The following is a 45,220-nucleotide window of genomic DNA, read 5'->3' on the forward strand; positions in this document are numbered from 1 at the left end:
TCGGGACTCGGGACTCGGGACTCGGGACTCAGTTTTTGTCTTGTTCATTCTTCAAAATACAACCTGTTCTCACCTGTACTAATTTCATGCTGTAAATTTCTACGACAGTCAATCGCTGACAATCCTCTTATCAATCCTCAACGAGATTTCATCTGATGATTTTCGTTATGATTTCTGTTGCTACCTATCGATTCTTGGTGCAATGTAATTTGTTCACCTTATCTCCTGTCAGTTTCTTCACTAGTACACCTGTTCTTACTGAGTACGATTTCAGTGTTCAGTTCATTTCGCAGACTCACTTACAGAATTCCCGTATGATTGTCTTGTCGATTGTCCAAGGGAGTTTAGATGTCTAAGTCCACAAATACTGAACTTGAGTCGGTCACTTTTAATGAAAAGATGTTTGCTGCCAAGTTATCTGAATGGTCCGATGAATTCGAGCTTTCTCTTACGGCAGATCAGATCAATCTTCTTTTGACCGATTTGAAACTCATGTTGGAGAAAAATCGCATTCTTAATCTTACGAGCATTCGAGAGCCCTATGATGCTCTCGTACTTCATATTCTCGACTCACTATTGTTCTTGAAGCCCTTAGATAAGCTATGTGAGTCCAAAAGGGCTTCGACTTTGCTTGATATGGGTACCGGTGGTGGTTTCCCAGGTATTCCATTGGCTTGTACTCGTCCATATGAGGTAACTCTTCTCGATTCTGTTGGAAAGAAAGTCGCAGCATGCTCTGAGTTTGTTGATTCTCTTGGTCTTTCGAATCGAATCAGCTGTGTTCATTCACGGCTTGAGGACTTTGCCATAGGTAACACTCATAGTTTCAACTTTGTTGTGGCTCGTGCGCTTTCTTCTTTAGATGTCCTTATTGAATACGCGACGCCTTTTCTTTCAAAAGGAGGGTTTTTAATCTGTGGAAAGGGTAATCCCAGTGGTGATGAGCTAGATAATGCTGTTTCAACCGCAAATATCTGTGGCTTGCAACTTGTTTCACGTGAAACATATGAATTGCCTGCTGATTATGGTCATCGAGAGTTCTATATTTACAGGAAAGTAGCTGCTTCAGAAGTAAAGCTACCTCGAAAGACAGGAGAAGCTAAAAGGAACCCTTTATCGAATATCTGACATGTTTCACGTGAAACAACGATTTCTAAACTACTATTAAGAGGCATAGAATTAACGTATTTCATGTGAAACAGCGCGTCAAGGGGAGTTATATGAGCTTTAAGGATGTAAAAAGGGGCAAACCAAGTAAGAAGTCACGAGTTCTGGCGATTATCAACCAGAAAGGTGGAGTTGGTAAGTCGACAACTGCAGTAAATCTCTCTGCAGCTTTAGGAGAAGAGAATAAAAAGTGCCTTGTCGTTGACTTTGATCCTCAGGGTAACACGACGAGTGGTTACGGCATAGACAAGGATAGCCTTGAGCACGATATTTACGATGCTCTTATGGATGGCTACCCAATCGAGAACCTTATCGTAGCAACTCCGGAGAAGAAGGTCTTTGTTGTCCCTGCGACGATTCAACTTGCTGGTGCTGAAATCGAGCTTGTCTCGAAGATTGCCCGAGAGAGCATTCTCAAGACGATGATTGAGTCCATAAGGGACGAGTTTGACTACGTATTCATTGATTGCCCCCCTTCTCTGGGGCTTCTGACCATCAATGCACTTGCTGCTGCCGATGGTCTCCTTATCCCGATTCAGTGCGAGTACTATGCGCTTGAGGGAGTAACCAAACTTCTTGAGTCGATGAAGCTCGTCAAGGCCAGCATTAATCGTGAGCTCGAGGTTTACGGCGTTCTTATGACCATGTTTGACAAGAGAACAACGCTTTCAAACCAGGTTGTCGAGGAGGTTCGTAAGTACTTCGGCAACAAGGTCTTCAAGACAGTCATACCTCGAAGCGTCAAAGTCTCTGAGGCTCCGAGTCATGGTTTACCCATTGCCATGTATGCCGGAATGAACAAGGGAGCGATTGCATATAGAAATCTTGCGAGGGAAGTGATTCGTCGTGGTTAAGAAGGGCGGACTAGGCCGTGGACTTGACGCACTGATTAGTGAAGCAACAGCCGAGACGGGCAGCGAGCCTGAGGCAACGATTGAGATTAGCAAGATTACTCGAAACCCCAATCAGCCTCGTAAAAACTTTGACGAGACGGCACTTCAGGAGCTTGCTGACTCTATCAGGCAGAATGGCGTTCTGCAGCCAATCCTCGTTCGCAAGATTGGCGGCAAGTACCAGATTGTCGCAGGTGAGCGAAGGTATCAGGCTAGCAAGCTTGCTGGGCTAAAGGAGATACCTGCCGTCGTTCGAGACATCGACGACAAGGAAGTCTTCCAGCTCGCCCTCATCGAGAATCTTCAACGTTCTGATTTGAGTCCGATGGAAGAAGCCAAGGGGTACCGTCAGCTCATCGATTCTCAGGGCCTGACCCAGGAGGGCTTAGCCAAGATTCTCTCCAAGTCTCGCTCTGCGATAGCGAATACCCTGAGGCTCATGGACCTGCCGACGGTGGTCCAGGAGATGATTGAGCAGGGTCTTCTGACGGCAGGCCATGCTCGAGCCATCCTTGCCGTGCCTACCGAGGAAGGCAGGGTGGAACTTGCTCAGAAGGTTGTCAAGGATAATTTGACGGTGCGCCAGACAGAAAACCTTGCTCCGTTGTTTTCTGTCGAGAAGGAAGCGCCAAGGCCGCGTGTGCCGACACCGCAAACCTACAAGCGTGCCGCGCGTCAGCTTAGACAGATGCTCGATACGAACGTGAAGGTCAAGCAGGTCCGGGGTAAGAACAAGATTGAGATCGAGTTCAAGGATGAGGAAGAGCTTGCTCGAATCCTTGAGCAGATTCAACCGGTTGATCATCAAGAAGGTGATGCCGAATGGGACGAATAAGGAGAGTCGCGCTGAGCGCTGCTTTCCTAGCCGGGGCAATCAGCTTTACCTGGAGCGGACTACTGAACGAGAGAGCCAGAACGAGTGTGAAGCAAGCGGCTGGGGCCATGGGTGGATTGCTCAACCATCTCATCAACCTCTATATGACTGGTGGGGTTGAGGAATCGGAGATTGATGACGAGCAGAACCGCGCATGGGTTCGTCAGCAATGGAAGGACGCAGGATACTAGCGAACACATGTTTGTAGTCTGCTGAACAGACAAGAAACAACGGATCGAAGCGAAAAAGGGGAGGCTACGGCGAAGAACCGCAGCCTCCCCTGTCGTGTGTAGCCTATGCGAGCGTCTGAGAAACGAGCAGTTACCAGAGCTTTGGCAAGCCAAGGCGAAGACCCATGACAAGTCCTCTCCTACTTGTGCTTCTGCGAAAGCTGGCCGCAGGCCGCATCGATGTCCGCGCCACGCGAGTTGCGAATCGTGGCCTCAACGCCAACGGAGGCAAGCGCACGAACGAAAAGCTCGGCCTTCTCGGTGGTGGAGGGCTTGAGCTTGGAGCCCTCGAGGTCGTTGAGCTGGATGAGGTTCACGTGCGCGAGGGTGCCGCGCGTGAAGTCGCAGAGGGCATCGAGCTCGTTGGCGTTGTCATTCACGCCGCCGATGAGGGCGTACTCGTACGTGGGCCTGCGTCCGGTCTTCTCGACGTACTTCTCCATGACCTCGTGAAGGCGGCCGAGAGAGTACTTGCGCACGCCAGGCATGAGCTGGTTGCGTGTGGCCTGGACGGCGGAGTGCAGCGAGACGGCGAGCGTGAACTGCTCGGGCTCCTTGGCAAAGCGGCGGATCATGGGAACGATGCCGCAGGTAGAGACCGTGAGATGGCGGGCGCCGATGCCGGCTCCGTTGGGGGAGTTGAGCATGCGCAGCGCGGCGAGCACGTTGTCGTAGTTGTTGAACGGCTCGCCCTGGCCCATCATGACGACGCTCGAGACACGCGTCTGGAAGTCGTCGGCAACGTGCGTGACCTGGTCAAACATCTCGGTGGCCGTGAGAGAGCGCGAGAAACCGCCCATGCCGGTGGCGCAGAATACGCAGCCCATGCGGCACCCCGCTTGGGTGGAGACGCAGACGGCGAGGCGGTTGCGCGTGGGCATGCCGACGCACTCGGCACGCGTGCCGTCCGCGTACTCGACGAGGTACTTGCGGCTACCGTCGTTGGACACCTGTCGCGCGACCTCAGAGACTCCGCCAAGGGTGCCGCGCTCGGCGAGCTGCTTGCGAAGCGCCGCCGGAACGTTGCTCATCTCGTCAAAGGATGAGACGTGGTGCTTCCACAACCAGTCCTCGACCTGCTTGGCCCTGAACGATGGCCAGCCAAGCTCGGTCACGAGGGCGAGGAGTTCCTCGTGGGAGAGCGAGCGCAGGTCAAGCGAGGACGGGGACGACTCGGTATCATGTGATAGCATGCCGCTGCCTTTCTGGCGTGAGAACACTGATGTGACCGTGCCGTCACGGATGCGAAGGCACAGATGCAACAAGTGTATCGCAGGCTTGGCGTGGCGTACGTGAGCCAAACCACAGCCTGGGAGGTATCCATCATGGACGACGTGACCATGAGCAAGGTGGCCCTGCTCTGCGGAGGGTGGTCGGACGAGCGCGAGGTGTCGCTCGCAAGCGGCAAGGAGTGCGCAGAGGCGCTCAAGCAAGCGGGATTCTCGCAGGTAGACGTGCTGGACGTGGCCTCCCCAGACTTTGTGCGTGCCATCGCCGACGGCGGTTACGACGTCGCCTTCGTGGCGCTCCACGGGCGTTATGGCGAGGACGGCTGCGTGCAGGGATTCCTTGAGCTGCTGGGCATTCCCTACACATTCTCCGGCGTGCTCGCGAGTGCCATCGCGTCCGACAAGGCCAAGGCCAAGGACATCTATCGCGAGCACGGCATCCCGACGCCCAAGGACATCGTGCTCTATGCCGACGAGTCCCTGCAGGTGGACGTGGTTGTCGAGGCCCTGGGCCTGCCCGTGTTCGTGAAGCCCGTCTCCAACGGTTCGAGCTATGGCATCACGCGCGTGACGCAGGCCGACCAGCTGCCCGCCGCCGTGACGGAGGCGTTTCACTTTGGCAGGCGCGTGCTGGTGGAGCAGGCGGTTTCGGGCACGGAGATCACGGTTCCCGTCTTTGGCAACGACCATCCCGACGCCCTGCCCGCGGTGGAGATTCGCTACGATGCTGGGTTCTACGACCTCGCGTCGAAGTACGAGGACCCGGCAAAGCACCACGTGATTCCGCCGGAGCTGCCGCAGACGACGGTGACCCGTGCGCAGGAGCTGGCGTGCCGCGCGCACCAGGCGCTTGGGTGCTCGGGTGCCTCGCGCAGCGACTTTATCGTGACGGACGACGGCACGCCCTACATGCTGGAGACGAACGTGGTGCCGGGCATGACGGCAAGCTCCCTCATGCCGGATGCCGCCCGCCGCGCCGGCATGGGCTTCTCGGAGCTGTGCCGGAGGCTCGTGGAGCTTGCGCTCGAGCGCGGGGCTCGCGGGTCGGAGCCGAAGGGTGCCGACGAGGATGCCGACGCGGCCGGCGAGAACGGCGTGGCATAGGCAGGTGGGGGAACGGAACCGCAAGACCGGGAAGAGCGAAGGGGAAGGCACGTGCTAGAGGACATTCTTCTGTCGGACACGCCGGAGTCGGTGGCCGAGAGGTACGGGAGGCTCGCCGAGCGGGCGAAGACTGAGGAGTTTGGCCTGCTTGAGGATGATGTCATCGTCCTCGACACCGAGACGACGGGCCTGTCGTTCTCGCACTGCCAGCTGACCGAGATTGCCGCCGCGCGCCTGAGTGGCCGCACGGTGACGGACCGGTTCCGCACCTTCGTGAACCCCGGCATGCCCATCCCCGAGAACATCGTCGCGCTCACGCACATCAGCGACGCAGACGTCGCAGGCGCGCCATCGCCGGAGGACGCCGTGGCGCAGCTGGCCGAGTTCGTGGGCGGGGCGCCCGTGCTTGCCCACAACGCCACGTTCGACCGGACGTTCATCGAACGCGTGCCCGGCGGGCGTGAGGTGAGCGACCTGTGGGTGGACACCCTGGCCCTCTCGCGAATCGCGCTGCCCAGGCTCTCGACCCACCGCCTCCAGGACATGGCCGACGCCTTTGGCTGCTCGGGCGTCTCGCACCGCGCGATGGACGACGTCGAGGCACTTGCCGGCATGTGGCGCATCATCCTCTGCGGCCTCTCCGACCTGCCGGCGGGCCTGCTCGAGCACCTCGCGAACATGCATCCCGAGGTTGAGTGGGCCTATCGCCCCATCCTCTCTCACCTCGCCATGGCCAACCCCGGCGTGCCCTTCTCTCTCATTGGCGTGCGGAGGGACCTCGTCGGCAGCCGCCGCGTGACGATGCGTCCGGACGTGGAGGAGATGGACGGCGCTCCCCGCTCGCCCTCGGCGGACGAGGTGCGCGAGGCCTTTGCGCCCGGTGGCGTGGTCTCCAAGATGTACGGCGAGTACGAGCCGCGTCCCCAGCAGGCCGAGATGGCCGAGCAGGTGCGCCAGGCGCTCGCGAGCTCGTCGATGTGTGCCATCGAGGCGGGCACGGGCGTGGGCAAGTCCGTCGCCTACCTGCTGCCGCTTGCGCTCTATGCCAAGGCCAACGGCATCACCTGCGGCGTCGCCACCAAGACGAACGCGCTGACCGACCAGCTCGTGAGCCACGAGCTGCCGGCGCTTGCGAAGGCGCTTCCCGGCGGCGTGACTTACGCCTGCCTCAAGGGCTACGACCACTATCCCTGCTTGAGGCGGCTGAACCGTGCTGCGCAGGTAGACCTTCCCGTCGACGAGGCGCGCGTCAACGGCCGCTCCGAGGCGACCATCGCGTCGGACATGCTCACGGCGATAGCCACGACGTACGCCTACGTGAGCCAGTCCGTCGAGGGCGACCTCGACGCGCTGGGGATTCGCTGGGCCAGCGTGCCGCGGCGGATGCTCACGGTGAGCTCCAACGAGTGCCAGCGCTCGCGGTGCCCGTTCTTTCCCAACCTGTGCCTGCTGCACGGGGCCAGGCGTCGCGCCGGGGCCGCGGATGTGGTGGTCACGAACCACTCGCTGCTCCTGCGCAACGTCGACGCCGACGGACGCATCCTGCCGCCCATCCGCAACTGGGTGGTGGACGAGGCCCACTCGTTCGAGGCGGAGGCGCGCCGGCAGTGGGCGCTGGAGCTCTCGGCCGAGCGCGCCCACGCCACGTTCGAGGCCATAGGTGGCACGCAGTCGGGCGTCATCCATGCGTTCTCGACGCTCGCGGCCGGCCGCGAGGGAGCGACGCCCGCGCTGGGGCTGCTCGCGAAGGCGGCCTCCACGGCCCAGCGGGCAAGCATCGCCTCGGCCGACTTCTTTGACGAGGTGCGCACGCTCGCGGAGATCGCTCGCGGAGGGGGCGGCTACGACACGATGACGGTGTGGCTTGGCCCCGAGGCCCGTTCCACGGACCAATGGAGGCGCGTCTGCACGGTCGGTGCCACGCTCATCGAGAAGCTCGATGCCTGCAAGCATGACCTCGACGCGGCGCAGGAGGTGTGCGAGAAGGCCATCGAGGGCCTCCCCGCTGACCTTGCCGACGTGTCCCGCCAGATTGGAGACATGGCCAAGGCGAGCCGTGTGATCGTTGGCGGCGAGGATGACTCGTACGTGTGCTCCGCCGAGGTCTCGCGTGCCAAGCGCCGCATCGGTACCGAGAGGCTCGTGGCCGAGAAGCTCGACGTTGGCGCCGAGCTCGCCAACAGGTGGTACCCGGAAATACGAAGCGTCACCTTCTGCTCGGCGACGATGACGGTGGGCGGGAGCTTCGCGCACTTTGACGAGGCGACGGGCCTGGCGCTGCTCTCCGAGGCGGCGTGGCGCGAGCTCTCTCTTCCCTCCTGCTACGACTTTGACGAGAACATGTCGGTCGTCGTGGCCAAGGACATTCCCGACCCGCGCGAGCCGGGCTACCTCGAGCGACTCGAGGACCTGCTCTATGACGTGCACGTGGCCATGGGAGGCTCGGTGCTCACGCTGTTCACCAACAGGCGCGAGATGGAGCTTGTGTTTGCGGCACTCGAGCCGAGGCTTGCCGCCGCGGGCCTGGAGGTGGCCATGCAGGAGCGCGGATCGTCTGCCCGCCGCCTGCGCGAGCGCTTCGTGGGTGAGCGTGAGCTCTCGCTCATGGCGCTCAAGTCGTTCTGGGAGGGGTTTGACGCCGCGGGCGAGACGCTGCGCTGCGTGGTCATTCCCAAGCTCCCCTTCGCGAGCCCGCGCGACCCACTCGTGCAGGAGCGCTCGGCGAGGGACCGCCAGGCGTGGCGTCGCTGGAGCCTGCCAGAGGCCGTGTTGGCCGTGAAGCAGGCGGCGGGACGGCTCATCAGGACGTCGAGCGACACGGGCGTGCTCGTGCTCGCGGACTCGCGGCTTACCTCGAAGGGGTACGGCAAGGTCTTCCTGAGGTCGCTGCCAAGCACGAGCATCTCCACCCTGGGAACCGACACGGTCGGCCGCTATCTCGCGGCCTGGCGGAAGGGCCACGAGGGGAGATAGGGCGCGAGCCTGGCGGTGAGCGTCTAGCGTCGGGTGGACGTTTCTTGCCGAGCGGCGGCCGGGGCGTTCGTCTCGCGTTGGCCGGCAGCCGGGGCGTTCGTCTCGCGTTGTTCGGCGGCCTGGGCGTCCGTCTCGCGTTGGCCGACGGCCCGGGCGTCCCTGATTGCCCGTGCCCGATCAAGGTCCTCCCGCGCGATGGCGCGCATCTCCCGGAGAAGTCCCTCATCATCGATGGTGACGAGACCGCCGAGCGAGAGCAGCTGGCGCGGAAGCCAGTCCCCGCGAAAGTAGGGGACCTCGACGACGGTGGTGCCCTTGCCGCGGGAGAGGATGTGAACGCCCTCCCAGCCGAGGACCTTGTCCGTGGCGCGCCCTCGACAGGCGACGCGTACCACGCGCTCGCTGGTCTTGCCCTCACTGCCGACGGGAACGGTGTGGCAGGCCTCCCCAAGCGCGGGGTGCTCCATCTGGCCCACGCGGAAGGTGCGCTCGCCGCGCGCGTCGAGGTCGTAGGCATCGAGCATGACCTCGCCCTCGTGGACGCGCAGGCGCAGGGCCACGACCCGCCTCGTCCTGGTCATGGGGTCGTTCGCGCCACGGTAGCCAAAGCTCAGGACGGGGCCGCGGACGTCGTGCGCGTCCGGGCGGGTCCTCGTGCCGCGCACGATTGCGCGGGCACAGGTCTCGAGCGTGCCGCCCGCGCTTGGTGCTTGCGGCGCGCCCGTGGCCGCGGCATCCCTGCCTGCCGTATCTTTCCGTACGCCCCGGTCTTCCTGGGCGAGCTTCGGGAAGAAGGCGGCCTCGAGCGATTTGCGCAACTCGGAGGTTGGGGCGATGCCCAGCCGGTCGAGCGTCGCCGAGGCGGCATCGGCCTGGGCGGGAGTGAGCCTGAGCTGCCGCATGCGGGCATGGCCCGGCGCGTCGACGCGCGTGACCTGGCCGTTCTCCCCCACGTTGCAGAGCGGGACGATGGGGCCGAGCACGTCGTCGGCACGCGAGGACACCACCGTCTCCGTCGAGATGGTCCTGAGCGTTTCCTGGGCCCGACGCTCGCTGATGTCGAGCAGGGCAGCCAGGTCCGTCTCGCTTGTCGTCGACCCTTCGCGCGCGAGCACGCAGAGGGCCGCTATGTCCTCGCCAAGGCCTGCGGCACGTGGCCGTCCGCGGGTGCCGCGCGCGTCACGTGAGCTCATGGCTGGGTCACCTCGAGCAGCGACTCCCACACCTCAACCAGGGATGCGGGGGCAAGTGGATAGATGCCCGCGGCGATTGCCCATCGTGCACAGCCTTTCACATCGCGAGCGACAATCTCCCAGCGGGAGTCGCCATCCGCGTCGGCCGTCACGGTGCCTCTGCACCGCGCCAGCTGGAGAAACCCGGAGAGGGCCTGCTGGGGAACGTGGAAGGTGGCCGGTACGTGGCCGGCTCCGATCTCGAACGGCAGCAGGCGCCAGTCCGAGACCCGGAAGTCCTCGGGTATCTCGTACGAGGGCTCTCTGCCAAGCACCTCGGCGGACGTGGCCCTCGAGAGGTTGTAGGTGCGCATGGCCGGCTCGGCACCCGCCTTTGTCCTGGGCCCAACGGCGTAGGTCGCGTCCCCGATGGAGAAGAGCCCCCAGACGCACATGGCCCGCGTCACTGGCTTGTCGTCGGCAAGGCTTTGGTAGGTGACGGAGACAGGCTTTCTGCGCCCGATTCCCTCGAGGATGTTGGCAAGCGTCGGACTTGGCCCGCGTGAACCCTGGCTCTCCTGCATGTGTCCCGCGCAGCTGCCCAGGCCGATGCGTGCCACAGCCTCGCCCAGGGTGCCGTGGTGGGGAACGGACTGGTCGCCCGCGGCCAGGCGGAGCAGCTCGGCAACGACTCGGGCATCCTCGGCGGAGACCGACGTCATGTCCGCGAGCGTCCTCTTGGCATCGAGCGTCCAGGTCTTCGCGAGCCCGTGGGTCCGCTCGACCATGTGGATGCCCTCCGCCTCCAGCGCGGCCCGGTCGCGCTGGAACGTCTTGTGGAACGAGGAGGTGGAGAGGTCTTGGTAGTAGCGCTGGCGGATGGCCTCGGAGGAGATGTGCTTTCCGTTCATGAGGTCGAGCAGGATGCGGCACTGCACCTGGTTGCGGGAGGGCCTTGTCCCTCGTGCGGTGCCCGCGCTCTTGGCCTTTGCGCCGTCGCCCCCGAGCCTGTCCGCCATCGCACCTCCCCGTTCGGCATGGTCTTCGCAGAATGATTATGCGGCTTTCCGAGAGGGGCCGTTCCGAGAGGTCGGCAGGGGCAGGGTAACCGTCGGGCGCGCCACGCCCATAACCAGTCAGCAAGCCCCCTCACTCCCACACCACGGAGACAGGCCGCCGCTCCGCACGCGTATCCCAAAATGCCAAATAGGCGATGTCGTGCAGATGTGACCATCTGCATGGCTCTGGCGGGCCGTTCGCGGAAGTTGGCAGGTGGACGTATACTCTTCAGAAACGAATGCAGGTAGCGGCCTTGCCGCTATTCGGAAGGTGAACGGATGGGCACAACGAAAGACTACCTCGATTACCTCAACACCGAGGTCGGCATCGCTCCTGCCAGCAGCCAGGAAGAGCTCGACTGCGCCCAGTCCCTGGCGGGCATTTTCTCGTCCCATGGGCTCGACCCGCAGGTGCAGGAGTTCTCCGTGTCGTCGCTGGGGACTCTGCCGGCCGGTGTCGTGATGACCGTGCTGTTTGTGGGAATGGTGCTCATCGGTCTGGACGGCACCGCGACCCTCGCGCTGGGGCTGGTGCTCTGCGCCGCTGCCATTGCCCTGCTTGCCATGACGTATGGTGGCAAGGACGTGCTGGGGCGGTTTGGTCCCCGCGCGCACAGCCAGAACGTGGTGGCCTTCCACAAGGCCGAGGGCGAGGACGCTTCCAGGAACCGTCCCATCGTCATCCTGGCCCACTATGACACGCCCCGTGTCGACCTCCTCTCCCGTCCTGAGATTGCCGCCGCCAAGAAGATGATTGCCACCGCGGCCCCGTACTGCGTCATCGTCGACACCGTTTGCGCGTTCATCCAGATTCTGCTCTTCCTGCCGGCCCCCTTCCGCCGTACCCTCTGGGTCGTTGGCATCATCGCCGCGCTTCCGCTGCTTGCCTGGGGCGTGTCGCTCATCGTCGGTCGCTTTGCCCCGTACACGAGCGGCGCCGTGGATAACAAGTCCTCCGTGGCGGCCATGCTGGGCGTGCTCGACCACGTGTGCCCCAACGGTTCCGCGCCCGAGACGCTCGCCTCCTCCAAGCCGGCCGATGACGAGCCGCAGGAGGTCCACGACTCCATCGTCACACCCGTTCCCACGACCGAGACGCCCAAGAAGCCGGCCATGCGTCGCGAGGTGGAGAAGGTCGTGGGTGTGCGCCACGGAGAGCGCGTCCTGCGCGATTTCGAGATCATTCCGGCCTCGTGCGAGATCACCTACATCGAGCCCGAGGTGAGGATGGTTCCCGTGGCCGAGCCCGTATCCAGCGGGGACACGGCCGCGCGGGTTTCCACCCAGGCTGTCCTGGCCAAGGTTGTCCAGGACGACCCCGACGCCACTAATGCTATGTATGAACCCACACCCTCGGCGGCGGGCCAGATTCCTGCGCCTGACGATGGGGATGACAACGGCAACACGCTGCAGGCTGTCGCGCCTGACAGCGATTCCGATTCCGACGCAACCTCCTCCCTCGAGCCGGTCTTCGAGGACGACGGTGACAGCGAGACCACGCATGCCCTGCAGCCCCTGCCGGTGCGCGAGCGCGTGGAGGCCTCCGAGCCGACCCCGGGCGAGGTTGCTGCGGGCGTCACGGGTGCGCTCACCAACGCCGCCTCCTCTGTGGCCGAGTTTGGCCACTCCATGAAGAACCGTGTGTTCAGCGTGGCCGAGCGCCTGGGCCTGTCCGAGCGTCTTGCCCACCTCGAGAACGGTCAGCGCACCGACGAGGGTCCCACGGTGGAGACGGACCACTCCGGCATCACGACGATGGCCGACGAGGACGCCGAGCAGGCTGCCTCTGCGGAGCGCTCCGAGCGCCCCGCGCCCTCCAAGGTGGACGACCCCGAGTGGGGAAAGAGCACCTACGTGCCGCATGCCCGCGTCGAGCGCGCCCCGCAGGCTCCCGAGTCCGAGGACGGCCCCGCCGAGCCCGCGCCTGCCGACGCCGCTCAGATTCCGGCTGCCGAGGACGACTATGTCCCGGCGGAGGAGACCGCCCGGCAGGTCACCGCGCAGGAGGCTCCCGAGGAGCAGCGCACGGCCGAGGAGGCGGAGCCCACGAGCCAACTCCCGTCCGAGGTTCCCGCGGCCGCGAGGCGCTCGAACGTCTCGAGCGTTGCCCGCCGTGCCGCCCTGTTCGACCTGCCCGATCCCCTGTCCGACGGAACTGATTCGCTCTCCGCGCCTCCCGTCCCCGCCCAGCGGGCCCAGGCCTCCGAGTCCCAGACGGCGCAGCGCCTCGCCGACGCCGGAAACGTCTACCCCGCAAGCCCGGCTCCCGTGAGGATCGACGATTCCAACGACGTCTCGCGCTATGCCAACCCGTATCCCACCTCGGTTCCCGAGTCTGCCCAGGCGGACGACATCCAGGTTCTGGACGCTCCCGTTAACATGCAGGACGAGGCCCTCTCCCACACGAAGGAGAAACGCCTGCGTGGCCTGTTTGGCAAGAAGCACCGCGAGCAGCAGGAGTCCATGTCCGAGTGGCTGGGTGTCGACGAGGACTACAACGCGAAGGACTCCGGCGAGAATATCGGCTCGTGGGACCACTTCGACGATGACGACCGCAATGCCCCGCACGGCGGCTGGAAGGGTGGCGCTGCCCGCTCCGTTGAGTTGAGGGACGGCGACGGCCCCGATGACGAGGACCTTCGCGACGCCGTGCTTTCCATGGACGACGCGGCCCTGCGCTCGCATGACATCTGGTTCGTGGCAACCGGTGCCTCCGAGCTTGGTCACGCGGGCATCCGCCAGTTTGTGGACGAGAACAAGAAGTCCCTGCGCGGCGCCTTCGTCTTCAACCTCGAGTGCGTGGGTGCCGGTGCCCTGACCGCCCTCACCCGAGAGGGCTTTGGCAACCCCCGTCGCGGCGACCGTCGCCTGACGGCCCTGTTGTCCTCCGTTGCCGACGACCTGCACATCGGCCTCACTAAGATGGCACGCCCGTGGGCCGACACTGAGGCGACGCCCCTCATGAGGCGCTCCCTCAGGGCCGTGACGCTCATCGGCATGGGCACGTCGGAGCTCCCGGCGTTTGCCAAGACGGCCGACGACGTTCCGGAGAATGTCAATGAGTGCCAGGTCGAGGACGTCGCCGCCCTCATCACCGAGGTCATTCGCCGCTCGTAGCTGGTTCTGCGCGAGGTCTCAGGTCTTCTGGTGATCGACCACCTCCCGCATCTCGAGCCCCCTTTCACCGGTTTGGCGAGAGGGGGCTTTCCGTATGAAAACGAGCTGCCTGGCTGGTGGGTGACGACTCTCATGCGGCCAGAGGCGTCTGGCAGGCAAAGAGCACGATGGTTCTTCCCCGCTGGCCGGAGGTAGCCGAGGAGCAGGTCACCAGGGTGACGACTTTGGTGGCGCCTGCCGCCAGGCTCTCCGCATCGGGTGCCTTGGCACTCGCCTCGGCAACGATTGACCCTACCCAGGTGGCAACGTCCTCTCCCTTCTCGGGGAACGTCTGAATAGGCTGGTGGGACATGTCGACGACTGTCGCGCACAGGGGCCGCAGGACAAGCGTCTGGTCCTCAGGCGCATGCCAGAGGAGGTTCCCCAGCCTGTCGAACGTCTCCTGCCTGTGGGCGTCGCTCACGGACGAGAACTGCAGGCCGGTCGTGCCCATGTGATGTCCGTAGACGAGCGTGTGGCCTGCCGCAGCCGTGGTTCTCGCGTCGATGAAGGGGCATCCCGCGCCCGACGGCGTTCCCCACAGGTCGTGCGAGAGGTAGAACTCGGGGTCGGGTTCGGAGCCCTGCGCCACGGGATAATCGATGGGCGTGCCCTCCACCGTGAGCCAGGCAACGGCGTTGGCGCCAGACCTTCTCAGGGAATCCCAGTCGATGGTCCTGCCCGCGCCATTCTCGCCTGCCTGTCTGTCGAGCGTCACCTCACGGGAGAGCGAGGCGTAGCGTACCTCGGCTGCCCCATCCCTGGCGATGCCCAGGCCGCCTGCGACCACGAGCGCCTCCGCACAGAGCCCAAGCGCAAGGGCAAACGCCCGCGCGGCCCGTCCACCGCCTCGCCCTCTGCGACCCCTGTCCGTCTCGCCCATGGGCTACGTTGCCATCTCGAAGCTGTACGAGATGGAGCACAGGTCAAGCGCCGTGCCGCTCTTTGCGGCGCTGTCGGCAAGCTTGCGCCACTCCCCGGTTCCCGAGACCTTGGAGACAGACACGCTCAGGCCCTTCGAGGCCTCGGCCGCAATCTTGAGCTCGCCGGCCCTCTGGTCCGAGCCGCCCCAGCCGTGGACCTTCGTGGAGCCGTCCTTGAGCTCGTAGCTCGCGTCCTTGGGCATGCCCGTGGTCTTGATGGACGAGGCCCGCACGGCAACGGTCGACAGGTTCTCGATCGCGTAGTCCTGCGGTACGACCACGGTGCCGTCCGCCATGATGCGGCAGGGTAGGGTCGTGGGCACCCTCACGCTGATGATGGGCGAGAACTGGGCCGTCACGACGATGGGAGCCGTCACCCTGGAGAAGTCCTTGTCCCATCCGGTGAAGGTCCACCCCCTCCTCGTGGGCGCCGACGGGGCGGTTGCCTTGCCGCCGTCAGCCACCGTCTCGGTCTTGAGGGTGTCCCCGTTCCAGTTCTTGAAGGTCACCGCATGAAGCTTGGTGTAGCGGCCGATGACCGTGAGGTCCTTCTTGACGTTGGAGAAGTCCTCGCTCCACCCGTCGAAGCGCCAGCCGTTGTGCGAGGGGGCGCTGGGTTCCTTGGCACCGGAACCGTCATCGATGGTCTGGGTCGAGATGACCTCGCCGGTCACCTGGTCCACGAACTTGACGGTCCACACCTTCTGGAACGACGCCGAGATGGAGTGGTCGCCCCTCACGTTCTCGAAGGTGTAGGAGCTCTTGGCGCCAACGCTCTTCCCGTCAACCGTGACGTCCTTGATGCGGTAGCCGCTCGACGCCGCGATGGTGTACGCCTTGCTGCTGCCCTGCAGCACGAGGGAGTGACCGTTGGGACTGATGGAGCCACCCGTGCCCGCGCTTGCGCTGATGCGCCAGGGGATGTCGATGGTGAAGTCCCATCCAGCCGAGGTGCCGCTCGTGCCACGGAAGTCCGTCTCGGTCGAGGTGATGTGGTGCGGGCCTCCGCCGCGTACGGCAAAGCTCACCTGCTGGGAGATGGTCTCGCCCTCGAGCGCCACGTCATCCCAGTTCTCCCCGATGAAGGCGCACTGCACGCCGTTGTCGTAGAGGGTCTTGGTGCTGGTCCAGTAGACCTTTCCACCGGTACCGGGCTTGTGGTACTGGCTCGTCTTGACGGTCACCTGCACCGAGCCGTCCGAGTTGGCGTTGGGGGCAATGTAGTACTCGCTCGTCTGGACGCTTAGTTTGCCTTCGCTGCGCTTGAACTCGACCCACTCGCCTGTGGGGGCCGAGCGCGCGGCAAAGAGCGAGAACGGCTGGGCAATCTCGACCTCGCGCGCGTCGTCGTAGATCTCGGCGTCGTCAGCGAGGGCAACCGAGGGGGCGAGCGCGAGCGCCGTTATGGAGAGGGCCGCGACCAGGCGGGCAAGCACGGATGCCCTGCGGCTACGTCTGCTCACGCCTGCCTCCTCTCCCCGATGCCATGACGATGCAAAGTGCGAGGAAGGCGATGGCGAGACCCGCGAGCACGAGCGCCCATGCCCTGCCGTCCGTGCCGGTCTGGGCCAGCATGGTCACGATGGTCGGGGGTTCGGGGATGCCGCGTATGGTCACCTCCGTGCTTCCCGTGGCGGCCAGGGCGCCAACGGGCTGGCTCAGCATCCGCGCCGCCGCCAGGAGGCAGGCAAGCAGGAGCCGCGCCGAGGTCCTGTGGTACCGAGGCCCCATGCGAGGTGGCTTCATGGTCGCCACCTACTTTGCCTCGTCAGAGCTGGCCGGCACGTGCGTCTCGGGGGCAGGCTGGGTCTCGTCTGCGCCAGGCGGGGTGCTTGCGCCCGTGTCAGACGTGTCCGCGTCGGGCGCGGCCTGGTCGGGCGCGTCCTCATCGGAAGCGTCCGCCGTGGCGTGGGCGCCCGGCGCGAGCGTGAAGGTCACGCTGCCTACCTGCTTGGCGACGCTGATGTCCTGAGCCACGCGCCCGACGTTGCCGGCTGTGGTGAGCTCGATGTCATCGGTGTGGGTGGTGTCGCTGTGGTAGGTCATGTTCCAGAGCGGGCTCGCAATCTGGAGGCCGTTGGTTGCGTTGGCCTTCGTGGCGCTCACCTCGGCGCCCTTGGGGCCAAGCGACCACCTAATGGAGTCGTCCGCGGCGTTCACGTTGTCGGCGTGGGACCAGCCGTTGGCGGGCGTCACCTTGACGTTAGTGACCTTGAGGCCAAAGACCGAGAGGTTCTCGATCCTGGTGGTCGTGGCGCTGGGACCCGTCAGCGTGCCGTCGCTTGCAGCGACGAAGGGGATGACGGTGGGCACACGGAACTTGAGGTTGTTCTCGTCTGCCACGACGGTGACCTTCGTGGTGCCGGTGTTTCCCGTCGCCGCGAGGGCCGGGGTGGTTCCCGCGCATCCCATGAGCGCCGCGACCAGGCAGGCTCCTCCGAGGGCGGTGCGTAGCTCTCTCATGACTGTCTCCTTCTCCTATGCCAGGGGCCGGATGCCCCATGTGCGCATGCGTCTACTCCTCGCTTGCCGCGCCTGCCACGGACACCTCGACGGCCGTGGGGCTGCCGTGGGCCCGAAGCGTCTCGGGGTCGAGGGCCTGTATCTCGATCTTTGCCGGGCCCACCTTGGCCTTCTCGGCCGTCACGGTCTCGAGCCGCTCGCCGGGCATGACGGGGTCGGACACGTAGACGACCTCCTCGTCCTGCGAGATCGAGAAGCGCTGGGCAAACCTGTTCTCCGTGTCGTTCTCGAGTCCCGCGGTGAGCTCACCGGTCTGCTCGTCGAGGCGAAGCGTGGGCAGGACGCTGACCGTCATCATGTTTTCTTGGACCTCGCGGTCGAGCTGGCGCTGGATCTCCTCGCGGGTTTGGCCCGTTGTGGCCGACACGATGGTCGCCCCGGGGTTGGTGGCGCCGGACCTCATCCAAATGACCGTTGCCGTGCCACCTAGCACGATGGCGCAGGTCAGAAGTCCAAGGGTCATGACGCTCCTGAAGCGTGGGCGCCGGCTCTTGGGTGACTGGTCCCCTCCGGTTGGCGGGTCTCCCGGTTTAAGCGGCGGGTCTCCGCCGTGATCCGTGCCACCGCGGGCCTTTGCCTTCGCGTTGTCCCGTCCCGGCTGCGGGAGCTCGGGCGCGCCCCAGGGCCGACGACCAAGCTTGCGGCCGTGTCCCACCCTCATGGCCGAACCCCGCACGTTGCGCGTGGCAGCATGACGCCGGCGATGGCGACCCTCATGCTGGGTGGCACCACGGCACTGCGCCCCGCGTGGCCGGGCCCCGCACCTCCCTGCAGGCAGTCGCAGCCCCGCGGCCGGTGGCATGGTCGCAGGCTCCTCGGGCCCTTCCGTGGCTGAGAAACGCTTCCTCTTCCTCCACCCTCCATATCGCTCCCCTCGTCGAGACTCGTTTGGAAGGCGAGCATACGAGGGAGACCTGACAAGAAACGGTGCGCTCGCAGACACAGACCTGACACCGCAGGTAGAAGGGCTGCTTGCAAGCGGCGATTGTCCATCGGCACCGGTGAGTGGTAGAAAATCCTCTGCGAACGGTAGATTTGACGGTAAACAAGGCGCGAATTCGTCCCGGGCTTCGGCAAAAATGGTCGCAACCGCTACCTCGGCATTGTTGAAAAGTCCGGGCGTCGTCATCCGCCGCGCCACCCTGCTCGTGCCGGCCCATGTGCTAGAATCTCTTCCACATGCGGGCATCGCCAAGTGGTAAGGCAACGGCTTCCCAAGCCGTCATCCGCGGGTTCGAATCCCGTTGCCCGCTCCAGAGCTTTTAGTGGGCAGGTCTCGTGACCTGCCCTTTTTCATGCTGCGGTGATTGGCGCGTCTTCACGTGGTCCCCATCGGTCCTCGGCACCACACCGCATCCCGCACTTTGCCCGTCACCAACCCGCCACACCGTATGGTCGTGTTTTGCCGCCGAGCGGTGCATGGGACTATGGCCCTCATCAAAGGGGTACCAAATCCCCTGCCGAGTCATCGGACCCGCCTCCGCGCCCGCCGCGTCGCCCACGCCCCATACTGCCACGCGCGTCCGGGGCACGAATGCGCCGCTGCCTGCCGGGGACTGCAGGCGCGCCGCCCGGGTCCAGACGCTCGAACCCCACAACCACCCAGAGAAGGGACAGCCAGATGGTGGAGATACCCATGAGCATGCAGGAGTGCGAGCTGGCCATGAAGCAGCTTGCGCCCCGCCTGCGGCTCTACGCGGAGCTTCTCGTTCGTCGAGGGGTGGCCATCCGGCCTGGTCAGGAGCTTGTCGTTACCGCGCCGGTTGAGGCGGCGCCGTTCGTGCGCACCCTTGTCGGGTGCGCCTACGAGTCTGGGGCGGGCCACGTCACGCTCGTCTGGTCCGATGACGTCATCTCGCGCCTCGAGTACGACAACTGCCCGCTCGAGCGTTTCGAGGAGCTCCCCTCCTGGAAGGCCGAGCAGATGAACTCGCTCGCCCGCGCCGGCGCGGCCTTCTTGTGGCTCGACGGCGCCGACCCGGATGCCATGCTGGGCGTCGACCCGGCCAAGCCGGCGGCGCGCGCCCTCGCCTCGCATAGGCAGTGCAAGGACTATCGCCACGGCATCGACTTTGGCGAGAACCCCTGGTGCATCGGCGGCGTGCCCGTGGTGGCCTGGGCGCGCAAGGTCTTCCCGGGCTACTCTGACCACGAGGCGACCTACCGCCTCTGGGAGGTTATCCTGGACACGGCGCGCGTGGTCGACGACGACCCCGAGAGCGCCTGGGAGACGCACAACGCGGCGCTCGCCAAGAGCAAGCGCCAGCTCAACGAGGCGCGCTACGTCGCCCTTCACTACACTTCCGAGAACGGTACGGACCTCACCATCGGCCTGCCGGCGGCGCACGTCTGGGAGGGCGGCGCGGCCCGTACCAAGGACGGTGTGTCGTTCTTCCCCAACATCCCCACCGAGGAGGTCTTCACCTCGCCCGACCGCATGCGTGCCGACGGCGTCGTCCACTCGGTGCTGCCGCTCGTCCACAACGGGTCGGTGGTGCGTGACTTCTGGCTGCGCTTCGAGGGCGGCAAGGTGGTGGACTTTGGCGCCGAGCAGGGCGAGCAGGTCTTGCGCCACATCCTCGAGACCGACGAGGGCGCGCGTCACCTCGGCGAGTGCGCGCTCATCTCCAAGAACACGCCCATCCGCCAGAGCGGACTGCTCTTCTACAACACCCTCTACGACGAGAACGCGAGTTGCCATCTCGCGCTGGGCATGGGCTTTCCCGACTGCTACGAGGGTGGCGTCGACATGTCCAAGGAGGAGCTGCTGGCGGTGGGCGTCAACGAGAGCGCCCAGCACGTGGACTTCATGATCGGCGCGGACGACCTCAACGTGTGCGGCATCACGGTCTCGGGCGAGGAGGTTCCTGTCTTCGTCCACGGGCAGTGGAGCTGGGAGTAGGCTTGACGCTCGCCGTTCTGGCGGACATGCTCGGCATCGCATCAGCTAGAATCTATCTCGCACTCACAGCGCACCGTTAGCTTAGTTGGTAGAGCAGGGGACTTTTAATCCCAAGGTCCAGGGTTCGAATCCCTGACGGTGCACCATCAAACCCGCAGGCCGGGGGCTATGTGCCCCCGGCCTCTTTTATGCACAAGGCCCTGCGTTGTTGGAATCAACTGGGAGATGACGCCTGCCAAGGGCAGCTGTTATCTCGTGCCGACACGGGGCTCGCAAGGCCATGCCGGACGAGTCCGGAACGAAACTAACGAGTTTGCTGCAGTCGAAACGAGACCCGCCGGGTAGACGGGCAGACGACCCTCACAAACCTGCAGGTAGCGAGAGTGCGCATTCAGCGTCTACTTTTGGGTTCCCCCACGAACTGCAGCAAACTCGAAGTTTCTCTCATTGCGGCGGGCGGAGGCGCCCACGCCGGGTCGATACCACCAGCCAAGGCAATCGTTACCTGCCGGGCATGGCACAATAGACGCGTCTGTGGACGTACCCTCCGCGCAAAGGAGCTCACATGATCGATCGCTACACCCGTCCCGAGATGGGCCACATCTTCTCGCTCGAGAACAAGTACGCCGTCTGGCAGGAGATCGAGGTGCTGGCCTGCGAGGCCCAGGCCGAGCTCGGCAAGATTGGCATCACGCGCGAGGAGGCTGCCTGGATCCGCGACCACGCCGCCTTCAAGAAGGAGGAGGTCGACGCCATCGAGGCCGTGACCAACCACGACGTCATCGCCTTCCTCACCAACATGGGCTCCTACATCGACAAGGACGTGCCCACCGGCGACCCCAAGCCCTCCCGCTGGGTCCACTACGGCATGACCTCCTCCGACCTGGGCGACACGGCCCTCTGCTACCAGCTCGTCCAGGCCACCGACCTGCTCATCGAGGACGTGCGCAAGCTCGGCGAGATCTGCAAGCGCCGTGCCTTCGAGGAGCGCAACACCCTCTGCGTGGGTCGCACGCACGGCATCCACGCCGAGCCCATGACCTTTGGCATGAAGTTTGGTTCCTGGGCCTGGGAGCTGCGCCGCGACCTCGACCGCCTGCTCGACGCTCGCAAGAACGTGGCCTTTGGTGCCATCTCGGGTGCCGTGGGCTCCTACTCCTCCATCGACCCGTTCGTCGAGGAGTACGTCTGCGAGCACCTGGGCCTCGCGCACGACCCACTGTCCACGCAGGTCATCAGCCGCGACCACCACGCCTACCTGGCCGGAGTCCTCGCCACCACGGCAGCCACCTGCGAGCGCATCGCCACCGAGGTTCGCAACCTCCAGCGCACCGACACGCTCGAGGCAGAGGAGCCGTTCAAGAAGGGCCAGAAGGGCAGCTCGGCCATGCCGCACAAGCGCAACCCCATCACCATGGAGAAGGTCTGCGGCCTCTCACGCGTGGTGAAGGCCAACGCCCAGGTGGCCTTTGACAACGTGGCCCTCTGGCACGAGCGCGACATCAGCCACTCCTCCGCCGAGCGCGTGGCCCAGGCTGACAGCTTCATCGCGCTCGACCACATGTTCCAGTGCCTCATCCGCGTCATCGACGGACTCATCCTCTATCCCAAGCAGATGGAGGCCAACCTCAACAAGACGCGCGGCCTCGTGTACAGCTCCAAGGTGCTGCTGGCCCTCGTGGACACGGGCATCACGCGCGAGGACGCCTACAAGATCGTGCAGGAGAACGCCATGGCCACGTGGCGCGAGGTGCAGCGGTGCGAACCGGGCACCACGCTGCGCGAGAAGCTCGAGGCCGACCCGCGCTGCACGGTGAGCAAGGAGAAACTCGACGAGATCTTCGACCCGTGGGACTTCCTCACGCGCGTGGGAACGGTGTTCGACCGCCTGGAGAAGTGCAGCTTCGAGGAGTAGCCGCCCAGGCCCGCGCCGGGCACCAGGGGGGAGACGCATCTGTCCTGCGCAGCTGTCATCTGGAGGGGCCGCCGCCTTCGGGCTGCGGCCCTGCCTGCATTCATGGGTATACTTTCTGCCTGCAAAGCCGCGACGGGGATTCGCGGCGGAGAGGGGCGCCATGTTCAGCTATGACTACGTTCCGCACGGCGTGTGCTCGCGGATGATTCACATCGGCCTGTCCGACGACGGCAAGACCATCGAGCAGGTCTCGTTCGAGGGTGGCTGCAACGGCAACCTCAAGGCCATCTCCAAGCTGGTGGCGGGACACCCCGCGGACGAGATTTGCGGCATCCTCGCCGGCAACACCTGCGGCGCCCGCAAGACCTCCTGCGCCGACCAGTTGGCTCGCGGCCTCGAGGTCGCCGTGCGCGAGGCGAGCGAGGCCCCGGCCGCCGGCGCCGCAAGGGACTAGCGTGCCGATCCTTCCCAGGAACATATCGCGCCGCTCCTTCCTGAAGGCCTCGGCGGCCGTCGGGGCCGGGGCCGCCGCCGTCACGATCTTGTCGTCCTGCTCGGGAAACCAGGACACGGCAGCCTCGTCACCGGTGGTGGTCGACTCGGGCACGGCCACCTACGTGGTGGGTTCGGGAGACATCCAGGGCAGCTACGAGCAGGCGTCCTCCGACAATGGTGGCACGACCGACCTCGCGCCTGCCGGCACGTGGCCGCTGCCTTTGGGCTGCGTGCTCAGGCCCAGCGAGGGCGCGCTCAAGCCCTACGTGGTTCCCAGCGACACGCCCTCGGCCATGACGTCGGCGGGCGTGTTCTCGGTCACCTCGGGTGGCAACGTGGTCCTCGTGAAGGCGGCCCAGACCGGCGGCAACTACGTGGTTTACGACGCGGCCTGCTCGGACAGCGTCTACGCGTGGTCCGAGCTGGACCTCGTGACCCGCGAGTGGAAACTCTACGCGGCGGCCCTCTCCAACGGTGCCCTGGGCACGGTGTCCACGCTCTGGTCGGCCGACTCCAACTACGACCCGCCGCTCATGTGCTGCTCGGGCAACTCGGTCATCTGGCTCGTGATGCCGTCCACGTCGGGCTCGCGCACCACGGAGAACTCGTCGTGCTACCTCTGGCAGGTGGGCTCCACCTCGGCGGACGAGGTCGTGCGCTCGCCCGGCCGGTTTGGCTGCGGCCCCACCGTCTCGGACGGCAACGTCACGCTCGTGCCGCGCGTGCGCGCCAACGAGGGGCGCTACTTCGGCATCACGGCCTATTCGCTCGACTCGGGCATGTCGTCGCAGGTGGCGCAGTTGGTGCTGCCCCAGGCGGTGGCCCCCATGCGGGCGGTCTACATGGGCGGCCTCTTCGCGTTCTCCATCGAGGCCAACTACGGCACGGGCGGGCTTCTCGGGAACATGGGAACCTACCTGGGCTCGGGCGACGGACAGTTCGTGGCGCTGCCGCGCGAGCCGGCCGCCGACGTGGCGGGCAAGGACGGGGTCTTCCTCATCAAGACGCGCGCCTCGCACCTCATCGTGGACACCAACGCCAAGACCTACGCCACGCTCGTGGCGCCCAACCGCGCGCTCGACTACGGCGATTACCCGGCAAGCATGGGCACCACCTCGAGCTTCGTGACCTTCGCCACGGTGAAGGACCAGGACACGGGCTACCCGAGCTCGGTCGAGGTCCGCGCCTGGACGCTGTAAGGCAGCCACTCGCCTGGCGCTGCGCCGGGTCCCTCATGCCTATACGGAACCCCGCGCACCCTGCGCCGCACAGCCGCCGGCTCGCTCGCCAGTCATTACACGGACCTTGCCGTTTGCCCGCCGCAGACACCGTCCGTAGAGGGCGGGGTATAGCCAACCTTGCTCTTGCGGTAGACTCAATCTAGGAATGTCGGTCGAAGGTAGGGGCGACCGAACCCGATTTGCTATTGGAGGAGGCCATCATGGCTTCGGACACGAAGAAGATTCTGCTGGTCGAGGACGAGAAGGCGATTCGCGAGGCGGTTGCCGCGTACTTCGAGCGCGAGGGCTACTGGGTGCGCGCCGTGGGCGACGGCCAGACCGCCGTGGAGGAGTTTGAGAAGCACGGGTTCGACCTCGTGGTACTCGACCTCATGCTCCCCAAGCTCTCCGGCGAGCGCGTCTGCCGCGCCATCCGCGACCAGTCCGACGTGCCCATCATCATGGTCACCGCCAAGGACCAGGTCGAGGACCGCATCATCGGCCTCGAGCTGGGTGCCGACGACTACCTCGTGAAGCCCTTCTCGCCGCGCGAGCTCGTGGCCCGCGTGCGCGCCCTGCTGCGCCGCGCCCGCACGGAGAGCGAGCCCACCATCGAGGTGCTCGACTACGGCGACCTCGTCATCAACATCTCCGCGCACAAGGTCACCGTGCGCGGCAAGGAGGTCGACCTCACGGCCTCCGAGTTCAAGCTGCTCGTGACGCTGGCGCGCTACCCCGGCCAGGTCTACAGCCGCATGGAGCTCGTCGAGAAGGTCCTCGGCTACGACTTCGAGGGCTACGAGCGCACCATCGACTCGCACGTCAAGAACCTGCGCGCCAAGCTGGGCGACGACCCGCGCAACCCCACGTGGCTCTACACGGTGCACGGCGTGGGCTACCGCTTCGACGCCCCCGAGCCCAAGAAGTCCGACAAGGACGAGAAGTAGGCAGGCCCTAGATGGTGCCCGCGAAGCTGGTCATAGGCAAACGCGTCCGCGAGGGTCGTCCTCCCGAGGAGGGCGACCCGTCGTCATCGTCCGACTCGAGCCGCGCCTCGTGGAAGACCCTGCAGAACCAGAAGCCGCGCCACATGTCCTACCGCGGCCGCATGACGATCTTCTTCGCCGCCGTGGCCGCCATGACGGCGGTCATCCTCGTGGCGGTGCTCGCCGTGACCTGGGAGGCGCAGTTCCTGAGCTACACCCGCTCCAACATGGAGCGCTACGCCTCCGTGGTGGCCGACGGCCTCGCCGAGATCTACGACCCCCAGACCGGCTGGAAGGAGGAGGACGTCGAGCGCACGGTGCAGGCGTCCTCGGTCTCGAGCGACATTGGTGTGCAGGTCATCGACTCGCACGGCACCGTCATCTATGACGACACGTGGAACCGCCCGGGCGAGCATACCGACGCCGACACCGCCTCTGCGGGCGCCGCGCTCGCCTCGCTTGCCCCCACCGACGCCGACTCGGTGGTGCCCCACGAGATAACGTTGGCCGACGGCACGCAGGTGGGCACGGTCCGCCTGTGGGCGTTTGGCAGCGAAGCCCTGCTCACGAAGGGCGATGCCGCCTTCCGCACGAGCTCGTACGGCGCCGTCATCACGGCCGGCCTGGTCGCGGTCTTCCTCGCCTGCCTCATGGGCGTGCTCGTGTCGCGCAAGCTGGCCAAGCCCATCAAGTCGATCACCTCCACCGCCGCGCAGATCCGCTCGGGGGACCTCACGGCCCGCACCGGCATCACCGGCGACGACGAGATCGGTCAGTTGGGCGAGACCTTCGACGACATGGCCACCTCCCTCGAGCGTGACCTCAAGTTCGAGCACCGCCTCACGGGAGACGTCGCCCACGAGCTGCGCACCCCGCTCATGGCGATGCTCGCCACCGTCGAGGCCATGCAGGACGGGGTGCTTCCGGCCGACGAGGAGCACCTCGAGACCGTCGCCAGCGAGGTCCGCCGCCTGTCGCGCCTCGTGGCCGCGATGCTGCAGCTCTCGCGCATCGAGAACGGCACCACGCCCTTCAAGCCCGAGAAGACCGGCATGATCGGGCTCGTGCGCTCGGTGGTGGAGTCGCAGGAGCAGCTCTTCGCCGACCGCGACCTGCGCCTGCGCCTCGACGTGAAGACCCAGCGCAGCGAGCTCTTCTGCGAGGCAGATCGCGACATGATCCGCCAGGCCCTCATCAACCTCATGTCCAACGCGCTTCGGTACACGCCCGAGGGCGGGTGGGTCGTCGTGTCGGTGGGCCAGGAGGGCAGAGACGTCGTCATCTCCGTCTCGGACACGGGCATCGGCATCGCCAAGGAGGACCTCGCCCGCGTGTTCAGCCGCTTCTGGCGCTCGGACGCCAGTCGCGAGCGCGAGAGCGGCGGCCTAGGCGTGGGCCTTGCCGTCACCAAGGAGATCGTCGACCGTCACCACGGCTTCATCGGCGTGGAGTCCGAGCTGGGCAAGGGCACCAAGTTCACGATCCACATCCCACGCGACCAGGGCCGCCAGCAGCAACAGCAGGGCGACTCCTCGAAGTAGCCTGCCGCTTTCCTGCGCAGCCGTTACAATAAGTAGGTTCAAGAGGTCGCTTGGCGCGACCGACGATTCCTACCTCGAGGGGAAGCGGTGTGCATGGCAGCTATGGGGAAGCGCCCGGACTCGCAGGGCAAGGTCCGTGACATCTACGACTGCGGGGACGCCCTGCTCATGGTGGCGAGCGACCGCATCAGCGCGTTCGACTTCATCCTTCCGGACGAGATTCCCCACAAGGGCGAGATCCTGACGCGCATCTCCGCCTTCTGGTTCGACAAGTTCAAGGACATCCTGCCCAACCATGTCATCACGATGGACCCGGCCAAGTTCCCGGCCGAGTACGCCGAGTATACCGACTACCTGGTGGGTCGTTCGATGCTCGTGAAGAAGGCCAAGACCATCCCCATCGAGTGCATCGTGCGCGGCTACCTCACCGGCTCGGGCAAGAAGACCTACGACCAGGACGGCACCGTGTGCGGCATCAAGCTGCCGGCCGGCCTCACCGAGGCGTCCAAGCTCCCCGAGCCCATCTTCACGCCGTCCACCAAGGCGGCCCTCGGCGAGCACGACGAGAACATCTCCTTCGAGCGCTGCGCCCAGATCGTGGGCGAGGACGTCGCGAGCCAGCTGCGCGACGCGTCGCTTGCCATCTACAAGGCCGCTGCCGAGTACGCGGCCACGCGCGGCATCATCATCGCCGACACTAAGTTCGAGTTTGGCTTCATCGACGGCAAGCTCACCATCATCGACGAGTGCCTCACGCCCGACTCAAGCCGCTTCTGGCCTGCCGAGGGCTACGCCGCCGGCCATGTCCAGCCCAGCTTCGACAAGCAGTACGTCCGTGACTGGCTGCGCGCCAACTGGGACATGCAGGGCGAGCCGCCCCACCTGCCCGCCGAGGTCATCGCCGGTGCCTCCGAGCGCTACCAGGAGGCCTTCGAGATCATCACCGGCAAGAAGTTCGTGCCCATGAAGGAGAGCAATGTCCCAGCGTAGCCCGTTCAACAAGCGAAACATGCCCAAGGGCCCCGAGACCGAGGCCTCGGCGGGCATATCGCGCAAGTCTGCCGCCAAGGCCAAGCCGGCCCGCGCGGCCGCCCAGTCGGTGCGCGTCGTGAGCGCGTCGTCCTCCAAGTCCAAGTCGCGCTCCGGCGCGGCTGCCTCCATGGCCAACATGACCAAGGACCAGAAGAAGGCCAAGCGCCGGGCCGAGCGCGAGCAGGAGGACATGATCGTCACCGTCGCCAACGTCAAGATGCGCGAGGACGACACCTACGTCCGCTTCCGCCGCATCTGGTGGATGCTGCTCGTGGCGGGCATGGTCTTCGTCTTCGTCTCGTTTGCGGCTGGCACGCTTGGCAGGAACGCCGAGAACAACATGTACGACGTGAGCACGACGAGCGGTCTGGTCGCGGTTGTCTCCGTGGTTCTGGCCTACGCGTTCATCATCGGCGCCCTCGTGTTCGAGTTTGTCAAGATTCGTCCGATTCGCAATGCCGCGCTGAGCCAGGTTCGTGGTATGACAGAGAAGAAGAGACGTGCGGTCATGGAGCGCAGCTACGAGGAGGACGAGCGTCGCCGCGCCGAGAAGGCGGCGCGCAAGGCCGCCAAGAAGAAGTAGGCGCTCCAGGCAGGTACCGCAGTATATGTCGTCACCTGTGGAAGGGAGCTCGACATGGGAGACGAGAGGCGTGTGACTGACAGCGCCAACGGGCGTGCCCAGTTCGAGGGCCGTCTCAAGGAGGTGCTTGGCAAGCCCGAGCCCCGGTCCTTCGACTGGGGCGTCACGGCCAGCTTCGTGGAGCCGCGCGACATCATCGTGCTGGTTGGCTATGAGGCGGAGGACGAGCAGGACGTCGTGGACTCGGTCCTGCGTGTCGGCATCGCGCGCGGGCTCATCCGCAGCGCCCGAAGCTGCGGCGAGGACGGTGCCGCGCCGTGCGTGGCCCGGTGCTGCAAGGACGGGGGCATCGGCTGCTATGTGATCGAGAGCTCCGATACGCCCAGCCTGGACGAGGCGTTCTCGCCGCTTGTGGGCTGTGTCGTCATCTCCGTGGCCCCCAAGCACGTCGAGACGCTCGCGGACCTCTTTGATGACGTGGACGTTCCCTACATAGCGCTGGGCCAGGTGGGCGGCGACCGCATCACGTTCTGCTGCGCGCCGGATGACAAGACATACGTAGACCTGGCGCTTGACGAACTGTAGAATGTACATTCGCACCGCAGGGGCGCCCCACGCCCGGCTGGTGCCGGATCTGCCTTCGTAGCTCAGGGGATAGAGCACCGCTCTCCTAAAGCGGGTGTCGTGCGTTCGAATCGCACCGGGGGCACCAGAAAAGACGCAGGTCAGAGGTATGAAAACCTCTGACCTGTTTTCTTATATTAAGGCTCGTTTGAGGCAAATAGGTGAAAAAGGTTGAAATAAAAACCTATGAAGGAAATGTGACAGGAAACCATCAGGCAATCCGCCCGTGGCTTGAGGCCCTAGTCAGGACTCAGACCATGAGGACGAAGCGAAGCTGAATGAACATATGTCCGGGCGAGATGCTAGACTATCGCTGTGACAATTGCAGGACATATTGACCGTTTTTCAACCAAGATAGGTATCTCATGCAACTCAGTGCAGTCGACATAGCGCAGAAGAGGGTCGAGCTTGGTCTCACCCAGAGGGAGTTCGCCGCTGCGCTCGGGATGGGCTCCTACGGCGAGCGAACCGTGCGGAGGTGGGAAGCGGGGGACACGAGCCCCACGGCGGCGGAGTGTGCCTTCATCGCGTCTCTCGGGCCCAACGCGCCCTTCGATCAGGGTGAGCGCGCGGATGCCCCCTTCACCTATTGCGATCTCTTCGCAGGCATCGGCGGTATCCGAATGCCCTTCCAAGAGCTGGGCGGGCGCTGTGTCTTCTCCTGCGAGTGGGACAAGTTTGCCCAGAAGACCTATCGCATGAACTACGGCGAGACCCCGGCAGGCGACATCCGCCAGGTCGCCTCCGCCGACATGCCCGACTTCGACATGCTGCTCGCGGGCTTTCCCTGCCAGCCCTTCTCGCTCGCGGGCGTCTCGAAGAAGCAGTCGATGGGCCGCCCCACAGGCTTCGAGGACAAGACGCAGGGCACCCTCTTCTTCGAGGTCGCGCGCATTATCCGCGATAAGCAGCCGAGGGCGTTTCTGCTTGAGAACGTGAAGAACCTGACGAGTCACGACGGTGGGAAGACGTTCAGGGTCATACGGCAGACGCTTGAGGATGACCTTGGCTACCACGTCTTCTGGAAGGTGCTGGACTCCAAGAACTGGACCTGCCAGCACAGGGAGCGCATCTACATCGTCGGGTTCAGAGACGACGTGCCCTTCTCTTGGGATGACCTTGAGGTGCCGGGCCGTGGGCACGTGCTGGGCGACATCCTTGAGGACAGCCCGAACGAGCGCTACACCATATCCGACAAGCTTTGGGGCTACCTTCGTGCCTACCGAGAGAAGCACGAGGCCGCGGGCAACGGCTTCGGCTACTCCATGGTCGGCCCGAGGGACACGACGAGGACGCTCTCGGCACGCTACCACAAGGACGGCAGCGAGATTCTGGTGAGGCAGGAGGGCAAGAACCCTCGCAAGCTCACTCCCCGAGAGTGTGCACGCCTACAAGGATTCCCCGACGAGTTCATCATCCCGGTGTCGGATACTCAAGCGTACAGGCAGTTTGGCAATTCCGTGACCGTGCCGGTCGTTCGCTCGGTCGCACGGCTGATGATGGGGGTGTACGAGGATGGACTATGGTGCGCTGGGAGGGTATTTCGACGGTGCCGTCGCCAAGACCCTTGCAGGCGTTGACATCATGGGGGCCAACAGGAGCCACCAGCACGAGTTCAACGGCGTGGGCCCCCTCCGCGAGCTGTTCGGAGACGATGACATCAGGGGGATGCGCACGACCTTCGCATACCTCGACGATGATTCCGACCCGGTGTTCGACCACGGCTATACCACGTGGTACGACGCTCGCAGGAAGCACCCCACCAGAACGGAATACAGGCTCTACTACAACGACAACGCCGCGATGGGGATGGCCCATCCAGGCGACCTCATGGTCTTGGCGCTACACGAGGCCAAGGAGGTCGTGATTCTCTTTGCGCGCGCGGGTAGCACGGCAGAGTCCCAGATTCGCTGGCTTTTCGCCCTCGACGGGGTTGGAGAGAAGGGCTTCACCCCCTCGGCCCGCGAGGACACGCGCATCACGGCCATGGCGGCGAGGGTCCTTGAATCCATCGGCGTCGAGGTCGGCATTCCGACCGCCGCCGAGAACTTCCTTGACGGTATGATCGTGAAGTTCGGCGAGTCTTTCCCCAAGGGTGCCGACTTCTCGGCCTACTCCGTCTCGACGCTCGGGGAGCTCGACTGGGAGGGCGACCCGGACGGATGCCTCGTCGCCTGCTACGAGCGGGAGGAGATGCTGTTCCGTGTCTTCGAGCGGCATCTCCTGGAGCGCGACCTCGCGCCGTTCCTCGGCTCTGCGCTCGACGTCGATGGCGTTCTGCGCACTACGATGTCGGCCTTCCAGCGCCGCAAGTCACGCGCGGGAACGGCCTTCGAGAACCAGCTCTCCATGCTCTTCGACGCAAGGGGCATCCGCTACTCGGCGCAGGCCTACACCGAGGGGAAATCGAAGCCCGACTTTATCTTCCCGTCGATAGAAGACTACCGCGACCCTGAGTTTCCGGTGGCCCGTCTCACGATGCTCGGAGCCAAGACCACGATCAAGGAACGTTGGCGTCAGGTGCTCGACGAGGCCGACCGCATCGAGGACAAGCACCTCGTCACGCTTGAGCCCGCCGTGAGCGAGGACTACACCCGCGCGATGGCCAAGGACAGGCTCGGCCTCGTCGTGCCCGCGCCGCTATTCGAGACTTACGCGCCAGCCCAGAGGGACTGGCTCATGAGCATCGGCGACTTCTGCGAGATGGTGGAGAGCAGGCAGTGCACATAGACCAGCAGGGGAAATACCAGCCAATTCGCTAAAGGCCGGAGACCATGAGTCTCCGGCCTTTTCTTGTAATAAGGTCGCGTCCAATTCGTCGATGTCTTCGACGCGAGGTTTTGTTCTTGCAAGCCCCCGCGCGGCCCCTCTGCTGTACGACCTCAAGGGGCTGCACGAAATCACGCACAAATCTCCGTTGCGCTCCGATTGGTGGTGATTGTCGTGCGGCCCCTTGATCCCGCTTCGCTGCGGGGTGGCTTTGCAGGGAGCAAGGCAAGGGGAGATTCAGGCGGCCGCCACGGACAGGGGGGGGGGAGCACCCCATGCAGCGACTGATGACGGCGGTAATCGAGGCGAGGACACCAGGGCTGGGGGCCACGGGCGGGCAGGAGGACCCGAGGGTCTGCGCCCACTTCTTCAGTTGCCTCAATGAACTGCCTCCCATTTCTTGGACTGAATAGTAGAGTCCAAGAAATGGGAGGCTTCTTTGACCACATACGACAGGTCGGTGAGGGTGTTTGCCGCCGACCTCTTCGAGCGCGGCGCGGGACGCCGCGCCGTGGCGTCCCGCCTGGGCGTTCCCGAGGGCACCGTGAGCCAATGGCAGCTGGAGTTTCGCGCGCCCGGGAGGGACGGGCTGCTGGACATGGGCCACAGGGGCTACGACTGGGACACGAAGGTCCGGGTAGCGAGCGCCGTCGCGGGCTCCGGGAAGCCGAAGCCCGAGGTGATGGCCGAGCTCGGCATCGCCTCCAGGTCGCCTCTCGATGCGTGGTGCCGCGCCTAGTGCGAGGGCGGCGCCGTGGCCCTTCGGCCGCGCCGACGCGCGAGGAGGAGCTCAGCGGCGAGGTCAGGCGCCTCGAAGCGCAGATGGCGTATCTAAAAAAACGATAGCCCTGAAGGCTGCGCGGGACTCTCGAGCCGGGAGCGGGCTCTAGCCGTGTGCGGGTTTTCGGGGCGGCACGACCTGTCCGACCTGCTGGCCGCTGCCGGCTTGGCCAGGTCCACGTACGACTGGGCGCTCGCCCACCCCAAGGCGCCGACGCGGCCCGACCTGGCGCCGAGGGTCGAGGAGACCTTCTCGAGGGGGGCCAACGGCGTGGGCCACCGGCAGATAGCCATGGAGCTCAGGGCCGTCTACGGCGCGCGGGTCGCGGACAAGACCGTTCTCAAGGTCATGCGCAAGCTCGGCCTCAGGCGCGACCCCGACGCCTACATCGCCCGCCGTGAGGCGCAAGGTCAGGCTGAAGGGCCTGACCCCGGCGGAGTTCCGGGAGCAGGCCCTTCGGGAGGTCGCGAAGGCTATCTTATTTACCGCTTCCAAGTTTTGGGACGCAGTTCGTGTGGTCTCTGGGCTGCTTTTGTGTTGGGGGGTGGTCGGCCTGTTGGGGTGGTCGGCCGCTAGAAGGCCCCGCCTCCACCTCCGCCTCCACCTCCGCCACCTCCACCGGAGGAGAAGCCGCCGCCAAAGCCGCCGCCCGAGCTGTCGGAGGAGTCCGAGAGCGCCTCAACGCTCACGCTGTGGGCCAAGTCATACGTGGTGCCCAACCTATCGACCGGCGTGGAGAGGCCGCCGAAGCCGTGGTACCAGTAGTACGTGTAGCCCAAGTCGGGGCTCTCGAGCACCTCGGGGGCAACCATGCGCAGCTGCTCGATCACGCGGTCGGCCTCTCCCAGCACCACGGCCATGACCAAAAGGCGGTTCCAGAGCGCCACGTCCTTGGGCACGGCCTCCTTGAGCAGCGTGAAGTCATGCAGCCAGCGCTTGAGGGCCTTGAGCTGCGCGGTGAGCTCCACTGCCTCCTGCGAGAGCGGTGCCATGCGCACGCCCGAGAAGATACTGAAGAGGCATCCGTTAGTGCACACGCCAATCAGGATCACGCCCTCGGCGACAGCACCGGTCACGAGGAGCCCTATGCACGCGACGAGGCCGAAGACCGAGAGCAGCACCGTGAGCAGGATGAAGACCGCGCGTGAGTGCCCGTGCTCGTCGGTGAAGAACCCGCGTACCTCGCAGCCGGCATGCACTTCGCTGCTCCAGTCGTTCAGCTTGGCCGCGTAGTCCTCGGGCTCCTTCTTGGCCATGGCCTTGATGTCCGAGAAGCGGATCTGGCCGTTCTCGTCGCCGGTGCTCTCGCGGGCCACGAAGGCGAGGAGCTCGAGCGCCGCCTTCTCGATGGGATCGTCCGTGTCCTTGGAGGCGTCCCTCATCATCGCGTAGTCGCGCTCGCGGCCCCGCGTGTCACGGACCACGTCGAGCGAGATCACCCGCCCGTCGGTGAGCCTCATGAGCGTGGCGGTGAACAACTCGCCCGAGACCTTGTTCCTCCTGAACAGGCACCCCAGGACCGCCGGGTGGTCGTCCGTGGGCACGTCCCTGAAGTACTGATCCGTGAAGTGGGGAGTGTGGCTTCTCTTGTAGCCGCGGCGCATCCCGATGGTGACGGCAAACAGCATGACGGCGCACACGCCGGCCGCGACCTTGGCGGCGGTGGAAATCACGCGCGCCTGCTCGCGCCTGGCGTTTGCGTCGTCTGCCCAGTCCTGCTCCTCGGAGAGGATGGAGGAGAGCCGCGAGGTGGCGGACGGCGTAACCCCCGAGAGCCAGTCAACCGGAAACGTGATGCGTGCCTCGGCAAACTCGTCGGTGCCCACGCCCGGGATCGTGAAGACCGCGTCGTTGCCGTCAAAGGCCACGCTCGCGTCGAGTGGGCCGTGGCCCCAGGCCCGCACGTTGTCTCCCGCACTGACCGTCTGGCCTGCGGGAACGGGTAGGTGCACGCGGTAGGTGACGTCCTCGGAAGGAACGTCCCAACCCTCCGTCACGAGCTTCCAATAGAGCTCACCCGTGTCCGCCCAAGCGTTGGCGATGTTGGTGAGCGTGTAGGAGATGCGTACCTGCGCCTCCTCGTCCTCGTGCGGGGAGAAGATCTTGAGGCGCTGCACGTCGGAGCCCTCGGGGATGATCTGGTAGGTGCCCGCCGCCTCGCTGTCCGCCTGCGAAAACTCGCTGACGCCGCTCGCGAGGTCCTCGACTGAGTTGACGCTGAGCTGGATGGGTGCGGTGCCGCTGCGGTCTGCCGGGCCTGCGGTGGAGAGGTCCCAGTACACGCCGTTGAACGAGCCGGAGAAGTCGAAGGTGCGCGTCTCCGTCACGTCGATGGAGCCATCTGCGTTGACCGTGAGGTCGCCGTCCACGGCGGTGACGGAGTAGTCGCGTGCCTGGGCCTGCGTGGGCAGCGCGACCGTGGCAAGGGCGACGGCCACGCCCGCAAGGGCGAGTGCGAGGAGGGCGAGGGGAGGGAATCGGCGTACGGTACGTGTCATGGGAACTCCTCCAACGGTGTCGTGACCCCATGGTAGCGAATGGGTCGGACAGAGCGGCATGCGCGGCGGTGAGCGGTCGCGGGATGCCCAATCCCTTGCAGAGCGTCGTGCCTCCGCCATACCTCAAGCAAGGCACTCATGATATCTAAGTGTGAAACCATAAGATTATGGGCAACGGCCACGCGCAAGTGGGTACCATACAAGACGGTCAAGGGCCGGCTGGCCTGGGAAGAGCGGTCGGACTGTCTCGGGCGCCACAACGCCCACACGAGAGAGGACACATCATGGCTATGGATCAGAAGGTTGCCGAGGTTCTCAACCAGCAGATTAACAAGGAGCTCTATTCCGCCTATCTGTACTGGACTTTTGCCGACTACTATGATGACCGTGGCCTGAAGGGCTTCGCCAACTGGTACACCATCCAGGTCCAGGAGGAGCTTGATCACGCCAAGATCCTGCGTCGCTACCTGCTCGACAACGACTTCAAGCCCACGATGGAGGCCATCGCCAAGCCGGACAAGACCTTCTCGAACGACCTCGAGCCGCTTGAGGCTGGTCTAGCCCACGAGGAGTACATCACGGCTGCCATCAACCACTGCTACGAGGTTGCCCGCGATGCCCACGACATCCGCGCCCAAAAGATGCTCGACTGGTTCATCACCGAGCAGGGCGAGGAGGAGACCAAAGCCCGCGACATGATCACCAACATGAAGCTCTTCGGCGCCGATCCCAAGGGCCTCTACGACCTCGACCGCGAGTACCAGGCTCGCACCTACCTCGCGCAGACCGTCCTGCCGATGTAGCGTCGTCTGGGCTGCATGAGCTGAGTGGCCTTTCGGCCTCGGATTCGTCCGGGGCCGTTTTTTGTTGCGCGCCGGCCGTGCGATACTGATGCACATGGATACCTTGCAGACATCGCCCGGCATGGGGTCGGGTCTGGGCATGCGGGGCGTGGTTGGTCGGTTTGCCCCCACGCCCTCTGGCCGCATGCACCTGGGAAACGTGGCGTCGTGCCTCGTGGCGTGGTTGAGCGCGCGTTCGGCGGGCGGGCGTATGATTTTGCGCATCGAGGACCTGGACCCGCGGGCGCAGAGTCCCGAGGCGGCGCGCCTCATCATGGACGATCTGCGCTGGCTGGGCCTCGACTGGGATGAGGGTCCCTACTACCAAAGCAAGCGCGGCGAGGTCTACGCAACCGCCATCGAGCTGCTGGGTGCCGGTACGCCTGGGCGGCTGGGGCTTGGCCTCACCTACCCGTGCTTCTGCACGAGAAGCGAACTGCACGCCGCACGCGCCCCGCACGCGAGCGACGGGACCTACGTGTACGCGGGCACATGCCGAAACCTGAACGCGGCGGAGGTGGCCCGTCGCTCGGCGGCGCGCCCGCCCGCGACGCGGCTGCGCGTGCCCGACGCGGAAGACCCAGCGGGCACAATCGGCTTCGTGGACATGGCCTACGGCCCGCAGTGCGAGGTTCTCTCGACCGAGTGCGGAGACTTCCTCGTGCGCCGGAGCGACGGGGTGGTGGCCTACCAGCTGGCCGTGGTGGTCGACGACGGCGAGATGGGCGTGACAGAGGTGGTGCGCGGGCACGACCTGCTGGGCTCGTGTGCGCGGCAGATGTACCTGCAACGGCTTCTGGGCTACCGGGAGCCGCGCTACGGCCATGTGCCGCTGCTGGTGGCCCCCGACGGCCGCAGGCTCTCCAAGCGCGAGCACGACCTCGACCTGGGGGTGCTGCGCGAGCGCTACGGGACGCCCGGGCCGATCCTGGGGGCTATCGCGAGCCGTCTGGGGCTTGCCGAGCCCGGCGAAGAAGTGACGGCCGACGAGTTGGCGAGGCGCTTCTCGTGGGACGTGATGGCGCGGCACGCGGCCGACATCTTCGTAGACGAGGGGTTTCTGCCATAGGGCGGGCGCGCGTTCTGGCCGGCGCCCCTGATAGGTTCGGTGAGGCCTTCAACTTGTTTGCTAAGAGAAAACCCCGCCAAGCTGGGCTTGACGGGGCTGCGCGTTCTGGCGGAGAGCTGGGGATTCGAACCCCAGATACCCTTAGGGGGTATACTCGCTTAGCAGGCGAGCACCTTCGGCCTCTCGGTCAGCTCTCCGGAAAAGGTGCTGGAGTATCATACCGCACCCTGCGGGAGATTCACAACAACAACGCCTAGTTATTTGTGCTGGCGCCGGGGCAGTCGTGGCAGTGCCGAGACAGTCGTGCTGGCGTCGGAGTAGCCACTGGATGAGCCGATTCAAAAAATTCAAATTCATGCTTGACAGGGTGGGGCGGGGCTGGCAATATTCTTTATTGCGCTGCGGCATTAGCTCAGCTGGATAGAGCGTTTGACTACGAATCAAAAGGTCATAGGTTCGAATCCTATATGCCGCACCATTGCATTTGATACGAACCCGTGGGACTCAGGTCTCACGGGTTCGTTCTTTTATGTGTCTCCCCACTCCGTGTCGAGCGGTCTGGCCGCGCACCCCCTGGCTAGGCCCCGAGCGATGCCGGCTCCGGCCTGAACAGCGCCCCATAGGTGTCGAACGCCCGATAGGCGTAGGGGACGTCCCTTGCGTCCATGAGGTCGAGCAGGTCGCTGAAGTGGAAGCCGTCCTTCGAGAACAGCTCCTCCAGCGCCCCGACCAGCTCCTCGAAGACCGTACTGGCATCGGCGTGCCGGAAGCGCCTCAGGTTGCCGAGCGGGTTTGTCCTTGCGGCGCACGCGTCCAGAAGTGCCGCATGATGGGGTCCCGCGACCTGCACGCACCCGATGTGCCAGGGGCATCCGTAGGCCTCCCGCGTGAGAGGCCCCTCCACGCGGGCGTAGACAAGCAGTGTGTCCCCTCGTCTGACGGCTGCCACCTCTCGCACCTCGTCGTCGTGCTCGTGGTGTGCGATGGCTCGGGCGCACGCGTCCAGGATGTTGGTCAGCTCCATGTCGTCTCCTCTCGATCGAGCATTGTTGGGAGCAGTGTACGGGCGAAGACTGACAAATAATCGACTTGGTTTCGGATAGTCCAGCCCGCTACAAAAAACGCGCGGCGGGCGTGATGCCCGTCGCGCGTGTCGAAGCTACATGGCGCCAGTCCAGGCGGCGCAACCAGGAGTCGCTAGTTGCCGGGAGCGAGCTCCTCGGAGCCGCTCTCGCTTGACGAGTCCGTCTTGGCGCTCGTGGTGGCCGCGCTCGTGGTGGCGGGCTTTCTGTTGTTCCCGCTGTTGCCGTTGCTGTTGCTGTTGTTACCGCTGTTGTTGCTCGAGCTGGTGGTCGCGGCGGGCTTGGGGCCGGCGGACACGGTGAGGGTAATCTGCGTGTCCTTGCTCTGCTTGCCCGTGGGACTCTGCGCCATGACGGTGCCCTTGGCGTACGAGTCGCTGTAGTTGGTGCTGCTGTCGTCGACGTTGACGTTGGTGAAGCCGGCACTGTTGAGCTCGGAGCGCGCCTCGCTCAGCGTCTCGCCCACGTGGTTGCCCGCGTCGGCGGAACCCACGCCAATGGACAGGTGGTAGGTGATGGTGTCGCCCTCCTTGGCATCGGAGCCGGCGGCCTCGTCCTGCGAGGCAACCTTGCCGTTCTCGACGTCGGTGGACTCCACCGTGTCGCCCGCCACGCCCTTGAGCTTGAGCTTCTCAAGCGCCGCATTGGCCTGGGCCATGGTCATACCCTTGAGGTTGGGTACCTGCACCGTTGCCGCGGGCTCCTTGCCCTTGGAGAACGTCAGGTTGATCTTGGTGCCCTGCGGGTAGGTGGTGCTGCCGTCATAGGCGGGGTCCTGCGAGATGAGCTCGCCCTCGGCCACGGTGTCGCTGTATTTGGTGTCCACCGTGCCCACGTCGAAGAACCCGTTGGTCTTGGCAATCTCGGCGCGCGCCTGGTCCTCTGTCATGCCGGAGAGGTTGGGCACCGCCTGGTCGGCCGGCTTGGCCGTGAGCGCGAAGGCCGCACCCGCGATGACAGCGATGGCCACGATGATGCCGATGACGATGCCCGCGATCTTGCCCTTGGACATCGGCTTCTTCTCGGGCACCTGGAAGCCGCCGTGCTGCGGCCCCGACGAGCTCGTGGGGATGCGGCCCGTGACTGGGGCGGTTCCCACGGCACGCGGGATGGACTGCGTGCGGTTGTTGCGGTCGAGTGGGGTGGTGGGCGCGGCGCTGATGAGCGACGTGGCCTCGCCCAGGTTCACGATGCGGCCGGCCAGGTAGTCGTTGAGTACGCGGCGCAGCTCGTCGGCCGTCTGGAAGCGGTCGGCGGGGTTCTTCTGCATGCACTTGAGGATGATGCCCTCCAGCGTGGCGTCCACGTTGGGGTTGACCTGGCTGGGCGGCACCGGCTGCTCGTTGACCTGCTTGAGCGCCACCGTGATGGCGTCGTCGCCGTCGAAGGGCACCTTGCCCGTCGCGGCCTCGTACATGACGATGCCCAGCGAGTAGAGGTCGGACGTGGGGCCCAGCTCCTTGCCCTGCGTCTGCTCGGGCGAGACGTAGTGGGCCGTGCCCAGCACGGAGTTGTCCTGCGTGAGATGGCTGTTCTTGGCGCGCGCGATGCCAAAGTCCATCACCTTGATGTTGCCGTCGGGCTGCACCATGATGTTCTGCGGCTTGATGTCGCGGTGGATGATGTCGTGCTTGTGCGCCACGGAGAGGGCCTGGCAGATCTGCGAGCCGATCTGGGCCACCTTGCGGCAGTCCAGCGCGCCGTGCTTTCGGATGCCGCTCTTGAGGTCGGTGCCGCGCAGGTACTCCATGATGATGTAGTACGTGTCGCCGTCCTTGCCCCAGTCGTAGACGCCCACGATGTAGGGGCTCTGCAGGGCCGCGGCCGCCTGCGCCTCCTGCTTGAAGCGCGCGGCGAACGATGGGTCGGCGGCATACTGCGGCAGCATCGTCTTGATGGCCACCGTGCGCCCCAGGACCTCATCGAGGCCGCGGTAGACGGTTGCCATTCCGCCGATGCCAATCTTGTCCTGGACGGCATACCGCCCGCCGAGAACCCTATCTGCCATGCTCTGCTCCCATCACGCTCTCGCGCCGCCTGGCGCGTTGCACATCCATCATGCCCACCACGGGTACCGTTCTTTCCTGACGTTTTGGCAATTCCCACCCCGGGATATGCCGCGGGCGCACGCCCGCCAGGGCCGTCACTTGCCAGATCCCTGGTCGGAGCCGCTCGCCTGCACGTTGAGCGACTTGGAGAGGACCTGACCGGCCAGCTTGGTGGCCACGCCTCCCACGTAGTCGCCCTGGCCCTCCACGCACACCGAGATGGCGAGCGTCGGGCTGTCATAGGGGGCAAAGCCCACGAACAGCGAGTTGACGCCGCCGGGTACCTCGGCCGTGCCGGTCTTGCCGGCCACGCGGGCGCCCTTGACCTGTGCGGCCTTGCCCGAGCCCTCCTGGACCACGGCCAGCATCGCTTCCTTCACGTTGTTGGCCGTGTCGGCGGTGACCGCCTGTCCCAGGCTCTTAGGCTGGGTGGTGGAGATGGTGACGCCCTCGGGCGAGAGCACGTGGTCGACCACGTAGGGGTTCATGGCGACGCCGCCGTTGGCGATGGCCGCCGCCACCACGGCGTTCTGCATCACGGTGGTCTGCGGGCCCGCCGGGCTCGCGTGCTGGCCCACGGGCTGGCCCGCGCCGGCCCATGCCGTCTCCCACGTCGTCATCTCGGACGGGTCGGGCATGAGCGAGGCGGTGGTGGAGAAGTCCTGACCCAGCCTGGTGCCGTAGCCAAAGGCGCGGGCGTAGCGCACGAGCGTGTCGGCGCCCACCTTCACGGCCACCTGACCGTAGGCGGTGTTGGCCGAGTGCGCGAATGCCTCGCGCAGGTTGGTGGTGCCAAAGTCCTCGCCGCTCACGTTGGTGACCTTTGCGCCGCCGATGTCCATCTCGGCCGGGGCCGTGATGGAGGAGTCGAGATGGAAGGTGCCCGAGTCGAGCGCCGACAACAGCGTGACTACCTTGAACGTGGAGCCCGGCGTGTAGAGCGACTGCGTGGAGCGGTCGACGAGGGCTCCCGTGGTGTCGCTCTGGAGGAGGTTGCCGATGTTGGCGTAGTCGTACGAGGGAGAGGACGCCTTGGCGAGCACCGCGCCGGTCTTGGGGTCGAGCACCACGATGGAGCCCGAGTAGCCCTGCAGCGCCTCCTCGGCTGCCTGCTGGATGCGCGAGTCGATGGTGAGGACCACCGAGTCGCCGGGCTGTTCCACGCCGGCAAGCGAGTAGAGGGCGCTCTGCCAGTTGGAGTAGTCGGCGTGCCCGGTGAGGGTGTCGTTCATGGAGGCCTCGACGCCGGTGGCGCCGTACTGCGTGGAGAGGTAGCCCACCGTGTGCGCGGCCAGCGTGCCCTGCGGGTAGGTGCGCACGAAGGTGCCATCGGCCTGCTGCAGCGACTCGGCAAGCGTCACGCCGTCGGCCGTGAGGATGGAGCCACGCTGCACGTACTCGCTCTTCTTGATGGTGTGGTTGTTGTTGGGCAGCTGCTGGTAGTAGTCGGCCTTGATCACCTGGATGTAGGTGAGGTTGGCGATGAGCAGCGCAAAGAGCAACGTGAAGAAGGTCACGAGCGCCGTGAGGCGGTTGCCCAGGGCCACGCGGCCCAGGACGCCGCCCTCCACCGTGCCCAGCGAGAAGCTGCCGCGGGCGTGCTTGCCCTGCACCACGGGCGTGGGGCCGGTGGCGCCGCCAAGCATGAGGCGGCTGGCCCCGTTGGCGCCGTTGCCGGCGGGCAGCACGTCTCGGCCGGTGCCCTCGTCGCCGCAGCGCAGCAGCAGGCCCACGATGATGAAGCTCGAGAGTAGCGACGAGCCGCCCTGGCTCATGAACGGCAGCGTGACGCCCGTGAGGGGCAGCAGCTTGGTGACGCCGCCCACGATGAGGAAGGCCTGGAACGAGAGCGACGTGGTGAGGCCCACGGCCGAGAAGGCGCTCATGTCGGACTTGGCGCGCGCTGCGGTGGTGAGGCCGCGCACGGCCAGCAGCATGAAGAGCAGAAGCACGGCGCTGCCGCCCAGGAGGCCCATCTCCTCTGCGACGGCTGAAAAGATGAAGTCGCTCTTGACAACGGGGATGAGGGTGGGCAGGCCCTTGCCGATGCCCGAGCCCACGAGGCCGCCGTCGGCGATGGAGTAGAGCGACTGCACGATCTGCAAGCCCGAGCCGGAGGGGTCCTGGAACGGGTCGAGCCAGATCTGGAAGCGCACGCGCACGTGGGAGAAGAAGTGGTAACACACCACGGCGCCCACGGCGAGCAGCGCCACGGCCACGAGCACGTAGCCCACGCGTCCCGTGGCCACGTAGAGCATCACCACGAAGAGGGTGAAGAAGAGCAGGGCGCTTCCCAGGTCGGTCTCGAACACCACGACGAGCAGGCTCATGCCCCACATGACGAGCATGGGGAGCAGCATGCGGATGCGCGGCAGGGTGAAGGGCCCGATCCGGCGCGACGACGCCGAGAGCAGCTCGCGGTTCTCGGAGAGGTACGCGGCGAGGAAGAGCGCGATGAGAATCTTGGCGAGCTCGCCGGGCTGGAAGGAGAAGCTGCCGATGTAGATCCACAGCTTGGAGCCATAGACCTCGGTGCCGACGATCATGGGCAGCACGAGCAGCGCCACGCCGGTGATGCCGAGCGTGTACTTGTAGTCGGCCAGGTGGTCGAGGTTTGGCACGAACGCCAGCACCGCGATCATGGCCGCGATGGAGACGAAGAGCCAGATGACCTGGCCCATCGCGTCATCGGCCGAGAGGCGCGTCACGAACGAGATGCCGATGCCCGAGAGCACGAAGACGATGGGCAGGATGGCCGGGTCGGCGCCTGGCGCGAGGATGCGCACGCCGATGTGCGCCGCCACGAAGGCCGCGAGAAGGCCGATGGGCACGGCGAGCGTCTGGAAGGTGAGCTGCGCGCCGGTGTTGATGACGTACATGGAATAGATGAGCAGGACGGGAATGGCGCCGGCCCCCAGCAAGAGGAGCTCGGTCGTGCGCCTGTTTCCTCCAACACCTTGTGCCATGGCTACTCGCCTCCCCCTGTGGTCTGTGCCTGCGCGTCGGTCGCCGCCGCGCTCGTTGCCTGATCCGTGGCCGCGCCCGTGGTGGCCGCATCGGGACCTGCCGCGCCGCCGGCGTCACCCACGGCGCCGTCCTGGCTCTCGGACTGGGCACCCGAGGCCACGACGCTGGCCTTGCTGCGCTCCTCCTGGATCTGCAGCTCGTAGGCCTGGACGGTCGCCTTGGCGTCGGCCTCGCTTGCCACGGTGATGCCGCTCGCCAGCTGGTGCTGCGTGGCCTCGGGCAGGTCGGAGACGCTCACCTGCGTGGCCGTGTCGAGCTGCGAGAGCGGAAGCCCGAGGATGGAGCTGCGGACTCCCTGGTAGATGGCCACGTTTCCGGCAAAGGTCCCCACATACCAGGACTTGTTGACGATGAGGGCGAGCGCCCCCACCACCACGGCCACCACCGCGAGCACGCCCACGAGCCAGCCGATGACGGCGCGGTTGCGGGCGTGCCGGCGCTGTTCCTCGCGGCCGTCGCTCACGACGTCGACCACGATGACGGTTACGTTGTCGTGCGCACCCTCGGAGAGCGTGGCCGAGACGAGCGCGTCCACGCAGTCGATGGGCGTGGCGCTCGAGACGGCGATGGACTCGATGGCACTGTCGGGGATCATCGACGACAGGCCGTCGGAGCAGACGATGATGCGGTCGCCGCGCTCCACGTCGAGCATGAAGTGGTCGGCGTACATGTCCGGGTCTGAGCCCAGGGCGCGGGTGATGATGGAGCGCGAGGGGTGGACGCGCGCCTCGTCGGCGGTGATCTCGCCGGCGTCGACGAGCTCCTCCACGTAGGAGTGGTCGTGCGTGACGCGCACGAGCGTGCCCGCACGCAAGAGGTAGATGCGAGAGTCGCCCACGTGGGCCACGGCCATGTGCGTGCCCTCGATGATGCAGCAGCTGGCGGTGCAGCCCATGCCGGGCTTGCCCGTGCCGTTGGCGGCTCCCTCGATCACGGCCTCGTTGGCCGCCTCAACGGCTGCGCCGAGAAGCGCGTCGTCTGCCGCGGTGGGGGCGTGGGCGGCGATGGCCTGCACGGCGATGGAGCTCGCGACCTCGCCGGCCGCATGTCCTCCCATGCCGTCGCAGACGCCAAAGAGCGGGTTGCGCGCGAGGTAGGAGTCCTCATTGTGGCTGCGCACGAGGCCCACGTCGGTGCGTGCGGCCCAAGAGAGGCGGGTGTCGTTGCCAATCTCGACGTCCGCGTCGGGGCGGGCGTCGAGGTCTATCGCGGCGGGCGGCGTCTGCCATCCGCCGGCCGCCATCTGCGCCTCGATGGGCAGCGGACCCGTGGTCTCGGGGTCCGGGGCCACCTCGGGGGCAGGTGCCGGGTTGGGTGTAGGTGCGGGCTCGGGCACGGCTGCGGGAGCCGGTGCCGGCGCGAAGGCTGCCTGGGGCTGGACCTCGGTCGAGCTCGCGGGCTCGGGGGCCGGGGTGGCGTCCTGCTGGGCGGACGGCGCGTCTTGCGGCGCGGCGTCAGGTGCGGGCGAGGCTGCGGGCATCATCGCAGGCGCGGGTGCTGTCGCAGCTGCGGGCGCCGTATACGTGGCGTGGGCGGGCGTCGACGCGGGCTCCGTCTCGGGTACCGCAGCCGCGTGCGCTGGCGCGTCTCCATGCGCGCCAACCGGCTGCTGGGGCCTCACGCGGGTCAGGTGCCCGGTGCTCCCCAACTCGTCCGAGGTGTTCTCCGTCTCGTCGCTCATCGGCGGCTCACCCTCATGACCACGTCTCCCACCTGCACCTCGTCACCGTCGCGCAGGGTCACGGGCTCGCCGATGGAGCGGCCGTTCACGAGCGTGCCGTTGGTGGAGTTGAGGTCCTCGAGCACGAGCGCCGGGCCCTGCAGCGTGAAACGCGCGTGCGTGGCCGAGACGAACGGCTCGCTGATGACGATGTCGCTCGAGGGCGAGCGGCCCACGACCACCGGCCCCAGCATGTCGACGTGCAGGCCGCGCAGGTTGCGCGGGCCCTTGTCCACGTCGACGCACCAGATGGCCGGGTCCTTGCGCTGTCCCTTGACGAGGCCGATGCCCGTCCGCATCACCACGAGTAGGAACAGGTACAGAATCACCACGAGGGCGATGCGGCCTATGAACAGGACGAGATCGATCATGCCTAGTTCTCCCGGAACTCGAGGTTCGTGAGGCCGAGGGTGATGAGGTCGCCTTCACGAAGGGCGCAGTCGTCTATGTCCACGTCGTTGACGAGGGTACCGTTGGTGGAGTTGAGGTCACGGATGCGCCAGCCCTGGCCGTCAAAGCTGAGCTCGGCGTGGTTTCGCGACACGTTGGGGTCGTGCAGCACGACGCCGCCGGGCGTGCGCTCGCGGCCGATGATGGTGCTGGGCGCGTTGGCCGTGTAGGTGCGGCCCGACTGGCGGTCGATGAGCATGCAGCGCGCCTGGACCTGGGCGCCGGCCTGCGCGGCCGGTGCGGCCTGGGGCCTGGGGGCACGCTCGGTGCGCGGGGTGGGGTTGGAGACGGCGCCGGGCGCGGCGGCTCGCTGGCCGGCTGCGTGGGCGGCCCC

At 65.5% G+C, this 45,220-nt stretch carries 37 protein-coding genes and 5 tRNA genes; 26 read left to right on the top strand and 16 right to left on the bottom strand.

Features of this window, described 5'->3' with window-relative positions:
• Positions 1 to 348 precede the first annotated feature (348 nt).
• The 4 genes from rsmG to EFAMC1_RS04395 all read left to right on the top strand — a co-directional run bounded on the left by rsmG (position 349) and on the right by EFAMC1_RS04395 (position 3,125).
• Entirely contained in the window at positions 349 to 1,128 is a 780-nt protein-coding gene (gene rsmG / locus EFAMC1_RS04380) for a 16S rRNA (guanine(527)-N(7))-methyltransferase RsmG (protein ID WP_154053104.1), read from the top strand.
• Positions 1,129 to 1,220: 92 nt separating this feature from the next.
• Positions 1,221 to 2,021: a ParA family protein gene (locus tag EFAMC1_RS04385; protein WP_154053105.1), complete on the top strand. Its 801-nt coding sequence runs from the start codon at positions 1,221 to 1,223 to the stop codon at positions 2,019 to 2,021.
• Positions 2,014 to 2,895, top strand: a complete 882-nt coding sequence (locus tag EFAMC1_RS04390; protein ID WP_261981766.1) for a ParB/RepB/Spo0J family partition protein — start codon at positions 2,014 to 2,016, stop codon at positions 2,893 to 2,895. The genes EFAMC1_RS04385 and EFAMC1_RS04390 overlap by 8 nt, the downstream gene beginning before the upstream one ends.
• Positions 2,883 to 3,125 carry a hypothetical protein gene (locus tag EFAMC1_RS04395; RefSeq protein WP_154053106.1) on the top strand — a complete coding sequence of 81 codons (243 nt, stop codon included), beginning with the start codon at positions 2,883 to 2,885 and terminating at the stop codon, positions 3,123 to 3,125. The genes EFAMC1_RS04390 and EFAMC1_RS04395 overlap by 13 nt, the downstream gene beginning before the upstream one ends.
• A 179-nt stretch (positions 3,126 to 3,304) precedes the next feature.
• Here EFAMC1_RS04395 and rlmN read toward each other — a convergent pair whose 3' ends face one another.
• A complete protein-coding gene (gene rlmN, locus EFAMC1_RS04400) occupies positions 3,305 to 4,357 on the bottom strand; it encodes a 23S rRNA (adenine(2503)-C(2))-methyltransferase RlmN (protein ID WP_154053107.1) in 1,053 nt (350 codons plus the stop codon).
• 132 nt (positions 4,358 to 4,489) lie between these two features.
• On the opposite strand from rlmN, the gene EFAMC1_RS04405 reads away from it, so the two are divergent.
• Positions 4,490 to 5,497, top strand: coding sequence for a D-alanine--D-alanine ligase (locus tag EFAMC1_RS04405; RefSeq protein ID WP_154053108.1), 1,008 nt, complete (start codon positions 4,490 to 4,492; stop codon positions 5,495 to 5,497).
• 51 nt (positions 5,498 to 5,548) lie between these two features.
• Positions 5,549 to 8,470 carry a helicase C-terminal domain-containing protein gene (locus EFAMC1_RS04410; RefSeq protein ID WP_154053109.1) on the top strand — a complete coding sequence of 974 codons (2,922 nt, stop codon included), beginning with the start codon at positions 5,549 to 5,551 and terminating at the stop codon, positions 8,468 to 8,470.
• 23 nt (positions 8,471 to 8,493) lie between these two features.
• Here EFAMC1_RS04410 and EFAMC1_RS04415 read toward each other — a convergent pair whose 3' ends face one another.
• Both EFAMC1_RS04415 and EFAMC1_RS04420 read right to left on the bottom strand, forming a co-directional pair.
• A complete protein-coding gene (locus EFAMC1_RS04415) occupies positions 8,494 to 9,663 on the bottom strand; it encodes a WYL domain-containing protein (RefSeq protein WP_154053110.1) in 1,170 nt (389 codons plus the stop codon).
• Positions 9,660 to 10,661 carry a helix-turn-helix transcriptional regulator gene (locus EFAMC1_RS04420; RefSeq protein WP_154053111.1) on the bottom strand — a complete coding sequence of 334 codons (1,002 nt, stop codon included), beginning with the start codon at positions 10,659 to 10,661 and terminating at the stop codon, positions 9,660 to 9,662. Before EFAMC1_RS04420 ends, EFAMC1_RS04415 begins: the two co-directional genes overlap by 4 nt.
• 318 nt (positions 10,662 to 10,979) lie before the next feature.
• On the opposite strand from EFAMC1_RS04420, the gene EFAMC1_RS04425 reads away from it, so the two are divergent.
• Positions 10,980 to 13,817: a hypothetical protein gene (locus tag EFAMC1_RS04425; protein WP_154053112.1), complete on the top strand. Its 2,838-nt coding sequence runs from the start codon at positions 10,980 to 10,982 to the stop codon at positions 13,815 to 13,817.
• 130 nt (positions 13,818 to 13,947) lie between these two features.
• Here the strand turns inward: EFAMC1_RS04425 and EFAMC1_RS04430 are convergent, their stop codons facing one another.
• Genes EFAMC1_RS04430 through EFAMC1_RS04450 form a run of 5 tightly spaced genes read right to left on the bottom strand, consistent with a single transcriptional unit; the run spans position 13,948 to position 17,765 of the window.
• Positions 13,948 to 14,739, bottom strand: coding sequence for a class B sortase (locus EFAMC1_RS04430; protein ID WP_154053113.1), 792 nt, complete (start codon positions 14,737 to 14,739; stop codon positions 13,948 to 13,950).
• 3 nt (positions 14,740 to 14,742) lie between these two features.
• Entirely contained in the window at positions 14,743 to 16,242 is a 1,500-nt protein-coding gene (locus EFAMC1_RS04435) for an InlB B-repeat-containing protein (protein ID WP_154053114.1), read from the bottom strand.
• Complete coding sequence (locus EFAMC1_RS04440) at positions 16,229 to 16,525, bottom strand: hypothetical protein (protein WP_154053115.1); 297 nt, start codon at positions 16,523 to 16,525, stop codon at positions 16,229 to 16,231. The genes EFAMC1_RS04435 and EFAMC1_RS04440 overlap by 14 nt, the downstream gene beginning before the upstream one ends.
• Before the next feature lie 9 nt (positions 16,526 to 16,534).
• The gene (locus tag EFAMC1_RS04445; protein ID WP_154053116.1) at positions 16,535 to 17,242 is read right to left on the bottom strand and encodes a hypothetical protein; all 708 of its coding nucleotides are present in this window, start codon (positions 17,240 to 17,242) and stop codon (positions 16,535 to 16,537) included.
• Positions 17,243 to 17,294: 52 nt separating this feature from the next.
• Positions 17,295 to 17,765: a hypothetical protein gene (locus EFAMC1_RS04450; RefSeq protein WP_154053117.1), complete on the bottom strand. Its 471-nt coding sequence runs from the start codon at positions 17,763 to 17,765 to the stop codon at positions 17,295 to 17,297.
• A gap of 718 nt (positions 17,766 to 18,483) precedes the next feature.
• On the opposite strand from EFAMC1_RS04450, the gene EFAMC1_RS04455 reads away from it, so the two are divergent.
• The 16 genes from EFAMC1_RS04455 (at position 18,484) to EFAMC1_RS11370 (ending at position 32,726) form a co-directional block, all read left to right on the top strand.
• Positions 18,484 to 18,558: transfer RNA gene (locus EFAMC1_RS04455), tRNA-Gly, on the top strand.
• Between the two features lie 365 nt (positions 18,559 to 18,923).
• Complete coding sequence (locus tag EFAMC1_RS04460) at positions 18,924 to 20,204, top strand: aminopeptidase (protein ID WP_154053118.1); 1,281 nt, start codon at positions 18,924 to 18,926, stop codon at positions 20,202 to 20,204.
• A gap of 70 nt (positions 20,205 to 20,274) precedes the next feature.
• Positions 20,275 to 20,350, top strand: a tRNA-Lys gene (locus EFAMC1_RS04465).
• A 419-nt stretch (positions 20,351 to 20,769) separates the two neighbouring features.
• A complete protein-coding gene (purB, locus tag EFAMC1_RS04470; protein WP_154053119.1) occupies positions 20,770 to 22,119 on the top strand; it encodes an adenylosuccinate lyase in 1,350 nt (449 codons plus the stop codon).
• Positions 22,120 to 22,279: 160 nt separating this feature from the next.
• Positions 22,280 to 22,573: a TIGR03905 family TSCPD domain-containing protein gene (locus EFAMC1_RS04475; protein ID WP_154053120.1), complete on the top strand. Its 294-nt coding sequence runs from the start codon at positions 22,280 to 22,282 to the stop codon at positions 22,571 to 22,573.
• A gap of 1 nt (position 22,574) precedes the next feature.
• Entirely contained in the window at positions 22,575 to 23,813 is a 1,239-nt protein-coding gene (locus EFAMC1_RS04480; protein WP_154053121.1) for a twin-arginine translocation signal domain-containing protein, read from the top strand.
• A gap of 242 nt (positions 23,814 to 24,055) precedes the next feature.
• Positions 24,056 to 24,781 carry a response regulator transcription factor gene (locus tag EFAMC1_RS04485; protein ID WP_154053122.1) on the top strand — a complete coding sequence of 242 codons (726 nt, stop codon included), beginning with the start codon at positions 24,056 to 24,058 and terminating at the stop codon, positions 24,779 to 24,781.
• 11 nt (positions 24,782 to 24,792) lie between these two features.
• Positions 24,793 to 26,361: a sensor histidine kinase gene (locus EFAMC1_RS04490; RefSeq protein ID WP_154053123.1), complete on the top strand. Its 1,569-nt coding sequence runs from the start codon at positions 24,793 to 24,795 to the stop codon at positions 26,359 to 26,361.
• 93 nt (positions 26,362 to 26,454) lie between these two features.
• Entirely contained in the window at positions 26,455 to 27,351 is an 897-nt protein-coding gene (locus tag EFAMC1_RS04495; RefSeq protein ID WP_187324560.1) for a phosphoribosylaminoimidazolesuccinocarboxamide synthase, read from the top strand.
• A complete protein-coding gene (locus EFAMC1_RS04500; RefSeq protein ID WP_154053124.1) occupies positions 27,338 to 27,976 on the top strand; it encodes a hypothetical protein in 639 nt (212 codons plus the stop codon). The genes EFAMC1_RS04495 and EFAMC1_RS04500 overlap by 14 nt, the downstream gene beginning before the upstream one ends.
• A gap of 54 nt (positions 27,977 to 28,030) precedes the next feature.
• Positions 28,031 to 28,561, top strand: a complete 531-nt coding sequence (locus tag EFAMC1_RS04505; protein ID WP_154053125.1) for a hypothetical protein — start codon at positions 28,031 to 28,033, stop codon at positions 28,559 to 28,561.
• 51 nt (positions 28,562 to 28,612) lie between these two features.
• A tRNA-Arg gene (locus tag EFAMC1_RS04510) sits at positions 28,613 to 28,688 on the top strand.
• A 277-nt stretch (positions 28,689 to 28,965) separates the two neighbouring features.
• Positions 28,966 to 30,180, top strand: a complete 1,215-nt coding sequence (dcm, locus tag EFAMC1_RS04515; protein WP_154053126.1) for a DNA (cytosine-5-)-methyltransferase — start codon at positions 28,966 to 28,968, stop codon at positions 30,178 to 30,180.
• The gene (locus EFAMC1_RS04520; protein WP_154053127.1) at positions 30,116 to 31,330 is read left to right on the top strand and encodes a type II restriction endonuclease; all 1,215 of its coding nucleotides are present in this window, start codon (positions 30,116 to 30,118) and stop codon (positions 31,328 to 31,330) included. The genes dcm and EFAMC1_RS04520 overlap by 65 nt, the downstream gene beginning before the upstream one ends.
• Positions 31,331 to 31,808: 478 nt before the next feature.
• Positions 31,809 to 32,108, top strand: coding sequence for a helix-turn-helix domain-containing protein (locus EFAMC1_RS11190; protein ID WP_261981767.1), 300 nt, complete (start codon positions 31,809 to 31,811; stop codon positions 32,106 to 32,108).
• A 153-nt stretch (positions 32,109 to 32,261) separates the two neighbouring features.
• Complete coding sequence (locus EFAMC1_RS11370; protein WP_154053128.1) at positions 32,262 to 32,726, top strand: IS3 family transposase; 465 nt, start codon at positions 32,262 to 32,264, stop codon at positions 32,724 to 32,726.
• Here EFAMC1_RS11370 and EFAMC1_RS04535 read toward each other — a convergent pair.
• A complete protein-coding gene (locus tag EFAMC1_RS04535; protein ID WP_187324561.1) occupies positions 32,723 to 34,648 on the bottom strand; it encodes a DUF2207 domain-containing protein in 1,926 nt (641 codons plus the stop codon). The two genes, EFAMC1_RS11370 and EFAMC1_RS04535, sit on opposite strands and share 4 nt — an antisense overlap.
• A 284-nt stretch (positions 34,649 to 34,932) precedes the next feature.
• Between EFAMC1_RS04535 and EFAMC1_RS04540 the strand changes: the two genes are divergently transcribed.
• Together EFAMC1_RS04540 and gluQRS are read left to right on the top strand one after the other, a co-directional pair.
• Entirely contained in the window at positions 34,933 to 35,451 is a 519-nt protein-coding gene (locus EFAMC1_RS04540; protein WP_154053130.1) for a ferritin, read from the top strand.
• Between the two features lie 139 nt (positions 35,452 to 35,590).
• Positions 35,591 to 36,559 carry a tRNA glutamyl-Q(34) synthetase GluQRS gene (gene gluQRS, locus EFAMC1_RS04545; protein ID WP_187324562.1) on the top strand — a complete coding sequence of 323 codons (969 nt, stop codon included), beginning with the start codon at positions 35,591 to 35,593 and terminating at the stop codon, positions 36,557 to 36,559.
• Between the two features lie 106 nt (positions 36,560 to 36,665).
• Here gluQRS and EFAMC1_RS04550 read toward each other — a convergent pair.
• Positions 36,666 to 36,756, bottom strand: a tRNA-Ser gene (locus tag EFAMC1_RS04550).
• Positions 36,757 to 36,960: 204 nt separating this feature from the next.
• Here EFAMC1_RS04550 and EFAMC1_RS04555 point away from each other — a divergent pair.
• A tRNA-Arg gene (locus EFAMC1_RS04555) sits at positions 36,961 to 37,037 on the top strand.
• A gap of 99 nt (positions 37,038 to 37,136) precedes the next feature.
• Here the strand turns inward: EFAMC1_RS04555 and EFAMC1_RS04560 are convergent.
• The 6 genes from EFAMC1_RS04560 to EFAMC1_RS04585 form a co-directional block, all read right to left on the bottom strand.
• Entirely contained in the window at positions 37,137 to 37,583 is a 447-nt protein-coding gene (locus EFAMC1_RS04560; protein ID WP_154053132.1) for a hypothetical protein, read from the bottom strand.
• A gap of 173 nt (positions 37,584 to 37,756) precedes the next feature.
• A complete protein-coding gene (gene pknB, locus EFAMC1_RS04565) occupies positions 37,757 to 39,649 on the bottom strand; it encodes a Stk1 family PASTA domain-containing Ser/Thr kinase (protein ID WP_154053133.1) in 1,893 nt (630 codons plus the stop codon).
• A gap of 135 nt (positions 39,650 to 39,784) precedes the next feature.
• A complete protein-coding gene (locus tag EFAMC1_RS04570; protein ID WP_154053134.1) occupies positions 39,785 to 42,655 on the bottom strand; it encodes an FtsW/RodA/SpoVE family cell cycle protein in 2,871 nt (956 codons plus the stop codon).
• A gap of 2 nt (positions 42,656 to 42,657) precedes the next feature.
• Positions 42,658 to 44,397, bottom strand: coding sequence for a Stp1/IreP family PP2C-type Ser/Thr phosphatase (locus tag EFAMC1_RS04575; RefSeq protein WP_261981768.1), 1,740 nt, complete (start codon positions 44,395 to 44,397; stop codon positions 42,658 to 42,660).
• On the bottom strand, positions 44,394 to 44,807 hold the full coding sequence (locus EFAMC1_RS04580; RefSeq protein WP_154053135.1) for an FHA domain-containing protein: 414 nt from the start codon (positions 44,805 to 44,807) through the stop codon (positions 44,394 to 44,396). Before EFAMC1_RS04580 ends, EFAMC1_RS04575 begins: the two co-directional genes overlap by 4 nt.
• Positions 44,808 to 44,809: 2 nt before the next feature.
• Positions 44,810 to 45,220, bottom strand: a 411-nt coding sequence (locus EFAMC1_RS04585; protein WP_261981769.1) for an FHA domain-containing protein, incomplete at its 5' end; no start/stop codon positions are given.

The sequence above is a fragment of the Olsenella uli genome (assembly GCF_901212675.1).
Classification (GTDB): Bacteria; Actinomycetota; Coriobacteriia; order Coriobacteriales; family Atopobiaceae; genus Parolsenella; species Parolsenella uli_B.

Coding starts and splice junctions, on each gene's coding strand:
- rsmG (WP_154053104.1), top strand. CDS start 349: ATGTCTAAGTCCACAAATACTGAACTTGAGTCGGTCACTTTTAATGAA.
- EFAMC1_RS04385 (WP_154053105.1), top strand. CDS start 1,221: ATGAGCTTTAAGGATGTAAAAAGGGGCAAACCAAGTAAGAAGTCACGA.
- EFAMC1_RS04395 (WP_154053106.1), top strand. CDS start 2,883: ATGGGACGAATAAGGAGAGTCGCGCTGAGCGCTGCTTTCCTAGCCGGG.
- rlmN (WP_154053107.1), bottom strand. CDS start 4,357: ATGCTATCACATGATACCGAGTCGTCCCCGTCCTCGCTTGACCTGCGC.
- EFAMC1_RS04405 (WP_154053108.1), top strand. CDS start 4,490: ATGGACGACGTGACCATGAGCAAGGTGGCCCTGCTCTGCGGAGGGTGG.
- EFAMC1_RS04415 (WP_154053110.1), bottom strand. CDS start 9,663: ATGAGCTCACGTGACGCGCGCGGCACCCGCGGACGGCCACGTGCCGCA.
- EFAMC1_RS04420 (WP_154053111.1), bottom strand. CDS start 10,661: ATGGCGGACAGGCTCGGGGGCGACGGCGCAAAGGCCAAGAGCGCGGGC.
- EFAMC1_RS04425 (WP_154053112.1), top strand. CDS start 10,980: ATGGGCACAACGAAAGACTACCTCGATTACCTCAACACCGAGGTCGGC.
- EFAMC1_RS04430 (WP_154053113.1), bottom strand. CDS start 14,739: ATGGGCGAGACGGACAGGGGTCGCAGAGGGCGAGGCGGTGGACGGGCC.
- EFAMC1_RS04440 (WP_154053115.1), bottom strand. CDS start 16,525: ATGAAGCCACCTCGCATGGGGCCTCGGTACCACAGGACCTCGGCGCGG.
- EFAMC1_RS04445 (WP_154053116.1), bottom strand. CDS start 17,242: ATGAGAGAGCTACGCACCGCCCTCGGAGGAGCCTGCCTGGTCGCGGCG.
- EFAMC1_RS04450 (WP_154053117.1), bottom strand. CDS start 17,765: ATGACCCTTGGACTTCTGACCTGCGCCATCGTGCTAGGTGGCACGGCA.
- EFAMC1_RS04460 (WP_154053118.1), top strand. CDS start 18,924: ATGGTGGAGATACCCATGAGCATGCAGGAGTGCGAGCTGGCCATGAAG.
- purB (WP_154053119.1), top strand. CDS start 20,770: ATGATCGATCGCTACACCCGTCCCGAGATGGGCCACATCTTCTCGCTC.
- EFAMC1_RS04475 (WP_154053120.1), top strand. CDS start 22,280: ATGTTCAGCTATGACTACGTTCCGCACGGCGTGTGCTCGCGGATGATT.
- EFAMC1_RS04485 (WP_154053122.1), top strand. CDS start 24,056: ATGGCTTCGGACACGAAGAAGATTCTGCTGGTCGAGGACGAGAAGGCG.
- EFAMC1_RS04490 (WP_154053123.1), top strand. CDS start 24,793: ATGGTGCCCGCGAAGCTGGTCATAGGCAAACGCGTCCGCGAGGGTCGT.
- EFAMC1_RS04495 (WP_187324560.1), top strand. CDS start 26,455: ATGGCAGCTATGGGGAAGCGCCCGGACTCGCAGGGCAAGGTCCGTGAC.
- EFAMC1_RS04500 (WP_154053124.1), top strand. CDS start 27,338: ATGTCCCAGCGTAGCCCGTTCAACAAGCGAAACATGCCCAAGGGCCCC.
- EFAMC1_RS04505 (WP_154053125.1), top strand. CDS start 28,031: ATGGGAGACGAGAGGCGTGTGACTGACAGCGCCAACGGGCGTGCCCAG.
- dcm (WP_154053126.1), top strand. CDS start 28,966: ATGCAACTCAGTGCAGTCGACATAGCGCAGAAGAGGGTCGAGCTTGGT.
- EFAMC1_RS04520 (WP_154053127.1), top strand. CDS start 30,116: ATGGACTATGGTGCGCTGGGAGGGTATTTCGACGGTGCCGTCGCCAAG.
- EFAMC1_RS04535 (WP_187324561.1), bottom strand. CDS start 34,648: ATGACACGTACCGTACGCCGATTCCCTCCCCTCGCCCTCCTCGCACTC.
- EFAMC1_RS04540 (WP_154053130.1), top strand. CDS start 34,933: ATGGCTATGGATCAGAAGGTTGCCGAGGTTCTCAACCAGCAGATTAAC.
- gluQRS (WP_187324562.1), top strand. CDS start 35,591: ATGCGGGGCGTGGTTGGTCGGTTTGCCCCCACGCCCTCTGGCCGCATG.
- EFAMC1_RS04560 (WP_154053132.1), bottom strand. CDS start 37,583: ATGGAGCTGACCAACATCCTGGACGCGTGCGCCCGAGCCATCGCACAC.
- pknB (WP_154053133.1), bottom strand. CDS start 39,649: ATGGCAGATAGGGTTCTCGGCGGGCGGTATGCCGTCCAGGACAAGATT.
- EFAMC1_RS04570 (WP_154053134.1), bottom strand. CDS start 42,655: ATGGCACAAGGTGTTGGAGGAAACAGGCGCACGACCGAGCTCCTCTTG.
- EFAMC1_RS04575 (WP_261981768.1), bottom strand. CDS start 44,397: ATGAGCGACGAGACGGAGAACACCTCGGACGAGTTGGGGAGCACCGGG.
- EFAMC1_RS04580 (WP_154053135.1), bottom strand. CDS start 44,807: ATGATCGATCTCGTCCTGTTCATAGGCCGCATCGCCCTCGTGGTGATT.